Origin of the sequence: Escherichia sp. WS547, assembly GCF_046486065.1 — a bacterium.
In the GTDB taxonomy this organism is placed as follows: Bacteria; Pseudomonadota; Gammaproteobacteria; order Enterobacterales; family Enterobacteriaceae; genus Escherichia; species Escherichia coli.
Genome location: NZ_JBJQMA010000021.1, coordinates 1 through 57,671, shown reverse-complemented (window position 1 = coordinate 57,671; position 57,671 = coordinate 1). Strand labels below are relative to the sequence as shown.

The window sequence follows — 57,671 nt, the reverse complement described above, 5'->3', positions numbered from 1 at the left end:
TCGTCACGGCGTTATTGTTGATGTACTCCATCGATAGCGCGTTGAATACCATCTGGCGCAGTAAACGAGCGCGACCAAAAATTTACTCGTTTGCCGTGTACTGGATGATTTTAACGCTGGGGCCGCTGCTGGCAGGGGCCAGTCTGGCGATCAGTTCCTATTTGCTCTCCCTGCGCTGGGCGAGCGATCTCAATACTGTCATCGACAATGTGCTGCGTATTTTTCCGCTGCTGTTGTCGTGGATCTCCTTCTGGTTGCTGTACAGCATTGTTCCTACCATCCGCGTACCTAACCGCGACGCGATTGTCGGCGCGTTTGTCGCTGCACTCCTGTTCGAAGCAGGAAAGAAAGGTTTCGCGCTTTATATCACCATGTTCCCGTCATATCAGCTCATTTACGGCGTGCTGGCGGTGATCCCCATTCTCTTTGTTTGGGTCTACTGGACATGGTGTATCGTCTTGCTTGGCGCGGAAATTACTGTCACTCTCGGGGAATACCGCAAATTAAAACAAGCTGCTGAACAAGAAGAAGACGACGAACCATGATTGCATTAATTCAACGCGTAACCCGTGCCAGCGTCACCGTGGAGGGAGAAGTGACGGGTGAAATTGGCGCGGGACTTTTGGTGTTATTGGGTGTCGAAAAGGATGACGACGAACAGAAAGCAAACCGTCTGTGCGAGCGTGTACTCGGCTACCGCATCTTTAGCGATGCCGAAGGCAAGATGAATCTCAACGTGCAACAGGCGGGCGGCAGTGTACTGGTGGTTTCCCAGTTTACCCTTGCCGCAGATACCGAACGGGGGATGCGCCCAAGTTTCTCCAAAGGCGCATCACCGGATCGCGCAGAGGCGTTATATGACTATTTCGTCGAACGCTGCCGTCAGCAAGAGATGAACACGCAAACAGGACGCTTCGCTGCGGATATGCAGGTATCGCTGGTCAATGATGGCCCCGTGACATTCTGGTTGCAGGTATGAGCCAGCTTCCAGGGTTGTCACGGGAAACAAGAGAGAGTATCGCTATGTATCACCTTCGGGTTCCACAAACAGAAGAAGAATTAGAGCGTTACTATCAGTTTCGCTGGGAAATGTTGCGTAAGCCCCTGCATCAACCGAAAGGTTCGGAACGCGACGCGTGGGATGCGATGGCGCATCACCAGATGGTCGTCGACGAGCAGGGTAATCTGGTGGCGGTAGGCCGACTGTATATTAATGCCGACAATGAAGCGTCTATTCGCTTTATGGCCGTTCATCCCGACGTGCAGGACAAAGGGTTAGGAACGCTGATGGCGATGACCCTCGAATCTGTGGCGCGTCAGGAAGGTGTTAAGCGCGTGACCTGTAGCGCCCGCGAAGACGCGGTGGAGTTTTTCGCCAAGCTGGGGTTTGTTAATCAGGGAGAAATCACCACGCCAACCACCACGCCGATTCGCCATTTTTTGATGATTAAACCTGTCGCCACTCTGGATGATATTTTGCATCGCGGCGACTGGTGCGCCCAGCTTCAGCAGGCGTGGTACGAACATATCCCGCTAAGCGAAAAAATGGGCGTGCGCATTCAGCAATATACCGGGCAAAAATTTATCACCACCATGCCGGAAACCGGCAATCAGAATCCGCATCATACGCTGTTTGCCGGGAGTTTATTCTCGCTGGCTACGCTCACCGGTTGGGGGCTTATCTGGCTGATGCTGCGTGAACGCCATCTGGGCGGAACGATTATTCTGGCGGATGCGCATATTCGCTACAGCAAGCCGATTAGCGGTAAACCTCATGCGGTAGCCGACCTCGGTGCCTTAAGCGGCGATCTCGACCGTCTGGCGCGCGGGCGCAAAGCGCGGGTACAAATGCAGGTCGAAATCTTTGGCGACGAGACGCCGGGTGCAGTGTTTGAAGGCACGTATATCGTTCTGCCCGCGAAGCCATTTGGCCCGTATGAAGAGGGCGGGAACGAAGAAGAGTAGCTGATGGAGAGGGGCGGTGCTGCCTCTCTCATTCTTTCAGGTCATTTACTTCAGTCTCTGACTATTCCGGTTATATTGAATAAGAACTCTATAAATTTTTATTCTTCGTTGGCACCATACGTGTCTTGCTACATCACTGTTCAGGAGCATTTAAATATTATTTGTAGAGCTGAGTGGCAATTATCGCTGATAATGCTTAATTCATCATCTTAGTTCAGGTTTGAGCGATTTTTGATAGTCAAAACCCCCTCTGGTGCCATACTTTTCTCATAAATATTTTTAAAATCTATAGCTAACAAACATTATGCAAAGATAATGGACTGGCGTCATTGTCAGTATCATTCATTTACTGCTTCTGGATGTTGTAAATAATTATGTGGCATGTTTGCTCTTAAACCGTGGGAAGGAGGCTGTAATGGTTGCCAATATTAATCTCATTAAACAAGAAAGTTATTCTATTGTTAATTTAGAAAAACAACTAATGAGTAATGAATCACCGAAGCAAACGCTATTAAATGATTTTTCACATCGCCTTAAAATGGAAGGTGAGGAGCAACTGTGCGATTGTGTTAACGAACTTAAACTCGGGTTGTCGAGTAATAATAAATATGACTTGTTTAAAAATAAAGAAACCTCACTGTGGAAACGCAAAGTACCAGAAAGTGCAGCGCTGGCAATGACGGGAACAGTATATAAATTATTTGGTAGTCGCTTACTCAACGCCCGCAATCAGTTAGATAAAAATCTCCTCGAAATGGCTATGCAAATGGTTTATGGCAAAGATATGGTGACAAAGTCCGGGGATATATTGATTGATATACAATTAAACAAGGATGGCAGCCTTCAGAGTAAGCACTACACATTTGATGTAGGTGAAGTTATAAACAGTTATAATATTGACCTCTTTGTGAATGCTTCGAGTATTAATCAAACTTACTTACATGATAAAAATCCTGGTGACGTTATTAGCCTGTATGGCACTTTAGATAACATTCCTCTTGTAGTTAAGGAATGCACGGGTAAAAATCATCAAATTAACGTTAAAGCCAAATTGCCTCAAGAACGAAGTGAAAAAGTTGAGGATATGTGTGAAAGAATGAGAGGTGGCATCTCTATGTTTAATCACACTACAAAAACAGCTGGTAATATAGAGCATAATTTGCATCTAAGTTTTCTCGTGGATTCACGACCGTCGATCACAAATAAATACTCAGCCAAAGATGTAGGGGAAGATATACTTGCATTGCCCGTCAACGTATATCATGCAGATTTTAAAATTAAAATCAATAACGCAGTAGAGAAGGCCTCGTCAATTGTGTTATGTGCTGTGCAAAAAAATCTCCATGCAGCAAGGAAGGTTCTTAGCGGGATAATAGGAAATGTGCCAAAAAATAATAAACCAAAAACAATCATTTTGGATTTACGTTTTCTTAGTGCAATTAAGCAGAAGGTTTTTTTGGGCAGTGAAAAACCGTTGTTTGTAAAGCATACCGCAATGATGAGGGAGGCATGTGAGGAATTACCGCAGTCAGTGGAATATGTTCCTTTAGCCTGTGAAGCGCATAGCCATCGCAGCGTCGCCCTTGCCAAAACCGTGGCTGCGCCCATCATGGCGACAGGTGTGGGCTCGGCTTTAATGTATGCAACATCATCAGGACCGTATTATGCGCAAAGTCTTTCTGGTTCTCCGGATATCGAGATGATAAAAAATCGCATGGCTCAATTGTTTACCCAGTTGGATGCTTCTGTGCGCAACAAATATCGCCCGGCTTTTGATAAATGGAATGAGCTGGTAGATAAATTAAATCACGAAAGAAATACAGTTCCGTTTGCGTGTTTGACCACCATTTTAGCGACGGCGATAAATGAAACTCCTGAGGGGGATACGAATGTTGCCGTTGTGATGGGGTGTAAATCTGCGAAAGATCGCACGATATCCATTGTCCTTGGTAACTCGATGTTGCAAACACTCCTTGAAAAACGCCTCGCCGATGGTAGAGAAATAGAAAAGCTTTTTGATCAACAGGGATATTTTAGTTGCGATTCATTAACAGCCAAAGAATTAATGATGTTAAAAGACCTTTTTGATATTCGAGTTCTTCATCTCTCTAACAAATTTAATGTTGGATTGCAAGGTAATATCAACACGGATGTTTTACAAGATTCGTTTTTTAAAAATGTCGATTTCATTCATGAATCTAGCTCGTATACCGTAGGGATGGGAGTCTGACGGGTAAAACTCATTAGGATTATCAGAATTCGGACAATGTATTGCAAAAATGACATACAAAGAGAGATGTGCGCAGGCACTTAGCTGCGAGGGGCATGGCGAAGCCATACAGAAAGCACCAGCATTCAGAACTCCTGTGAAAGCGGCATAGTGCCGCTTTCACAGGAGTTACCTTCCCGCTCTCCAGGCCACATCCCGCAGCGCCGATCGCGCAGCCTCACTGATACCACCTAACTGAAAAAATCCGTGGATAACGCCAAGGTAGCGTTGGCAGGTGCATTGCACTCCTTGCCCTGTCATGCGGTGATACAACGCTTCACCTTCATCGCAAAGTGGGTCGTATTCAGCGGTAATGATATGTACAGGTGGCAAGCCATTGAAATCATCGCGCCAAAGAGGGCTGGCTTCAGGATGCCTGCGTTCAATGCCTGGCAGATACATCTCAAAGCCGCTCAGTAAAGTGTCGCGTGTGATGATGTAATCGTGACCATTGCGTATGTAGCTTTCGAAATGCGCAGTCGCATCAAGCATGGGATAAATTAAGATGAGTTGTGCCGGTTGCCACTCGCCAGCACGCTTTAATCGCAAAGCAGTTACCAGCGCCAGATGTCCGCCCGCACTGTCACCGGCAAGAGTTATCCGTTGTTTATCAACGCCGAGTCGTTCGGCGTGTTGCCAGACTAATTCTGCACCTCGTTGCGCATCATCATGGGCGGCGGGGAAAGTCTGTTCCGGTGCCAGCCGATACTGGACGGCAATAACCCGACATTGCCCGTAATAGGCTAACTGGCGCAGCTGGTTGTCGTGAGTTGCGAACCCGCCGCTAACAAAACAGCCACCGTAGTAATAAATTATCGTCGGGAGTAATGTCGGGGCATTCAGCGGTGACACTATTCGTAAGATCATCCCTTCAAGTTCGATAGTCTGAATATCTACCCGCGTTTCTGTCTCACCCGCAAGGACAGCGCTGGCGATATAGCCCTCCCTGCGCTGCGCAATACTTTGTTGACGCGATGAGGGGCGACCCGCAGCGATAAACTCTTCGACTAACTCTGCAATTCCTTTTTCCAGTGCCATAGTAGAACTCATTTTGCTGTATGAATGTACAGTTTTATACACCCGTTTTTGCTGGATGGATACAGGGAAATTCACGGGCGTGAAAAATCTGGAAAGCGCCTCGCAAATGTAAAGACAAACCCGGCAGAGACGTGGTTTTGCTGGAGCACTATCAGTAAGCTAGTGGTTTCAAGGGTACGTCAATGACGTACAAAAAGGATTGTTACTCTAAGCCAATGGCGTATAATTATGCTCTTCATCGAAACGGAAATTTTTACTGAAGATGTTCAAAAACTGCTGACCGACGATGAATTCAGTCGTTTTCAGTTTTTCCTGGCCTTGAATCCTGACTATGGTGAGGTAATACCTGAAACTGGTGGGTTAAGAAAGGTTCGATGGGTGTCAGGAGGAAAGGGGAAACGTGCTGGTGTCAGGGTTATTTACTTTCATCAGGTTAAACATTATGAGATCAGATTACTGCTTATTTATCGTAAGGGTATTAAAGATGATCTGTCTCCCCAGGAAAAAGCAATGCTCCGGTTGTTAAATACGAGGTGGTAAATGGATAAGGCACTTTTTGAGCGGTTGACTCACAGCATGGCCCAGATGAATGAAATTATTGAAGGAACGCGACACCCTTCACGGACTTTTGAAGTTGATGCTATGAAAATCAAAGAAATACGCCGCGCTTCAGGGTTGTCACAATCTAAATTTGCCGAACTTATTTCCGTAAGCGTAGACACGTTGCGTAACTGGGAGCAGGGGCGACGTTCACCGACTGGGCCTGCAAAGGCTTTGCTGCGAGCGATTGCCAATGATCCGCAACATGTGCTGCAGGCACTTAACCGTTAGAGGCATGGTTATGCCATACAGAAAGCACCAGCATTCAGAACTCCTATGAAAGCGGCATAGTGCCGCCTGCTCAGGAGTTTTACTATGACCCGTAATCGTGCTGAACGTCGCCATCATATGGCGCGATTAAAAAAAATCCGCTGCCGTTATCGCACTGCAGGCGATGGAAGCAAAAAAGCATCAGGTATTTGCTTTCGTACTCCCTGTATTTGTTCTTGTTGGATGTGTGGGCATCGACGCTATCATAATGGTCCCCGCGTATCGGAAATTCGTGCAAAAGCACGCTATGCGAATTAAGGGAAAATGATGAACTATTTTAAGGAAGCACATTTTTAGAACTCTTAACAGGAGACTAAAAATGTCCACGCTTAATACGCGTAAAGATAGGGATCGTAATGGTAAAGCGAAGCCACATAATCATTCAGGGATCCCAACACTTACAGGTAAATGGCGTCACCCTTCAATGGATTGTTGGGTAAACTACAGTACACCGGGCGATCATGAATGGAAGCGGCTCTATACTACGCTTCGCCGTCGCGCAGATGATCGACGCCAATGTCATCGGGTAATGCAGGGGGATGATCCAGAAGGAATCGTCTGGTTCCCGGACTGTTATCCACAAATTTACTACTACTAACAATTAAAGACCGGTTGGTGCGGCACTGACCGGTCAGTTATGAATGGTAGATTTCACCTTAAACCCTGGTGCGGTAAAGCTGCTGACTTTTTCGGGTACACCATCCTGATGAAGCAAATGAACACCCAATCAAAAAAATATTCTTGAATATAAAATATTTATAGCACCCATAATTCATCCTTATTATTTGTTGTTTCTTTTCTGTAGATGTGTCCCCGCTTAATTAAAAGTAATAAACCATCCTGGGTTATTACTAAACCATTTTTGAGTAACAATTGAAATAACTGCAACTGTTACATTATCTTTGGATGCCGTCTCGCAAAAACAAAACGACATGCAAAAATCCGCTTTTTTTAAATGATTTTTCGGCGTAATTTTCGCACATACATTAATGAGTAATATATGTAAGGTGGTGGTAATGGCGATGAATACGGTTTTTCTTCATTTATCAGAAGAGGCAATTAAACGGCTGAACAAGCTTAGGGGCTGGCGTAAGGTTTCACGATCTGCAATTTTACGCGAAGCGGTAGAGCAATATCTGGAACGTCAGCAATTCCCGGTGCGTAAAGCAAAGGGAGGCAGGCAAAAGGGGGAGGTAGTTGGTGTTGATGATCAGTGTAAGGAGCATAAGGAATGACAAAAATTTTTCATTCTTGAATATAAAAAAACAGATGCCCTTATTCTGGTATTAATACAAGGCTGTTTTACTTGAACTTATAATAACTGCAACTGTTACATCATATCTGGAAAACGCCTCGCAAAAATAAAAAGTGATGCGTAAATACGCTTTCTTTAAAGATTCGACAAGGGTACTTTTCTCTCCATAGATTCAAAAATGATATGGGCGAGATATTTATGAACTCTCTGGCAGGTATAGATATGGGCAGAATTTTACTCAATTTATCGAATGAGTTGTTTAAGCAACTTGATGATCTCGAGGTGCAGCATAATCTTCCTCGTGCGGAGCTATTACGGGAAGCGGTAGATCAATACCTGGTAAATCAATCGCAAACAGCAAGAGCCAGTGCTTTTGGCATCTGGCAAGGGAGTGAGGAAGATGGTGTCGAATACCAGCGTAAGCTGCGCGAGGAATGGTAATGGCAAAAAGATTTGGCTATTTGATATCGATATTGTTATCGATTTGTTCAGTGTGAAAATTGAGGCAAAACAGGCACTGGCAGCATAGCTTGAGGTGGTAACGCGGAATAAGAGAGATGGTGTCGTCACACCCTATGAACTGTAATCCGGGCGACCTGCGCCACCCGGAAAACGTCAGAGATTACTCCCCTTCACCCGGAAACAGGAACGGGTTGATGGAACTACGAGCATAGCCTTCTTGCTCCATTCGCGCGTCCAGTACCAGAGAGGCGAGGTCATCTGCCACGGCTTCAACTTTCGGTTCTTTTTCCTGATAAAGAATCTTCAGGTAAGTGCCGCAGTCATCGCAGCTTTCGGCTTTAATCGCGGCCTGTTCGTCATCCAGCGACCAGTAATGCAGTTTGCCGCTCTGCTCGCAGTTGCTGCATTTTACGCGCACTACGTGCCATTCGGTTTCACACAGGTTGCAGTGCAGGTAACGCAGACCCTGAGTGGTGCCAATTTGCACCATGCTGGACACCGGCATAGAGCCACATACCGGGCAATATTGACGTTGTTCGCCGTATTCAGCGCGGGCTTTGCCGGGGATCAGATTAGCCATCTGCGCCCAGTAGAGCGACAGCGCAGCCCAGATAAACGGCGCTTTATCGCTGCTGACGGACGAGAAATCAGAGGCAAACAGTGCGCTGGCCATATCTTCCAGCTCCTGAGTCGATGCCTTCTCCAGATTCTCAATCACTGCCAGCGCCGGGCCGCTCATTTCAGGTTTCAGCTCAGCAATCAGCGCCATCAGCAGCTTTTGCCAGTGCTTATCACGCGGCAGAACGTGAATATCCAGCGGGGGCTTGCCCTGTGCGCTGGCTTCTTTAATGCGCGCGGTCAGATCCATCTCCAGCGGATGGTCGTACAGCACCACTTCCTGGGCGTGGGCGATAAGCGCAGCAAAGCGCAGGTAATCACCCAGCGGATTATTTTCTGCCAGCTCGCGCAGACGCTCGGCGCGGCGGTTGTATAAATTCTTGAGCCGAGGGAACAATAACGGCGGAATCATATCCGCCGTACGTTTCTCGCTCGAACCCAGCTCATCTTGCGGGATTATGCGAATACTCATTCAGCTTTCTTTTCCGTTGTCTTGCGGACCTCACGGTACCAGCGCGGGTGATGTTTCTTCGCCCAGGCGCTGGTAACCCATCCTTCCACCATGGCGGTAATCGTGCCTTTCACCCAAAGGGCGGCGTAGATATGCACCATGATAACCACAATTAACGCCACTGCGGCAAATGAATGCAGCATTAACGCGAATCGGATCACCGGGATTGAGAAAGCAGGCGCAAAATAAGGACGCCAGATAATCACGCCGCTCACCAGCAGCAGAACCAGGAAAATAATCGCCGCCCAGAAAACGCATTTCTGACCGAAGTTATAACGCCCGGTGTCACCTACTTCCTCGTTGACGACGATCTTACGAATATTCTTCGCCCAAAAGATATCATCCCGATTGATTAGGTTGTGATGCCAGTAACGGAAAAACATGATGATGAACGAGGCAAACATAACCACGCCGACAAACGGGTGCAGAATTCGCGCCAGCTGCGGTGTGCCCATGATTTGCATCAACCAGTTGAAGGACGGGAACAAAAAGCCCAGCCCGCTCACCGCCGCCAGGATGAAGCAGAAGGCGGTGATCCAGTGGTTGATACGTTCCGGCGCGGTGTAGCGCACGATGGTGTCACGTCGTTTCATTTGCGCTCCTCGTCTTTCTCTTCGTGCAGATTATTCTCTTCCTCATCCGCACGGTTCGGACCGACACCCACGTAGTGGAAGATACTGGCTGCGAAGGTAGCCGCAAAGCCAACAGCTGCGAGCGGTTTCCAGATGCCTTTCCAGAATTTCACGGTTTCGCTGATTTCCGGGTTCTCCGGCAAGCCATGATACAGATTTGGCTTGTCAGCATGGTGCAGCACGTACATAACGTGTGTACCACCAACGCCTGCCGGATCGTACAGACCCGCATTGTCGTAACCGCGAGTTTTCAGCTCCGCCACGCGCTCGCTCGCCAGCGTTTTCATCGACTCTTTCGTACCGAAGTGAATCGCGCCCGTTGGGCAGGTCTTCACGCAGGCCGGTTCTTGCCCAACCACCACGCGGTCAACGCACAGCGTACATTTGTAGACGCGGTTGTCTTCCGGGTTGAGGCGCGGAATGTCGAACGGACAGCCCGCAATGCAATAACCGCAGCCGATGCACTGCTCGGACTGGAAGTCGACGATACCGTTGGCATACTGAATAATTGCTCCTTCCGCCGGGCACGCTTTCAGGCAGCCTGGATCGGAACAGTGCATACAGCCGTCTTTGCGGATCAGCCATTCCAGTTTGTCGTTCTGTTCCACTTCCGAGAAGCGCATCACCGTCCACGATTTGGCACTTAAATCATTGGGGTTGTCGTACACCCCAATGTTATTGCCGACGGTATCGCGAATGTCGTTCCACTCTGAACACGCCACCTGACAGGCTTTACAGCCGATACAGGTGGTGACGTCGATGAGTTTCGCCACTTCTTCCTGGAAGTCCCGCGCCTGAGGCGCGGGGGTCAGACCGTTAGTCGCGGAACGACGAATGATATCTTGAGATTGATAAGCCATATGTCGTCTCCGTTACACCTTTTCCACATTCACAAGGAAGGACTTAAACTCTGGCGTCTGCGTGTTCGCATCACCAACGAATGGCGTTAACGTATTGGCAATAAAGCCTTTTTTCGCAACACCTTCATAGCCCCAGTGAATCGGAATACCGATGGTATCGATATCTTTGCCGTTCGCTTTCAGCGTGCGAATACGTTTGGTCACCACCGCTTTGGCTTTTATATAGCCACGGTTGGAGGAGACTTTCACTGTATCGCCCTGGGCAATGCCAAGTTTATTCGCCAGCGACTCACCGATTTCCACAAACTGCTCTGGTTGCAAAATCGCGTTCAACAGCGCGTGTTTGGTCCAGTAGTGGAAGTGCTCGGTCAGACGATAGGTGGTTCCGACATACGGGAACTTATCGGCTTTACCCAATGCTTCGGCGTCGTCTTTAAAGATACGTGCAGCCGGGTTCGAGATAACGTTTGGATGCAGCGGGTTAGTTCCCAGCGGCGTTTCAAACGGCTCGTAGTGTTCCGGGAACGGACCTTCCGCCATCTTATCGAGGGCAAACAGACGCCCCATGCCTTCCTGCTGCATGATAAACGGCCCAACGCCACTGCCCGGAGGCGCTGCGCTGTAGTCCGGAATATCCCAGCCGGTCCACTTAGTGCCGTCCCATTTCAGCAACTGACGCTTCGGATCCCACGGGTTACCCTGCGGATCTGCGGAGGCGCGGTTATACAGAATGCGGCGGTTAAGCGGCCATGCCCATGCCCAGCCCAGCGTGTTACCGAGGCCAGACGGATCGGCGTTATCACGACGCGCCATCTGGTTGCCCTCTGGCGTCCAGCTACCGGCGAAAATCCAGCAGCCACAGGAGGTGGTACCGTCATCGCGCAGTTGGGCGAACGAGCTAAGTTGTTGGCCTTTCTTGACGATAACCGCACCGGTTGCCGGATCGGTAATATCGGCCAGCGCCTTACCGTTGCTCTCCATCGCCACTTCTTCCGACTTCGGCTCATGCGGGATGGCGTAGTTCCAGGTCATGTTCAGCACCTGGTCCGGGTTCGCGCCACCCTGTTCGGCATACATCTTGCGCAAGCGCAGGAAGATACCGGAGAGGATCTCGCCGTCAGTCAGCGCAATCCCAGGGGCGTCCGCACCTTTCCAGTGCCACTGCAACCAGCGACCTGAGTTAACGATTGAACCGTTCTCTTCCGCGAAGCAGGTCGATGGCAGACGGAACACTTCGGTCTGGATCTTCGACGAGTCAACTTCGTTCAGCTCACCGTGGTTCTGCCAGAAGTTAGAGGTTTCAGTGTTCAGCGGGTCGATGGTGACGAGGAACTTCAGTTTCGACAGACAACCGATCACTTTGTTTTTGTTCGGGAATGAGGCAACAGGGTTAAAGCCCTGGCAGATATAGCCATTGACCTTGCCTTCTTTCATCATCTCGAAGTATTGCAGGACGTCGTAGCCTTTATCCCACTTCGGCAACCAGTCAAAGCCCCAGCTATTTTCCGCCGTCGCTTTATCACCAAAGAAGGCCTTCATCATAGAGACGAAGAATTTCGGGTAGTTGCCCCAGTAGTTTACCTGGCCTTCCAGCAGCGGTTTTGGCGTGTTGGCGGTAAGGTAGGTTTGCAGATCGGTCTGCTTCTCGCTTGGCAGCGTCATGTAACCCGGCAGGCTCTGCGACAGCAGCCCCAGGTCCGTCAGCCCCTGAATATTGGAGTGACCGCGCAGGGCGTTAACGCCGCCGCCGGCCATCCCCATATTGCCGAGCAGCAGCTGGATCATCGCCATCGTACGAATGTTTTGCGCACCAACGGAGTGTTGCGTCCAGCCGAGGGCATACAGGAACGAGGCAGTTTTATCGTGTGCACTGGTTTCGGCGATGTATTCGCAGACTTTCAGGAACGCGTCTTTTGGCGTACCACAGATGTTTTCAACCACATCTGGCGTGTAGCGGGAAACGTGCTGTTTCAGCAAGTTCCACACGCAGCGCGGATGTTGCAGCGTGGTATCGCGTTTGGCGAAGCCGTTTTCGTCCAGTTCGTAAGTCCAGGAGGATTTATCGTACTTGCGTTTTTCCGCGTCGTAGCCGGTGAACAGGCCATCTTCAAAGCCGTAATCCTCACGCACGATAAGGCTAGCGTTGGTATAGGCTTCGGTATATTCGCGGTTGAATTTTTCATTGTTCAGCAGGTACAGCAATACGCCTGACAGGAAAGCAATGTCAGTACCGGAACGAATAGGGGCATAGTAGTCAGCCACCGCCGCCGTACGCGTAAAGCGAGGATCGATCACAATCAGCTTCGCGCCGTTGTGAATTTTGGCTTCCATCGCCCAGCGGAACCCGACCGGGTGAGCTTCAGCGGCATTACCGCCCATCACCACGACGAGGTTGGCGTTCTTGATGTCGACCCAGTGGTTGGTCATCGCACCGCGACCAAATGTTGGAGCAAGACTTGCTACCGTTGGTCCGTGTCAGACACGCGCCTGGTTGTCGACCGCGAGCATCCCCAGCGCGCGGGAGAATTTTTGCGTTAAATAGCCGGTTTCGTTACTCGACGCGGAAGCACAAAGCATCCCGGTGGAGAGCCAGCGGTTAACAGTCACGCCTTCGGCGTTTTGCGCAATGTAGTTAGCATCGCGGTCTTCTTTCATCAGTTTGGCGATGCGATCAAACGCCTCTTCCCAACTGATTTGCTGCCATTTATCAGAACCTGGCGCACGGTATTCCGGAAACTTCAGACGGCTTTCGGAGTGGATGAAATCCACCAGGCCAGCGCCTTTCGGACAAAGTGCACCGCGGTTGACCGGGTGATCCGGATCGCCTTCGATATGGAAGATAGATGCTTTGGCGTTTTTTGCTCCGTCACCGAGGCTGTACATCAACAGCCCACAGCCTACGGAACAATAGGTGCAGGTATTACGGGTTTCGCGGGTGCGCAGCAGTTTATACTGCCGGGTTTCCGCGAGTGCTACGCTGGGTGCAAAACCCAGTGCCGCTGCCGTGGTGCCTGCCATACCGCCAGCGCAGATCTTAAAGAACTGCCTTCTGCTGACCTGCATGGATTGCTCCTTGTTTCGACATTGTCACGTCCCATTTACATTCGCTTGCTGCGTGTGCAGGGAGTGGGAGTTATTTTTCTTTGCGGAAGGGGCCGCAAAGGTCCAGAATTGGCTCAATTTCCCTCCATCCAGGAAGGGTTTGTAACAGAATACCATAATGTTGGTGTGTGTGTTCTTATCTGGTTAAGAGAAAGTGAAAAAAACACAGCAAAAAGAAATCGAAAATGTGACAAATGTCACAGGTGTTCGTCAAATTGAGTTATGGCGGCGTGATGATTTACAACACCCACGGTTAGATGAGGTCGCGGAAGAAGTTCCCGTTGCGCTGGTCTACAACGGCATTTCGCATGTGGTGATGATGGCGTCGCCCAAAGACCTTGAGTACTTTGCGCTCGGTTTTTCGCTTTCCGAGGGGATTATCGAAAGTCCGCGCGATATCTTCGGTATGGATGTCGTTCCTTCCTGTAATGGTCTGGAAGTGCAAATTGAGCTTTCCAGCCGCCGCTTTATGGGGTTGAAGGAGCGCCGCCGGGCGCTGGCGGGACGTACGGGCTGTGGCGTATGCGGTGTAGAACAGCTTAACGATATCGGTAAACCGGTGCAGCCGCTGCCGTTCACCCAGACGTTTGATCTCAACAAACTGGATGATGCATTACGTCATCTCAATGATTTCCAGCCAGTGGGGCAACTGACTGGTTGTACTCACGCCGCTGCATGGATGTTGCCATCTGGCGAACTGGTCGGCGGGCATGAAGACGTGGGTCGCCATGTGGCGCTGGACAAACTGTTAGGCCGCCGGTCACAAGAAGGGGAAAGCTGGCAGCAAGGTGCGGTACTGGTTTCCAGCCGTGCCAGTTATGAAATGGTGCAAAAGTCGGCGATGTGCGGCGTAGAGATTTTGTTTGCGGTGTCTGCCGCGACCACGCTTGCTGTAGAAGTGGCTGAGCGCTGTAATCTGACACTGGTAGGTTTTTGTAAACCGGGTCGGGCAACGGTTTATACCCATCCGCAGCGTTTGAGCAATTAATTAAAATAAGTCCTGCGATATATATTAAATTGCAGGACTTATTCATTTCGTGAATTTTATTATTTTATTTATAAACAAAGCGCGTGTAGTGGCGTTAACGCCTGCGCTGCAACCTATTGATGGCGTGGCGGTAAGTTATATTGATACTGCCGTGGCGTTGGGTAATACCATTAACGAAATGGATAAATATTACACCCAGGAAAATTATAAAGACGATGCGTTTGCGAAAGGGAAAACGCTGCACCAGACATTCTTAAAAAATCTTGAAGCCTTTGAACCTGTAGCAGAATCTTATCATGCGGCGATTCAGGAAATTAACGATAAGCGCCAGCTTGCGGAACTGAAAAATATTGAACAAAGAGAAGGGAAAACATTCCACTACTACTCTCTGGCAGTCATGATTTCAGCGAAACAAATTAATAACCTGATTTCGCAAGAGAAGTTTGATGTTGATGCGGCAATGAAGAAAGTCTCTGAACTGGAAACGCTGGTGGCGCAGGCCAAAGAAGCGGATAAAGGCGGTATGAATTTCTCGTTCATTAATTCGGCAGACCAGTATCAACTCGAGGCTAAAAAATATGTTCGCCGCGTCAGAGATAAAGTTCCGTACTCTGACTGGGATAAAGAGCAACTTCAGGATGCAAACACAAGCTGGATGGTCGACGACTCATTTCCGCGAGCGTTACGCGAGTACAACGAAATGGTCGATGACTATAATAGCCTGCGTTAAACGTTTTTGATTTTGGTGATAAATGCAGTGTCGGATGCGGCGCATCCGACACAGTTCACCCCTTGTGAAGTAACTCCATAAATGCCTCATATCCTGTTAACCCGGCAATAACCTCTGCCGGATGCTGACACAATACGCTTGCCAGATAGCTGAATATTTTTAGCTCATGACGCGCATCGGCGGCGGCACAGGCGATCAGCACATGGTTAACTACTTCGTTATTCACCTCAACCGGTTGGGCGAGGGTAATAAAAAATCCACGAAAACGGCGTTCCTGTTCGCTCCAGCAATGTGGGATGGCGAGACGATTAACAATCAGGTTTTCGCCTTCGCTTTCGCGGGCGATGATCCGTTGTACTTCATCGGCGGTAATGTGGTGTTGCGTCACTAATTGCGCACAAATTTGCCGGGTAATATGTTGCCAGCTTTCACCACGTACATTCGAATAATGAAAACTTCCGGGGGCAGAAAAAAAACGCTCCGGTTGCTGGCGAATAAATGCCGTCGCCAGAAAATGTTTTATTTGTTCGATACCGGCAGCCGTAATGATATTTTTTACGATGATGCAATTATTGACCGCATCATCCAGTAAATAATGGCTGTTATTAATGATCAATAACGGCTCAATCTCTTCGCGAATGGCAACAAGTTCGCTTAAGCTACGGGCAATAATCACCCGACAATGTAAAACATCGCGCTCAATGGCGAGCTGATTAATGGTGGCAATCGCGTTCTGGTCCGAGAGCAAAATGATCGGCTGGCGTTCGTTTTGATGCCGTTCCAGCGCACAGGCAAAATACAAACCGATCAGATCGCTGTCGAAAAGGGGAATATCGAGTTGTTCACGCAGTAGCGTAATAAAGTGCAGACTCATATCAAAGGCCGCAGGCCAGGCGGCTTTCAGGTTATTCATGCTGCTTTGGCGGTGCTCACCTATCCACACCGGCGCGGCAAGGCAACGTAATAAATGCCCGGTAATATTCTCAACCAGTTGCGTATCAATAATATTCAATGACGCAATGCCCGGCACCCTTTGCAGCAATGCCAGCACATTATCGACACAAATAACCTGCGCCTGTTGATGCTGTTTCTCTATCAACCCCGTCAGGGTTCTTACAGCGTTATCACCAAGAAACAGGCCGCTTTGTTCAACGATTTGTTTTATCTCGTCACCGGGATATTGCGGCCACTCATCGGTCAGTTGATTACGCAGGGCGTAAATCACCAGAATCAGGCTGGAGAGATAATCACCCTGCATCAGCGGCCAGCGGTGTTGGTTGTCGCAGACCGTGGATAATTGCTGAAGGTTGTCTCGTGTTACGCCCGCCAGAGGAATTAAAAACGGATCTTTGCGTAAAAGATTCGCCAGCAAAATAATGCGTTTCTCTTCTGTCTCATCAATGAAATGGCCCAAACCAGGGCGACTAGCGAGACAAAAACCGCGTTCATAGCGCTGTTTCAGGCGGGGCAGGCGCTCTGCTACCCACGTTTCTGGCAAATTAAGCGCCGAGGCGAGTTGCGCACGGGGAGTGAAGGTATTCAGTAATAGCAGCGCCAGCAGCCGATCGTCGTTATCGTGCTTTTGCAGCAACTGAAAAAAGCTGCGGCGCTCGAAGATTTCCAGCTGATAGCCCGCGTTGCCACTGGCGGAAATGCGGGCTTTGCCGTTAAGGGTAAAGTTGAGATAGTCAATATCACGCAGAATGGTCCTACCAGAAACGCCAGTCTGTTGCGCCAGCTCGCCAGGCGTGCGTGGCTGTTGCTCCAGCAGATCGACAATCTTTAACTGGCGTTCGTTTAGCATTAATCCACCTGACGGAACTGGCTAAACGCGTTGACTTTCTCCGCGGTTAAGGTGGTCAGAAAATCCCGTATCAACGTGAGCAGAGCATCGTAATCGGCTTTTGAAATCATGCCGCTGTTGGCGTGCAGATAACGCGTTGGCAGGCACAGCGCAACAACCGGGCGACCGCCACCCATCACGTTGTAGCGCCCGCCATCCGTCGCACCGGTTTTCATAGTGGAAAATTGCAGCGGTAAATCATTCTGCGTGGCACAGCTTTTTAACGCTGCTACCAGTTTCTGGTTGGGGAAGTAGCGCTTGTCAAACAGCATCAGCCCCGGCCCGTTGCCCAGTTTCAGCGGATATTTAATGTTATCAATGCCTGGAACATCACCTGCGACAGCGGTATCCAGCACGATCACCACATCCGGTTTAATGTGTTCAGCCGAGGTTTGCGCCCCGCGTAGCCCAACTTCTTCTTCCACACTGCCAACGCCATACAGCGTAATTTCGGGGTTATTCACCGTCTGCAATAGCTCAGCCATCATTGCGCAGCCGATGCGATTATCCAGCGCCTTGCCGACCACTTTATCTTCGCCCCAGCAGGCAAAATTGGCTTCCGGGCTAATAAAATTGCCAATTTCCACGCCGCGTTTTTCTGCTTCTTCGCGACTGTTCGCGCCAATATCAATGAACATCTCATCAAATGACAGCGGTTGTTGCTTTTGCTTTTCCGTTAACGCATGAGGCGCGACGGAACCAATCACACCAGGGATTTTAAATCCCTTGTGTGTGCGTATGGTTACCCGGTGGTTGAGCATCGACTGATTCCACCAGCCGCCAATGGTGGTAAAACGCAGAAAACCGCTCTCGTCGATGTGGGTGACCATAAAGCCGACTTCATCCATATGCCCGACAACGGCAACTTTTGGACCTTTATTTCCCTTACGGGCAACAAAGCTGCCCAGACCATCAAAGGTGATCTCATTAACGCAAGGTTCCAGCGTGTTTATCAGAATGTCGCGAACTTCCTGTTCATCGCCGCTGACGGCGCTGGCTTCGCACAACTGTTGCAGTAACTCAATGTTCATGGACAAGCTCCTGTTGCGCGGCTTTCGCTTTGCGGCGTAACCACAATCCTTTCAGGACGATAATGAATGAAATGTTCAGCGCGAGGCCAATCGCCAGCACCAGATAAAACGAACCCACCGGCGACATCAGGCCGATCAGCGGGTCAAAGATACCCAAACCAGGTGCCAGTCGTTTGATTCCGAAAGCGATCACCAGCACGCCGGTAATGCCGCCCGCCAGCGTATTGGCGGTAATCATTGGCAGTGGTGCCGCCAGAGCGTAAGGAATAGCCGGTTCGGTCGCGACCGTGGCACCGACCACAATGGCGCTACTGGCGGCTTCTTTTTCCTGTTGAGTAAACAGTTTGGGCGCAATGAACGTCGCAAGACTCGCCGCGACAGGCGGCATCAGCGCGACAACGCCGACGATGGCGTACCAGTCGTAAATGTGTTTTTCCAGCAGTGAGAAGCAGAAGAACCAGGCGGTTTTATTGATAGGGCCGCCCATATCGAACGCCAGCATCGCACCGACCAAAAACGCTGCCGCAAACTTCATTGACGGAGGAATGGTGTTCAGGAAGTGCAGCAACCCGCCCATGAGGTCGGACATCACCGGTCCGATAACGTAGTAAGTCAGTACGCCGAAAACCAGCAGAGTGACGAACGGGATCAGCATGGAACCGAGCAGCGGTTGTAATGCTTTGCCAAGGCGCACTTTACGGAACCAGAAGACGAAATAGCCAATCGCCAGCCCCAGCACCACCGCGCCGAGGAAGCCCGCGCCAGACTGGGTGCCGAGCAGGGCTTTGTCATTCGCCAGATAGCAAACCAGAAACGCCGGAGCGAAAGCGGGTTTATCGGCAATCGACGAGGCAATATAAGCGCCCATGATGGGGATCATAAAGGTGAAGCCGAGATAACCGATGGATTCAACCACCCAGGTAAACGACGGCGCGCCTTTCGACATATCGGTATACGGCAAACCGAACTGCACCAGCATGTTGGCAAGCGCCACCAGGATACCGCCACCGATGACAAACGGCAGCGCCGCAGAGACACCCGCCATCAGATGGCTCATTACGCTGCCACTTTGCACTTCCTGTTTGCCGAGCTTCACGCCGCTATCTGCGGCAAAAAGTTGTGAGTTTGTCGGTAATTCACTGAAAATCTGGTCGATATTTTTCAGCGCCTGGGAGATGGCAATCTCATAAACCATTTTCCCGGCAAATCGCGCGCGATCGTCACCGCTCAGGCCACGCCCGGTGGCGAAAATCACGTAATCGGCAGCGGCAATCTCTTCGCTGGATAAGCGGTTTTCGACGCCGCTTGATCCTTGAGTTTCCACTTTTATGGTATGGCCGAGAGAACGGGCTTTCTGTTCCAGGGCTTCCGCCACCATGTAGGTGTGAGCGATCCCGGCGGGGCAGTTGGTGATCGCGACAATACGTAAGGATGACTCCATCGCCACGTCCTTATGAGCTGAGGGTTTGATTTAACAAAGCAAGCACCTGGTCGGCGTCGCCCTGTCGCAGTTGGTCGATAAAATCCTGGTGGATAATTTTGCGGCATAGCGTGCCGATGATTTTGACCTGATCCTCTTCGCCACTTTGCGGCACACCGAGGCAGATCCAGCAATTGACGTCTTCGCCATCGCTGGCTTTCCAGTCAATGGCCTGCGCTTTGCGGGCGAATAACACGAACGGTTGTTTAACGCAGGCGCTTTTACCGTGCGGCACGGCGACACCGGAACCAAATCCCGTGGAGTGCATTTTTTCGCGCAGCAGCAGGGTTTGCAGGAATTGATGTGAGTCGGTGATAAAACCGTTTTGTAACGCCATTGTCGCCAACTGCTTCAGAACGGAATAAGTGCCATTGCCCTGAATATTCAGGTCAATACAGCTTGCAGTAAGTGCTGCCATTATTGGACTCCATGAAAAAATATTATAGTTAATTGTAACGGCGGGGCGGTTTTGTGATGAGCGCGGATATGTCGTGAAGTCGTGACAATATAAGGCAGAGTGAAGGATAAATTTTGCGGTGTAAGGCACATATTGATGGGCAAAATAAATGCAGTGAATAAAAAATCATTATTTAATGATGTTGTGAATGTTTAACTGCCGCACATGTTTTGCAGCAAGGTTATTTATATTTGTGGCTTATGAGTCAGCGTGAATTATATCTAATATTTTTTACGATATTTGGTTAAAAACGGCACTATTGTTATATTCCTCACGTTCCAGGAAATCAGCGGATTTACTCATATTATGCAGCGGGATACTATCCATAGGCCTGCTGAAGTTGGATTAAAAATTCGAAAGTGCACACCTTATATTTCTCTATATACGTATTCCTTTTGGAAAGCGTAGGGTCTCTTTTATTTCAGGGAACGTAAATAATGAAAAAATCGACATTATCTTTAGCCATCGGTTTATTATTGGCATGTAGTACCGGAATGGCAAAAACACAGCATTTAACGCTGGAACAACGCATGGCATTGCTGGAAGAACGCCTGGAAGCGGCAGAAATGCGGGCAGCAAAAGCAGAGAGCCAGGTTAAACAGCTGCAGACACAACAAGCCGCTGAGATCCGCGAAATTAAGGCTGCCCAGGGCAATACGCCGGTAAATGGACAGGCAACGGCGGAATCTGCAAAGAAAAATTCCACCTCACCTAATCTTTTGCTCTCAGGTTATGGCGATTTAAAAATCTACGGCGATGTAGAATTTAATATGGATGCGGAAAGTAATCATGGCCTGCTGGCAATGACCAACGCTGATGTGAATAGCGATCCCACTAATGAACAGTGGAATCTCAATGGTCGTATTCTGTTAGGTTTTGATGGTATGCGAAAACTGGATAATGGCTATTTCGCCGGGTTCTCCGCACAACCGCTGGGGGACATGCACGGTTCAGTAAATATCGATGATGCGGTATTCTTCTTTGGCAAAGAAAACGACTGGAAGGTCAAAGTAGGCCGTTTTGAAGCCTACGATATGTTCCCGCTGAATCAGGATACCTTTGTTGAACATTCCGGTAATACTGCGAACGATCTTTATGACGATGGCAGCGGTTATATCTATATGATGAAAGAGGGCCGCGGGCGCTCTAACGCTGGCGGTAATTTCCTCGTCAGCAAACAACTTGATAACTGGTATTTTGAATTAAACACGTTACTTGAAGACGGAACATCTTTATATAATGACGGTAATTATCATGGACGCGATATGGAGCAGCAGAAAAATGTTGCTTATCTGCGTCCGGTAATTGCCTGGTCGCCGACGGAAGAATTTACCGTTTCCGCAGCGATGGAAGCGAACGTGGTAAATAATGCTTATGGTTATACTGATAGCAAGGGTAATTTTGTCGATCAGTCCGATCGTACCGGCTATGGTATGAGCATGACCTGGAATGGCCTGAAAACGGATCCGGAAAATGGCGTCGTGGTTAATCTTAATACCGCCTATTTAGATGCTAATAATGAGAAAGATTTCACTGCCGGGATTAACGCGCTGTGGAAACGTTTCGAGCTAGGTTATATCTACGCGCACAATAAGATTGATGAATTCAGCGGTGTAGTTTGTGATAACGACTGCTGGATTGATGATGAAGGGACGTACACCATTCACACCATTCATGCGTCTTATCAGTTCGCTAATGTGATGGATATGGAGAACTTTAATATTTACCTCGGGACGTATTACTCCATTCTGGATAGCGACGGTGATAAAAAACACGGTGATGATACTGATGACCGTTACGGCGCACGCGTTCGCTTTAAATACTTCTTCTGATGAAGGCGCGGTGCTGGATATTTTCCGGCACCGCAACTCATTATGGCAGGTAAAACACTTCTTGCAGCTCGCTACTGACTGGGCTGTTATCCGGGTTAGCTGGCATAACGTCGGTCATATATTTCCACCAACGTTGGCAAACATCAGTGCTGGCTACCGCATTCCACCGTTCTTCAGATTCAATCTCTACCGTGGCAAACAGCAGATTACGCGCTTTGTCGAGGTAAATGGCGTAGTTATGCGCACCGTGAGATTTCAACACTGCTTCCAGTTCCGGCCAGATGGGGTTATGCCGACGCTGATACTCTTCGTGGGCGTCGGGGTTAACCTGCATTACAAAGGCTTTGCGGATCATGTTTGCTCCTTACAGCGCCAGCGCACTGGCGAGTGGTGTAACGCCGAAACGCTGGCCGAGCGCTATCAGCTCTTCACGACTGATGGTCTGTTTCATGCCGCCCATCGAATAAACCTTCACTAATACTTGTGCTGATTTTTCTGCGGTGTCGATTAAACCGAATGTTTCATCCAGTGTCGGACCGCTGCCGAAGACGCCGTGGAAGGGCCACAACACCAGCGAATGTTTTTGCATTTCCTGTGCGGTCGCCTGGCCGATTTCGTCGGTGCCGGGCACCATCCACGGCAAAATGCCGACGCCATCCGGGAACACTACCAGACATTCGGTGCTGCCTTCCCACAGTTGGCGAGTGAAGACCGCGGTGTCGTTTTCCAGTACGTAGGTAAGGGCGATCAGGTTGGTGGCATGGCAGTGCATGATCACCCGATCTTTACCGTTGGTGGCTTTAATGCGTTCGCAGTGGGAGAGGAAGTGCGCCGGGAGTTCAGAGGTTGGAACGGCTTCGTGAGTTAGCCCCCAGAGAATGTGGTAGCCCGCGCCGTCGCTGTCGACTTTTACGACGCCTAAGTTAGCCGCAGGATCAAGCTGGACGTTGCGGAAGAATTTGCCGGAGCCGGTGACAATAAACGGTGTATTTGCCAGTAAAGGCATGGGCTGGCTGAGCGGGATATAGCGCGGTTGTGCATGAAAGTTGTCGTGATAAGGCGCGATATCGGCGTCATCCAGGCGTAGCGTCAGGTTGCCGCCGTTGCGCTCGTCCCAGCCTTTCAGCCAGGCGTCGGTGGTGGCTTTAATCATTCCCTGGACAAACCAGGACTGAGTAATGTTTTGCATGTTCGGTGTTCCTGTAAATTCGGTGTTGTCGGATGCACGATCTGTCGGCCGAATAAGGCGCTCGCGCCGCATCCGGCAGTGTTTACCCACGCTGGCTCAAAATTTCTTTTTCATAAGCCCGCACGCTCTTCAGCCATTCGCTACCTGCTGGGGTATCGTGACGCTGACAATACATTTCCCACACCGCCTGCCACGGCAACGATTTCTGCTCTTCCAGCAGTGCCAGACGCGCACTGTAATCGCCCGCCGCTTCCAGCTTGCGCAGCTCAGCGGTAGGTTCCAGCAACGCACGCAGCAGGGCTTTTTTCATATTGCGTGTACCAATGACCCACGCGGCAATGCGGTTGATAGAGGCATCAAAGAAATCGAGACCGATATGTACCCGGTCGAACAGATCGTGACGAACAATCTCACTGGCAATCGCCTGGGTTTCATCATCCAGCAGCACCACGTGATCGCTGTCCCAGCGCACCGGACGGCTGACGTGCAGCAGCAACTGCGGCACATACAGCATGGCGGCGGAAATCTTGTCGGAAATCACTTCAGTCGGGTGGAAATGCCCGGCGTCCAGGCACAGCGCCGTCTGGCGGCTGGTGGCATACCCCATGTAAAACTCATTGGAGCCAACCGTGTAGCTCTCCGCGCCAATACCAAACAATTTGCTCTCAACGGCGTCGATATGGTGCGCCGGATCCAGCTTCTCGCTGATCACCTCATCCAGAGCTGCCAGCAGACGCTGACGCGGGGCGAGACGGTCAACGGTGATATCTTTCATGCCATCCGGGATCCAGATGTTCATCACCGATGGTGTGCCAAGTTGCTCGCCAAAATAGGCTGAAACACGGCGGCTGGCCTTGCAGTGATCAATCCAGAACTGGCGAATACTGTCGTCGGCATGGGAAAGCGTAAAGCCATCGGCGCTTAGCGGATGCGAAAAACAGGAGGGGTTAAAATCCAGACCGAGCTGATTGGCTTTCGCCCATTCAACCCAGTTTTTGAAGTGCTCTGGTTTGATCTGGTCGCGCGAGACTGGCGTGTCTGATTCCAGATAGATGGCATGTAAATTAAGCCGTTTCGGCCCCGGAATCAGCCGCATAGCCTGTTCCAGATCGGCACGCAGCTCGCTGGCATTACGCGCTTTGCCCGGATAATTACCTGTGGCCTGAATCCCCCCGGTCAGCGAACCTTCCGGGTTTTCAAAACCGGAAACATCATCGCCTTGCCAGCAGTGCATTGACACGGGTAAACGATCAAGTTGGCGCAGCGCCTCCTCGACATCAATCCCTACCGCTGCGAAACGCTGTTTCGCCAGCTCCCAGGCCTGTTCCAGTTGAGTGGTCATGCGCAAAGCTCCTTTGTCTGTCGTGTAGAGTGAATCTGCGCCACATAGTGGGCAATTTCACTGTCAGGATTAGGGGTAAAGGTGGTCAGATTCGCGGTGGTGCTGACGACCTGACGGAAATCATCCACATTGTTGAGTTCATCCAGCGTCATTAACTGGATGCCGATATTGCCGAGCGTCGAGGCTTCAACAGGCCCGGCGATCACCCGAATACCGCAGGCATCAGCACATAACTGGTTGAGCAGCGCGTTCTGGCAGCCACCGCCGACAATATGCAGTTGCGAGAAATCTTCACCGCGTAGCTGCGCCAGTTCATGCAACACATCGGCATACAGCAGCGCCAGACTGTCGAAAATACAGCGCGCCAGTTCAGCATCACTTTCCGGGATCGGTTGCGCCGTTTCCCGACACGCAGCCTGAATTTCGCTGCACATCTCGTCAGGATTAATAAAGCGATCGTCATTGGGATTGATGGTGAAGCGGCAAGCCGGCAGTGCCTGTGTCGCGGCGATAAGCGCCGGAAGATCGTTGATTTGCCGCTCCTGAAGCACCCGCTGAAGCAGCCATAAGCCCATAATATTTTTCAGCACCCGATAGCGACCTTCCGCCCCGCCTTCGTTGGTGATATTGGCTGCCAGCGCCGTGTCATTGGTAAATGGCGTCTGGCTTTCGAAGCCCATCAATGACCAGGTGCCAGAAGAGAGATAAGCGGCGCGTGAACCGTTTAACGGCGAGGCGATAACCGCGCTGGCGGTATCATGGCTGGCAACGGCGACCACCGGAATCTCATTACCCTGCGGGCAAATCCAGTGACCTATGACATTACCCGGATGCGTCGGGCGACCAAACCAGGCTTTGTTGGCACCGCTCCACGCCAGTAGCGACTCGTCCCAGTCGTCGCTATTGATATTGACCAGTTGCGTGGTCGTGGCGTTGGTGTACTCCCAGTTCATCTCGCCGGTCAGGCGATAACTGAAGTAATCCGGCATCAGCAGAGCGTGAGCAATGTGTGGAATAAGTTCAGGTTGTTGCTCTGTCAGTGCATGCAACTGATAAAGCGTATTGAAGGGCAGAAACTGGATGCCGCTACGTTGATAAATATTGCGTTTGCCGAGTTGTTGTTGTGCCTGCGCCATCAGGCCATTGGTGCGGCTATCGCGATAAGCAACAGGCAGGCCCACGCGCTGACCCTGTTGGTCAAGCAGCACAAAGTCCACGCCCCAGGTATCAATCCCAATGCTATCGATACGAATCCCTTCCTCGCACACCTTGTTTAATCCAAGGCGAATGGCACTTTCCAGGCTATCCACATCCCAGGTGACATAACCGTTCTGGCTATGCAGCCCATTGTTAAAACGATGGATTTCGCGCAGCGTCAGGCTGCGGCATTCACGCTCGTAACGCGCCAGCATCACGCGCCCACTGGATGCGCCGAGATCGACGGCGACACAATTGCGAAAGGTCATAATGTGATCCTGCTGAATTTCATTACGACCAGTCTAAAAAGCGCCTGACTTCGCGACCTTCTCGTTACTGACAGGAAAATGGGCCATTGGCAACCAGGGAAAGATGAACGTGATGATGTTCACAATTTGCTGAATTGTGGTGATGTGATGTTCACCGCATTTCCTGAAAATTCACGCTGTATCTTGAATAATCGACGTTTTTTACGTGGTTTTCCGTCGAAAATTTAAGGTAAGAACTTGACCTCGTGATTACTATTTCGCCGTGTTGACGACATCAGGAGGCCAGTATGACCGTATTACATAGTGTGGATTTTTTTCCGTCTGGTAACGCGTCCGTGGCGATAGAACCCCGGCTCCCGCAGGCGGATTTTCCTGAACATCATCATGATTTTCATGAAATTGTGATTGTCGAACATGGCACGGGTATTCATGTGTTTAATGGGCAGCCCTATACCATCACCGGTGGCACGGTCTGTTTCGTACGCGATCATGATCGGCATCTGTATGAACATACCGATAATCTGTGTCTGACCAATGTGCTGTATCGCTCGCCGGATCGATTTCAGTTTCTCGCCGGGCTGAATCAGTTGCTGCCACAAGAGCTGGATGGGCAGTATCCGTCTCACTGGCGCGTTAACCACAGCGTGTTGCAGCAGGTGCGACAGCTGGTTGCACAGATGGAACAGCAGGAAGAGGAAAATGATTTACCCTCGACCGCCAGTCGCGAGATCTTATTTATGCAATTACTGCTCTTGCTGCGTAAAAGCAGTTTGCAGGAGAACCTGGAAAACAGCGCGTCACGTCTCAACTTGCTTCTGGCCTGGCTGGAGGACCATTTTGCCGATGAGGTAAATTGGGATGCCGTGGCGGATCAATTTTCTCTTTCGCTGCGTACGCTACATCGGCAGCTTAAGCAGAAAACGGGACTGACGCCTCAGCGTTACCTGAACCGCCTGCGACTGATGAAAGCCCGACATCTGCTACGCCACAGCGAGGCCAGCGTTACTGACATCGCCTATCGCTGCGGATTTAGCGACAGTAACCACTTTTCGACGCTTTTTCGCCGAGAGTTTAACTGGTCACCGCGTAATATTCGCCAGGGACGGGATGGCTTTCTGCAATAACGCGAATCTTCTCAACGTATTTGTACGCCATATTGCGAATAATCAACTTCGTTCTCTGGCCGAGGTAGCCACGGTGGCGCATCAGTTAAAACTTCTCAAAGATGATTTTTTTGCCAGCGACCAGCAGGCAGTCGCTGTGGCTGACCGTTATCCGCAAGATGTCTTTGCTGAACATACACATGATTTTTGTGAGCTGGTAATTGTCTGGCGCGGCAATGGTCTGCATGTACTCAACGATCGCCCTTATCGCATTACCCGTGGCGATCTCTTTTACATTCATGCTGACGATAAACACTCCTACGCTTCCGTTAACGATCTGGTTTTGCAGAATATTATTTATTGCCCGGAGCGGCTGAAGCTGAATCTTGACTGGCAGGGGGCGATTCCGGGATTTAGCGCCAGCGCAAGGCAACCACACTGGCGCTTAGGTAGCGTGGGGATGGCGCAGGCGCGGCAGGTTATCGGTCAACTTGAGCATGAAAGTAGTCAGCATGTGCCGTTTGCTAACGAAATGGCAGAGTTGCTGTTCGGGCAGTTGGTGATGTTGCTGAATCGCCATCGTTACACCAGCGATTCGTTGCCGCCAACATCCAGCGAAACGTTGCTGGATAAGCTGATTACCCGGCTGGCGGCCAGCCTGAAAAGTCCCTTTGCGCTGGATGAATTTTGTGATGAGGCATCGTGCAGTGAGCGCGTTTTGCGTCAGCAATTTCGCCAGCAGACTGGAATGACCATCAATCAATATCTGCGGCAGGTCAGAGTGTGTCATGCGCAATATCTTCTCCAGCATAGCCGCCTGTTAATCAGTGATATTTCAACCGAATGTGGCTTTGAAGATAGTAACTATTTTTCGGTGGTGTTTACCCGGGAAACCGGGATGACGCCCAGTCAGTGGCGTCATCTCAATTCGCAGAAAGATTAATTCGCCATGCCCATGCCGACGATGTTGGCGGCGACAATAATCACCACACAACCGAGGCTCAACACCGTTACCGGACGGCGACCTGCATTGTTCCACTCTTTCAGCACCAGCCCGACGATACCGCCGCACAATACATAGAAGCTCATATGCAGCATCCAGCTGATGTAGTCATACTGCGCCGGAATACGCGCGTGGCCCCAGGCATAGAAAAAGAATTGCAGATACCACATCAACCCGCCCAGTGCTGAGAGTAACACATTGTGAATGATCAGCGGTTTTGCCAGCGAGAAGTCGGCTTTTAGCGACAAATCCTTCACTTTTTCCAGACGAGTGAAGCAGAAACCGAGGTTGATGATCGCGCCGCCTCCCATGATGACAACATAGCTTGGCAGAGCGACATACAGTGGATCGACGCCCAGTGCAGCAGCGGCTTCATGCATCGGTTTTGCGGCGTTCATCGCAAAGGACATCCCGGCAGAGAAAATGCCGCACATCACCGCCAGCACCAGCCCTTTTTTCAGGTTGAACTCTTCGGCTTTAATGCCCATCTTGCGCTCTTTCAACTGCCCGGCGCGAGTTACAATCCCTACGCCAATCAGCGCCACCAGAACGCCGAGCAACGTCATGCGTCCGCCTTCGGTATTAATCAGAACATCGAAATTGCCGTTGATAATTGGCGTCATCAGCGTACCGACAATCAACGTAATGCCAATGGCGATGCCAATTCCCATCGACATGCCGAGATAACGCATGGTCAGGCCGTAGTTGATATTACCGATCCCCCACATTGCGCCGAACAGAAAAACAGGCAGCAGCGTAGAGAGACTAAACGAGCTGTAATACGCCCAGAAATTCGGTAGTAACAGGGCGCTGATGGCCCACGGCAGAATAATCCACGAAACAATCCCACCAACTGACTACATGGTTTCCCATGACCATTTTTTTACTTTTTTGAACGGAGCGTAAAAACAGGCTGCACTGGCCGCGCCGATCAAATGCCAAAATATCCCCATCGTAATCGCGTTAATCATCTTCTTATCCTCATCATTTTTCGTCGCGTCACATCTCCGACGAGATGAGTGTAAAAATCGTGCTGTCGATTAACCTTTCGCCTGTTGCCGCCGTTGTCGATTTACTGGCAATCACGGCATTAAGTGGGTGATTTGCTTCACATCTCGGGCATTTTCCTGCAAAACCATACCCTTACGAAAAGTACGGCATTGATAATCATTTTCAATATCATTTAATTAACTATAATGAACCAACTGCTTACGCGGCATTAACAATCGGCCGCCCGACAACACTGGAGATGAATATGAGTTATACCCTGCCATCCCTGCCGTATGCTTACGATGCCCTGGAACCGCACTTCGATAAGCAGACCATGGAAATCCACCACACCAAACACCATCAGACCTACGTCAACAACGCCAACGCGGCGCTGGAAAGCCTGCCAGAATTTGCCAACCTGCCGGTTGAAGAGCTGATCACCAAACTGGACCAGCTGCCAGCAGACAAGAAAACCGTACTGCGCAACAACGCTGGCGGTCACGCTAACCACAGCCTGTTCTGGAAAGGTCTGAAAAAAGGCACCACCCTGCAGGGTGACCTGAAAGCGGCTATCGAACGTGACTTCGGCTCCGTTGATAACTTCAAAGCAGAATTTGAGAAAGCGGCAGCTTCCCGCTTTGGTTCCGGCTGGGCATGGCTGGTGCTGAAAGGCGATAAACTGGCGGTGGTTTCTACTGCTAACCAGGATTCCCCGCTGATGGGTGAAGCTATTTCTGGCGCTTCCGGCTTCCCGATTCTGGGCCTGGATGTGTGGGAACATGCTTACTACCTGAAATTCCAGAACCGCCGTCCTGACTACATCAAAGAGTTCTGGAACGTGGTGAACTGGGACGAAGCAGCGGCACGTTTCGCGGCGAAAAAATAATCATTTGCCGCCTGCTGCAATGAGGCGTTTACGCCGCATATCAGCTTAAAAAATGAACCATCGCCAACGGCGGTGGTTTTTTTGTGATCAATTTCAAAATAAAAACAATGATCCGATAAAAATAAAACAGTGTTTCAATTGATGTGGTTTTGATCACTTTTATTGATTAAATGAATGTCTATCTTCGTTTCCATCAACACTGATGCTCCATTGAGGAATGACGCATCAGCCCTTAAAAATATGCCGACAGGTGATGGAAATGCAGATAAAACGCTCGATTGAGAAAATCCCGGGGGGGATGATGCTCGTCCCGCTATTCCTTGGCGCACTGTGCCACACCTTCTCGCCGGAGGCGGGGAAATATTTTGGATCATTCACCAACGGGATGATTACCGGTACGGTGCCCATTCTGGCGGTGTGGTTTTTTTGCATGGGGGCGTCAATAAAATTAAGCGCGACGGGAACGGTACTGCGTAAATCCGGTACGCTGGTGGTAACTAAAATTGCCGTCGCGTGGGTGGTTGCGGCAATTGCCTCGCGCATTATTCCGGAACATGGTGTTGAAGTTGGATTCTTTGCCGGACTTTCAACGCTGGCGCTGGTGGCGGCGATGGATATGACCAACGGCGGACTTTACGCTTCCATCATGCAGCAGTACGGCACAAAAGAAGAAGCTGGGGCATTTGTGTTGATGTCATTGGAGTCCGGGCCGCTCATGACGATGATTATTCTGGGCACTGCCGGGATTGCCTCGTTTGAACCGCATGTTTTCGTCGGCGCAGTATTACCGTTCCTGGTGGGCTTTGCCCTTGGGAACCTTGACCCTGAATTACGAGAATTTTTCAGCAAAGCGGTGCAGACGCTGATTCCATTCTTTGCCTTCGCGCTGGGCAATACCATTGATTTGACTGTAATTGCCCAGACAGGTTTGCTGGGGATCCTGTTGGGTGTGGCAGTAATTATCGTGACCGGTATTCCGTTGATTATCGCCGATAAATTGATTGGCGGTGGCGATGGCACTGCCGGAATTGCCGCTTCCAGTTCCGCAGGGGCCGCGGTAGCGACACCTGTGCTGATTGCAGAAATGGTGCCTGCGTTTAAACCGATGGCTCCGGCAGCAACTTCGCTGGTCGCGACGGCGGTCATTGTGACTTCGATTCTGGTGCCAATTCTTACCTCTATCTGGTCACGTAAAGTCAAAGCCAGAGCAGCGAAAATCGAAATTTTAGGTACGGTGAAATAAACCTGCTTCCTTAATCCCCACAGCCGGATGAACTAACGTTCGTCCGGTTTGCTATTGAGTTCTTGCCTGGATACTTACCGCGAAAACAGCACGCCTGACATAAAATAAATATGGTCTAATGGGGAAATTTCTCGTGGAGAGGGAACAGATGCGATATCCGGTTGATGTATACACAGGCAAGATTCAGGCTTATCCCGAAGGTAAACCCAGCGCAATTGCTAAAATCCAGGTTGATGGTGAGTTGATGCTGACGGAGCTGGGGCTGGAAGGTGACGAGCAGGCGGAGAAGAAGGTTCACGGCGGGCCAGACAGAGCGCTGTGTCATTATCCTCGTGAGCACTATCTCTACTGGGCGCGGGAATTTCCGGAACAGGCGGAGTTGTTTGTTGCGCCTGCGTTTGGTGAAAATCTCTCAACCGACGGTCTGACGGAAAGTAATGTTTATATTGGCGATATTTTCCGCTGGGGAGAGGCATTAATTCAGGTCAGCCAGCCACGCTCACCTTGCTATAAACTCAATTACCATTTTGATATCAGCGATATAGCGCAGTTGATGCAAAACACGGGTAAAGTTGGGTGGTTGTATAGCGTGATTGCGCCAGGGTTGGTATCTGCTGATGCGCCACTGGAGTTGGTTTCCCGTGTCAGCGATGTGACCGTGCAGGAGGCTGCTGCCATCGCATGGCATATGCCGTTTGATGACGATCAGTATCACCGTTTACTCTCCGCCGCCGGGTTATCGAAAAGCTGGACGCGGACGATGCAAAAGCGCCGACTGAGCGGCAAGATCGAAGATTTTTCCCGCCGGTTGTGGGGAAAATAACCCCCGGAGTGTAGGCCTGATAAGACGCTATCAGCGTCGCATCAGGCATCCTGCTCAAATGCCGGATGCGGCGTAAACGCCTTATCCTGCCTACAAATGCGGAGTTTAACTCCGCTTATACAGCGGCAACCAAATCACCAGCCGTAAACCGCCCAGCGGGCTGTCTTCCGCTTTAACCCAGCCACGATGCTGCTGAATGGCGGTTTCAACAATCGCCAGCCCCAAACCTGTACCGCCAGATTCACGATCGCGTGCTTCATCGGTACGATAGAACGGACGGAAAATCTGTTCGCGATCTTCCGGGCTAACGCCAGGACCATCGTCGTCCACCGTAATGGTGATACCGTCTTTATCTACCGCAAAGCCCACTTCAATCTTCGTATGGGAATAACGCAGGGCATTACGAACAATGTTTTCCAGCGCACTCTCCAGGGCGTTCGGGTTGCCGTACAGCGGCCACGGCCCAGGCGGGAAGTTAACTGTCAACGACTTGCCCATCTGTTCTGCTTCGAACGCCGCGTTATCCAGCACTTCGCCCCACAACTGGTTAGCTTTCAATGTCTCGCTTACCAGCGCGTTTTTCTGCTGATTACGTGACATCACCAACAGATCGTTAATCATGCTGTCCAGACGTTGCGCTTCGGTTTCAATACGCTCCAGTTCCTTGCTTTCACCGCTACGACGGCGCAGTAACGCCGTACCCAGTTGCAGACGCGTCAGCGGGGTGCGCAGTTCGTGAGAGATATCAGAAAGTAGACGCTGCTGAGAGGTCATCATGCGCTCCAGCGCGGTGACCATCTGGTTAAAACTGGCACCGGCGGCAAGGAATTCCTGTGGCCCCGCTTCCAGTTCCGGGTGCTGGCGTAAGTTTCCCTGGGCAACTTCATCGGCAGCGTTTTTCAGCTTACGCGCCGGTTTTGCCAGACTCCAGGCCAACCACAACAGCAGCGGCGTACTGACCAACATGGTGACAATCAGCAGTAATAGCGGGCGGTCAAACAGTAAGTTAATGAAATCGGATTGAGAACTGCTGGCCGGACGAATCAGATAAAGTTGGTAATTATCTTCGCCATCACGCACGGAGAACGGACCGACCAGTTCCACGCGGCCATACTTTTTCTTCTGCGGATGATCGGCGTTATCGGCCTGACCAATAAAGTTACGAATGATCTGCATTTCGCTGCGTTCAGCGCCGATCACGCGGCCCTCGGTGGTCACCAATAACAAACGCTGTCCTGGCGGTGCCCACTTATCAATCGCCCGGAACAGACGCCGCCACCACATTAAATCGTTGGGCGGATCGTTCGCCAGCTCCGCTTCGACATGCTGCTCAATCATCAGACCCTGACGCTGTTCGCTATCCAGAAGCTCGGTCATCTGGCGTGAATCGAGCTTGGGTAACATCAAAACCAACATCAACACCAGCGCCAGCGTCAGCCAGAAGATGGCGAAGATGCGCGCGGTTAAGCTGCCTATCATGAAGCAGAAACCATCAGATAGCCGCGACCACGCAAGGTTTTAAACCACGGGTGACCATCTTTACGATCCGGCAGTTTACGACGCAGGTTGGAAATGTGCATATCGATAGCGCGGTCGAAAGGCGTCAGACGTTTGCCCAGCACTTCCTGGCTTAAATGTTCACGGGAAACCACCTGACCCAGATGCTGTGCCAGCAAATAGAGCAGGGTAAACTCAGTACCGGTTAACTCCAGCGTTTGCCCGTCGAAGCTGGCTTCCTGACGGCCTGGATTCAGCACTAAGGCATCAACTTCCAGTGTCGGTGAACCGTTGTCGTTGTTTTGCTGTTGCTCGCTCCAGTGCGAACGGCGCAGGATCGCGCGAATACGTGCCACCAGCTCACGATCATTAAACGGTTTCGGGAGATAGTCATCTGCGCCCAGCTCAAGGCCGAGAACGCGATCAAGTTCACTGCCGCGCGCCGTCAACATAATGACAGGCGTCTGGTGTGTCTGGCGAAGTGCTTTTAATGTGTCGATACCATTTTTCTTCGGCATCATTACATCAAGCAAAAGTAAATCAATGCTGTCGTCCAGAAGATCAAGCGCCTGTTCCCCATCGTGGGCAACAATCACATTGAAGCCTTCCATCTCGAGCAGCTCCTTTAATAGGGAAGTCAGCTCTCGGTCATCATCAACTAACAGGATTTTATTCATTGTTTAAATACCTCCGAGGCAGAAATTACGTCATCAGACGTCGCTAATCCATGACTTTACGTTGTTTTACACCCCCTGACGCATGTTTGCAGCCTGAATCGTAAACTCTCTATCGTTGAATCGCGACAGAAAGATTTTGGGAGCAAATGATGCGCATAGTTACCGCTGCCGTCATGGCCTCAACGCTGGCAGTCAGTTCATTAAGCCACGCTGCTGAAGTCGGTTCAGGCGATAACTGGCATCCGGGTGAAGAACTTACGCAGCGCAGTACGCAGAGCCATATGTTCGACGGCATAAGTTTAACCGAACATCAGCGTCAGCAGATGCGAGATCTTATGCAACAGGCCCGGCACGAACAGCCTCCTGTTAATGTTAGCGAACTGGAGACAATGCATCGCCTTGTCACCGCAGATAATTTTGATGAAAACGCTGTGCGCGCACAGGCAGAAAAAATGGCGAATGAGCAAATTGCTCGTCAGGTTGAGATGGCAAAAGTCCGCAACCAAATGTATCGCCTGTTAACGCCGGAGCAGCAAGCGGTTTTAAACGAGAAACATCAACAACGAATGGAGCAGTTGCGCGACGTGACGCAATGGCAAAAAAGTTCATCGTTGAAGCTATTGAGTAGTAGCAACTCACGTTCCCAGTAGTAAACCCTGTTTTCCTTGCCATAGACACCATCCCTGTCTTCCCCCACATGATGTGGGGGTTTTTTTTATCCTCAATTTGCCTGCTGCTTAATGCATTGCAGATGATTTGCTTCCGTTATACTAGCGTCAGTTGATAGCGGGAGTATTTATGAATCAATCTTATGGACGGCTGGTCAGTCGGGCGGCGATTGCTGCAACGGCGATGGCTTCACTGCTATTGCTGATTAAAATTTTTGCATGGTGGTATACCGGGTCGGTGAGTATTCTCGCCGCGCTGGTGGATTCGCTGGTGGATATCGGCGCGTCGTTGACGAATTTATTGGTGGTGCGATATTCCCTGCAACCTGCCGACGATAATCACTCGTTTGGTCACGGTAAAGCTGAGTCCCTCGCGGCGCTGGCGCAAAGTATGTTTATCTCCGGTTCGGCACTATTCCTCTTTTTGACGGGTATTCAACATCTGGTATCTCCAACACCGATGACAGATCCAGGCGTCGGGGTTATCGTGACAATTGTGGCGCTAATTTGTACGATTATCCTTGTCTCGTTTCAGCGGTGGGTGGTGCGCCGGACGCAAAGCCAGGCGGTGCGGGCTGATATGCTACATTACCAGTCTGATGTTATGATGAACGGCGCAATTCTGCTGGCGCTGGGGTTGTCCTGGTACGGCTGGCATCGCGCCGATGCTCTGTTTGCATTGGGAATCGGCATCTATATTTTATATAGCGCGTTACGCATGGGATATGAGGCGGTACAGTCATTACTGGATCGCGCATTGCCTGATGAAGAACGGCAAGAAATTATTGATATCGTGACTTCCTGGCCGGGTGTTAGCGGCGCTCACGATCTTCGCACGCGGCAGTCAGGGCCGACCCGCTTTATTCAGATTCATTTGGAAATGGAAGACTCTCTGCCTTTGGTTCAGGCACATATGGTGGCGGATCAGGTAGAGCAGGCTATTTTACGGCGTTTTCCGGGATCGGATGTGATTATCCATCAGGACCCCTGTTCCGTCGTACCCAGGAAGGGTAAACGGTCTATGCTTTCATAATCAGTATAAAAGAGAGCCAGACCCGCATTTTGTGTATAAAATACCGCCATTTGGCCTGACCTGAATCAATTCAGCAGGAAGTGATTGTTATACTATTTGCACATTCGTTGGATCACTTCGATGTGCAAGAAGACTTCCGGCAACAGATTTCATTTTGCATTCCAAAGTTCAGAGGTAGTCATGATTAAGAAAATCGGTGTGTTGACAAGCGGCGGTGATGCGCCAGGCATGAACGCCGCAATTCGCGGGGTTGTTCGTTCTGCGCTGACAGAAGGTCTGGAAGTAATGGGCATTTATGACGGCTATCTGGGTCTGTATGAAGACCGTATGGTACAGCTAGACCGTTACAGCGTTTCTGACATGATCAACCGTGGTGGTACGTTCCTCGGTTCTGCGCGTTTCCCGGAATTCCGCGACGAGAACATCCGCGCCGTGGCTATCGAAAACCTGAAAAAACGTGGTATCGACGCGCTGGTGGTTATCGGCGGTGACGGTTCCTACATGGGTGCAATGCGTCTGACCGAAATGGGCTTCCCGTGCATCGGTCTGCCGGGCACTATCGACAACGACATCAAAGGCACTGACTACACTATCGGTTTCTTCACTGCGCTGAGCACCGTTGTAGAAGCGATCGACCGTCTGCGTGACACCTCTTCTTCTCACCAGCGTATTTCCGTGGTGGAAGTGATGGGCCGTTATTGTGGCGATCTGACCCTGGCTGCGGCCATTGCCGGTGGCTGTGAATTCGTTGTAGTTCCGGAAGTTGAATTCAGCCGTGAAGACCTGGTAAACGAAATCAAAGCGGGTATCGCGAAAGGTAAAAAACACGCGATCGTGGCGATTACCGAACATATGTGTGATGTTGACGAACTGGCGCATTTCATCGAGAAAGAAACCGGTCGTGAAACCCGCGCAACTGTGCTGGGCCACATCCAGCGCGGTGGTTCTCCGGTGCCTTACGACCGTATTCTGGCTTCCCGTATGGGCGCTTACGCTATCGATCTGCTGCTGGCAGGTTACGGCGGTCGTTGCGTAGGTATCCAGAACGAACAGCTGGTTCACCACGACATCATCGACGCTATCGAAAACATGAAGCGTCCGTTCAAAGGCGACTGGCTGGACTGCGCGAAAAAACTGTATTAATGATTTCGGAAAAAGGCAGATTCCTTTAGCCTGAAACCGATGACAGAAGCAAAAATGCCTGATGCGCTTCGCTTATCAGGCCTACATGAATTCTGCAATTTATTGAATTTGCAAACTTTTGTAGGCCGGATAAGGCGTTCGCGCCGCATCCGGCATGGACAAAGCGCACTTTGTCAGCAATATGAGGCGGATTTCTTCCGCCTTTTTAATCCCCCAACATATACCTGCAAGTTATAGCCAATCTTTTTTTATTCTTTAATGTTTGGTTAACCTTCTGGCACGCTTTGCTCATCACAACACAACATAAGAGAGTCGGGCGATGAACAAGTGGGGCGTAGGGTTAACATTTTTGCTGGCGGCAACCAGCGTTATGGCAAAGGATATTCAGCTTCTTAACGTTTCATATGATCCAACGCGCGAATTGTACGAACAGTACAACAAGGCATTCAGCGCCCACTGGAAACAGCAAACTGGCGATAACGTGGTGATTCGTCAGTCACACGGTGGTTCAGGTAAACAAGCGACGTCGGTAATCAACGGTATTGAAGCTGATGTTGTCACGCTGGCTCTGGCCTATGACGTGGACGCGATTGCGGAACGCGGGCGGATTGATAAAGAGTGGATCAAACGTCTGCCGGATAACTCCGCACCGTACACTTCCACCATTGTTTTCCTGGTACGTAAGGGCAATCCAAAGCAGATCCATGACTGGAACGATCTGATTAAACCGGGTGTTTCGGTGATCACGCCTAATCCGAAAAGCTCTGGTGGCGCGCGCTGGAACTACCTGGCTGCCTGGGGCTACGCGCTGCATCACAACAACAACGATCAGGCAAAAGCACAGGATTTTGTTCGGGCACTGTATAAAAACGTCGAAGTTCTGGATTCTGGCGCGCGCGGCTCCACTAACACTTTTGTCGAGCGCGGAATTGGCGATGTACTGATTGCCTGGGAAAACGAAGCTCTGCTGGCAGCGAATGAGCTGGGGAAAGATAAATTCGAAATCGTTACGCCGAGTGAGTCTATCCTCGCAGAGCCAACCGTGTCGGTGGTCGATAAAGTGGTCGAGAAAAAAGGCACCAAAGAGGTGGCGGAAGCCTACCTGAAATATCTCTACTCGCCAGAAGGACAGGAAATTGCCGCGAAAAACTACTACCGTCCGCGCGATGCTGAGGTGGCGAAAAAGTACGAAAATGCGTTTCCAAAGCTGAAGTTATTCACCATTGATGAAGAGTTCGGCGGCTGGACGAAAGCGCAAAAAGAGCATTTTGCTAACGGCGGTACGTTCGATCAGATCAGCAAACGCTGATTTCCCCAGGATAATTATCAAACCCGGTGGTTTCTCGCGACCGGGTTTTTTATTTGTCACGATTTTGCGTTACCCTTGCATCTCTTTGAGGTACAGGGAAAAAAAGATGAAAAAAGCGGGTCTTCTTTTTTTGGTGATGATAGTTATCGCCGTTGTGGCTGCCGGTATTGGTTACTGGAAATTAACCGGTGAAGAGTCGGATACACTACGTAAGATTGTCCTTGAGGAATGTTTGCCCAATCAACAGCAAAATCAAAATCCTTCGCCATGTGCGGAAGTCAAACCCAATGCCGGATACGTGGTTTTAAAAGATCTTAATGGCCCACTGCAATATCTGTTGATGCCAACGTATCGTATTAACGGCACGGAAAGTCCTTTGTTGACCGATCCTTCAACGCCGAACTTCTTTTGGTTGGCCTGGCAGGCGCGTGATTTTATGAGCAAAAAATACGGCCAGCCGGTTCCCGATCGCGCGGTTTCTTTGGCGATCAACTCTCGCACCGGGCGTACGCAAAACCATTTTCATATTCATATCTCTTGTATTCGTCCTGATGTGCGCGAACAGCTGGATAACAATCTGGCTAACATCAGCAGCCGCTGGTTGCCACTGCCAGGTGGTTTGCGTGGGCATGAGTACCTGGCGCGTCGGGTAACGGAAAGCGAACTGGTACAACGCAGCCCATTTATGATGCTTGCAGAGGAAGTGCCTGAGGCGCGGGAACATATGGGAAGCTACGGGCTGGCGATGGTGCGGCAGAGTGATAATTCGTTTGTTTTGCTGGCGACACAACGAAATCTACTGACGCTGAACCGTGCTTCAGCCGAGGAAATCCAGGATCATCAGTGTGAGATTTTGCGTTAAGGCGAGGAGTTAAGGAAAGTAAGTGCCGGATATGAAATCCGGCACCTGTCAGACTTAAGCCTGTTTAGCCGCTTCTGCAGCTTTAACGATCACTGCGAAAGCGTCAGCTTTCAGAGAAGCACCGCCAACCAGCGCGCCGTCGATGTCTGGCTGAGCAAACAGTTCTGCAGCGTTAGACGCGTTTACAGAGCCGCCGTACTGGATGATCACTTGTTCAGCGATGTTAGCGTCAACTTTAGCGATGTGGTCACGGATGAATTTGTGAACAGCCTGTGCCTGCGCCGGAGTTGCAGATTTGCCAGTACCGATTGCCCATACTGGTTCGTAAGCGATTACCGCACCTTCGAATGCTGCAGCACCCTGAGTTTTCAGTACCGCGTCGATCTGACGTGCACAAACTTCTTCAGTTTTGCCCGCTTCGTTTTCAGCTTCGGTTTCACCGATGCACAGAACCGGAGTCAGACCCTGCTCTTTCAGCACCGCGAATTTTTTCGCGATCAGTTCGTCAGACTCTTTGTGGTAAGTACGACGTTCAGAGTGGCCGATGATGATGTACTGTGCGCCGATGTCTTTCAGCATAGCAGCAGAGGTTTCACCGGTGAATGCGCCGGACAGGTTCAGGTCCACGTTTTGCGCACCCAGCATGATGTGGCTGCCTTCAGCTTCACGCTTCGCCATATCGATGTACATTTCCGGTGGTGCGATTGCAACCGCACAGCCAGCAACACCTGCCAGCTCTTTACGCAGGTTAGAAACCAGCTCGTGAACCATGTGGCGGCTGCCGTTCAGTTTCCAGTTACCCATCACTAAAGGATGTCGCATTTTAATTCTCCACGCTTATAAGCGAATAAAGGAAGATGGCCGCCCCGCAGGGCAGCAGGTCTGTGAAACAGTATAGAGATTCATCGGCACAAAGGCTTTGCTTTTTGTCATTTATTCAAACCTTCAAGCGATTCAGATAGCGCCAGCTTAATCGGTTCAACAGCGAAGGTCAGCCCCTTTTCGCCGTTGTCCGCGACAACATAACGCAGTGCACCTTCTGTCTCGGTGTAATAACGTTTGTTTTTCCCCGCCGTTAGTAGCGACTGCAGTTTTTTCTGGCTTTGTGTTTTGGTCATTAATGGGGTGAGTGTGCGGATCACCGCTGCCATGTATTCCTGAGCTTTCGCTTTCGCGGCTTTTTGCTCTGGCCCCTGGATGGGTAGCCAGGTCATTTGAATGCTTTTGATTTTTAAGGTACCGCGCTCCAGCGCTGTAGAAGCATACAAGTTCTCATTAATTTTACTGGCAGCACGAGTGAGATTGGCTTTGTCGGGACTGCTGTCGATGGCACGAAATTCGTTCAGTGGCAGGCTGGGATTCTGGCTGTTAAAGTCTTCTCTAAACTGGCTGATGGAGAGATCGAAAGTAGGGGCTCCAGCCAGCAGATAAGGCGCGGTCGTTGCCGTATCTGGTGTTTGTGCATGCGCCGTTGTTGTAACGGTTAATGCAGAACATAAGAGAAAAAACAGCGTACACCCTGGCTTCATTGACAGTACCTTTTGTTATGACTGGCTCCGATTAAAACGATATCTGTCGCCCTTGTCAAAAGGGTAGAATCCTGGAAAAGACAACCATCAAGGAACTTACATGGCCATACAGCAATGGTTATTCTCATTTAAAGGGCGTATTGGACGCCGTGATTTCTGGATTTGGATAGGCCTGTGGTTCGCAGGCATGCTGGTGCTTTTCTCACTGGCGGGTAAAAATTTACTCGATATTCAGACTGCGGCGTTTTGCCTTGTGTGCTTGCTCTGGCCAACAGCGGCAGTAACCGTTAAGCGCTTGCATGATCGCGGGCGTTCCGGCGCATGGGCATTTCTGATGATTGTGGCGTGGATGCTGCTGGCGGGTAACTGGGCGATTTTACCGGGTGTCTGGCAATGGGCGGTGGGGCGTTTTGTCCCGACGTTGATTCTGGTGATGATGCTTATCGATCTTGGTGCGTTTGTTGGCACACAAGGCGAAAATAAATATGGTAAAGATACCGAGGATGTGAAGTATAAAGCCGACAATAAATCAAGTAATTAACCTTTAATATATCTCTTACTGCTATTTTTTTCCGGGATTGTTATTTCCACGATGCAAATGACAATACCCGGAAAATCCTTCTGAACTCTTCACCTTAAGCAATATCAAAAAAAATGGTAATCCATAAGATCATTACTTGTTTGTTCTTCCCTTAACGGCGCATTATTCTTAAGTCGTAATCGACAGAGAGGCGAATATACAGAGGTGCCCTATGAAAGATGTCGTAGATAAATGCAGTACTAAAGGATGTGCGATTGATATCGGTACGGTGATTGATAACGACAACTGTACCAGTAAGTTTTCGCGCTTTTTTGCCACCCGCGAAGAAGCAGAGTCCTTTATGACCAAACTGAAAGAGCTTGCCGCCGCTGCATCCTCTGCAGATGAAGGGGCCAGCGTGGCCTATAAGATTAAGGATCTGGAGGGGCAAGTTGAGCTTGATGCGGCCTTCACCTTCTCATGCCAGGCCGAGATGATTATTTTTGAGTTATCACTGCGTTCGTTAGCTTGATGGAGTTGCTTTAGAAGGAGTTAAACATGGCTTATAAACACATTGGCGTGGCAATTTCCGGGAATGAAGAAGATGCCTTACTGGTGAATAAAGCCCTGGAGCTCGCCAGACATAATGACGCTCACCTGACGTTAATTCATATTGATGATGGCTTAAGCGAGTTGTATCCGGGTATCTACTTCCCTGCAACAGAAGATATTCTTCAATTGTTGAAGAATAAGTCGGATAACAAGCTGTATAAACTGACGAAAAATATTCAATGGCCGAAGACAAAACTGCGTATTGAACGCGGAGAAATGCCGGAAACACTGCTGGAAATTATGCAAAAAGAGCAGTGCGACCTCCTTGTCTGTGGTCATCACCACTCATTTATCAACCGTTTGATGCCGGCATATCGCGGGATGATCAATAAGTTGAGTGCGGATTTGCTCATCGTGCCGTTTATCGATAAGTAACCGCTTACCAGTAATGCTCCGCTGTCATATGGCCCGGTCGGCGACGTAAATGTTTCGTCATCTGCCGGGTCTCTTTCAGCAACTGTTGCGTATCGCGCACCATCTGTGGATTGCCGCACAGCATCACATGGCTGGTTTCTTTATTCATCGGCAGGCCAACCGCGCTTTCCAGTTCACCACTTTCAATTAACGCTGGTATCCGTCCGGTGAGCGACCCCGCTGCCGTTTCCCGACTGACCACCGTCTGAATGCGCAGTTTGCCTTCGTAGCGTTTTTCCAGTTCTTGCATCAGTGGCAAATAGCTTAAGTCGGCGGCATAACGTGCGGCGTGAACCAGGACCAGATTTTTGAAGCGATCTAAATCTTTGCCCAGTTGCAGAATCGATAAATAAGGGCCAATCGCTGTACCGGTTGCCAGCATCCATAGCGTTTCGCAATCTGGTACTTCATCCAGAACAAAGAAGCCAGCTGCTTCGCTAACCACCTGCACTTCATCGCCTGGTTTCAGTGCCGCCAATCGTGGGCTTAATTTGCCATCGGGGACGGTGACCAGGTAAAACTCCAGATCGGGATTATCGGGCGAGTTAACATAGGAGTAGGCGCGCTGGACGCGTTCACCGTCGATTTCAAGGCCAAGCTTGGTAAATTGCCCGGCGGTAAACGGAAGCACGGGGGCGTGAACGGTGAGACTAAACAGGGCGTCGGTCCAGTTCTGCACTTTAGTGACTTTGCCTGTTACCCAATCAGCCATGTTTTTCTCCTGTTTTGATTGACTTGCCTTATCTTCGTTCTCCGAACAAAAAAATTCCAGTCCCGAAGGACTGGAAGGCTCAATCGATCAAATCACTCAGAGAATGTGCACCTGCATTTCCGGGTCTTTGCGATCCAGATAGTGGATGGACTGAATGCGGCGAATAGTGCGTGACTTGCCGCGGATCAGCAGCGTTTCGGTAGTCGCGATATTGCCTTTGCGGCTAATGCCTTCCAGCAGATCGCCTTTGGTAATACCGGTGGCAGAGAAGATGACGTTATCGCTGCGCGCCATATCGCCCAGACGCAATACTTTACCGGCTTCGATGCCCATCGCTTTGCAGCGTGCCAGCTCCTGCTCGCCAATGCGACGATTCTCTTCGTTGTCGCCTTTGACGTCATGACGCGCCAGCAGACGACCGTTCATGTCACCATCTAATGCGCGGATCACCGCCGCAGAAACCACGCCTTCCGGCGCGCCACCAATACCGTACAGCACGTCAACTTCGCTGTCTGGCATACAGGTGAGAATTGAGGCCGCAACGTCGCCATCCGGAATAGCAAATACGCGTACGCCGAGTTGCTGCATTTCAGCGATAACGGCATCGTGGCGTGGTTTAGCCAGAATCGTTACCGTCAGTTCGCTCAACGGTTTGCCGAGCGCCGCCGCTACATTGCGCAGGTTATCCGCCAGCGGCAGGTTCAGATCAATGGTGCCTTTGGCTCCCGGTCCGACGATCAGCTTCTCCATATACATATCTGGCGCGTTGAGGAAACAGCCTTTATCGCCTACTGCCAGCACCGCCAGCGCGTTAGCCTGGCCCATCGCCGTCATGCGCGTGCCTTCAATCGGATCAACAGCAATATCTACCGCGTCGCCGCGACCAGTACCGACTTTTTCACCAATGTAGAGCATCGGTGCTTCGTCGATTTCACCTTCACCAATAACGATGGTGCCGTCAATGTTGACCTGGTTGAGCATAATACGCATGGCGTTTACCGCTGCGCCGTCCGCGGTGTTTTTATCGCCGCGTCCTAACCATTTGTAGCCAGCCAGCGCCGCAGATTCGGTGACGCGGGAAAATTCGATGGCAAGTTCTCGTCTCATAGCAAACTCTAAGCAGTAAGGAATGGCGCGAAGTGTAGCACAGGGGAAGGGCGGGATTATTGATGTGTGCGGGGTTGCCCCCGCACGATTCAGGACTACCGGATGCGGCATAAACGCTTCATCCGGTATTTACATTACTCGTCGTGTTCTTCCCACGCCATCGCGCGTTTCACCGCTTTTTTCCAGCCTGCGTAACGGTAATTACGCTCAGTGGTTTCGATGCCTGGACGGAACTCGCGCTCAATCACCGCTTTCTCTTGCAGCTCGTCGAGATTCTGCCAGAAGCCAACCGCCAGACCAGCAAGATAGGCCGCACCCAATGCGGTAACTTCGCGCACTTCCGGGCGCTCAACGCGGGTACCGAGAATATCGGACTGGAACTGCATCAGGAAATTGTTTGCTACTGCACCGCCATCCACGCGCAGCGCGTGCAGACGAATACCGGAGTCGGCCTGCATTGCTTCCAGTACGTCACGCGTCTGATAAGCAATAGACTCCAGCGTCGCGCGTATAATGTGGTTAGCGTTCACCCCACGAGTCAGACCGAAAATCGCCCCGCGCGCATACGGATCCCAGTACGGCGCACCCAGCCCGGTAAATGCCGGCACCACATACACACCGTTGGTGTTTTGCACTTTCGTGGCAAAGTATTCGGAATCGTAGGCGTCGTTAATCAACTTCATCTCATCGCGCAGCCACTGAATGGATGCGCCCGCCATAAACACCGCACCTTCCAGCGCATAGTTTACTTCGCCAGTTGGGCCACAGGCGATGGTGGTCAGCAGGCCGTTTTCTGATTTCACCGCTTTCTCGCCGGTGTTCATCAGCATAAAGCAGCCAGTGCCGTAGGTATTCTTCGCCATCCCTTCTTTCACGCACAACTGACCAAACAGCGCCGCCTGCTGGTCACCGGCGATCCCGGAGATTGGAATACGCGTGCCGCCTTTGCCGCCAATGTTAGTCTGACCGTACACTTCGGAAGAACGACGCACTTCTGGCAGCATCTCGCGCGGAATATCCAGCACCTCCAGCATTTTGTCGTCCCAGTCCAGGGTATGGATGTTGAATAACATGGTACGAGAGGCGTTGGTGTAATCGGTCACATGGACACGGCCCTGAGTCATTTTCCAGATAAGCCACGTATCAACCGTACCAAACAGCAATTCACCACGACGCGCACGCTCGCGAGAGCCTTCCACATGGTCGAGGATCCACTTCACTTTGGTGCCAGAGAAGTACGGGTCAATCACCAGACCGGTATTGCTGCGGATATAATCTTCTAAACCGTCACGTTTTAAATGCTCGCAGATTTCTGCGGTACGACGGCACTGCCAGACAATGGCGTTATAGATAGGCTTGCCGGTTTCTTTTTCCCAGACAATAGTGGTTTCACGCTGGTTCGTAATACCGATAGCTGCAATTTGATCGGAACTGATATCGGCTTTCGCCAGCACTTCTACCAGCGTGGAGCTTTGGGTGGCCCAGATTTCCATTGGGTCGTGTTCTACCCAGCCTGGTTTTGGGTAGATTTGCTCAAATTCGCGCTGCGACACGCTAATGATATTGGCATCGTGATCCATTACGACCGCGCGGGAGCTGGTGGTGCCCTGGTCGAGCGCAACGATATATTTTTTTTCAGTCATGTTTAATTGTCCCGTAGTCATATTACAGCGAAGCTTTTTGTTCTGAAGGAGTTGTGGTCTCCTTTTCTTCCACAACACAGATATCGCAAGGCAAATGGCGACCAATCAGTTTGCGATAGGCAAATGCACCTACAATCGCGCCAACGATAGGGCCAAAAAGCGGCACCAGGAAGTAAGGAATGTCTCTGCCGCCGGTAAAGGCGACATTGCCCCAGCCCGCCAGCCAGGCAAAGACTTTCGGACCGAAGTCACGCGCTGGGTTCATGGCAAAACCCGTCAATGGGCCCATAGATGCGCCAATGACCGCAATCAGTAGACCAATCAGCAAGGGAGCCAAAGGGCCGCGTGGTACACCGTTGCCATCATCCGTTAACGCCAGGATCAGCCCCATCAGAATAGCGGTAATCACCATCTCAACTGCGAAAGCCTGCACAAAATTGATATGAGGATTCGGGTAAGTAGAGAAAGTGCCAGCCAGATCAACACTTTCAACGCTGCCGCGAACAATGTGATGAGTCTGTTCGAAGTCGAAAAATAAATTGTAGTAAAGCCCGTAAACTAAAGCCGCAGCGCAGAAAGCGCCGGCAACTTGTGAAACGATAAAAGGAATAACTTTGCGCTTGTCGAAACAGGCAAACAGCCACAATGCAATGGTAACAGCGGGGTTAAGATGCGCGCCGGAAACCCCTGCGGTCAGGTAGATAGCCATTGCCACCCCCAGTCCCCAAATGACACTGATTTCCCACTGACCAAAAGACGCACCAGCGACTTTTAGTGCTGCAACGCAACCCACCCCGAAAAAAATCAACAACCCGGTACCGAGGAATTCAGCAATGCACTGGCCTTTCAAGGTTGATGTTTGACTCATAATCGGATCCTGAAGAGTTAATGTTTGTTGTATGCGTGAAAGTCACGGACCTCCACGATGCTTGTAGGCATGCTGTAAACTTATCGTTAACGAGCAAAAACGAGAAATATCGAACTTAAAATGTGTGTGCTTCGTCATAAAATGAGCGTTATCGCGCCATTTATTCCATCTGATTGTACATGATGCATGTTTGTTAGATCATTCGCGCAACAAATTTATTAACATTTTCGATTGATGTGGATTATGTCACCAGGAGAAGGATGAAAAGTGTGGCAAACCGTAATCTGCAAGGCGTGCCGCTGGACAGCGATGGCGCGGCTTCATACAATCGGAGCTAACTAAAGTGCGCTCGTATTTATTAAGGCGTCACCGGTAATCGGGACGAGGATTTTTATCCATCAACGCCTTGCAATTCAGGAGAGGTATGACAATGTCATTAGAAGTGTTTGAGAAACTGGAAGCAAAAGTACAGCAGGCGATTGATACCATCACTCTGTTGCAGATGGAAATCGAAGAGCTGAAAGAAAAAAACAACTCACTGTCGCAGGAAGTTCAAAATGCCCAGCATCAGCGCGAAGAGCTGGAGCGTGAGAACAACCATCTGAAAGAACAGCAGAACGGCTGGCAGGAACGTCTGCAGGCCCTGCTGGGTCGCATGGAAGAGGTCTGATTACGCTTCATCTTCCGCGTAATTTCTTTACTGTGTAGGCCAACAGGTAACGCAGAAAAAAGGCACCTTGCGGTGCCTTTTCTATCATTCAATATCCAACGGATCTTCAGAAAGAATAATCCCGGTATTGTCGGCATAAAGATGGTCGCCGGAGAAGAAGGTGACACCGCCAAAATTGACGCGGACATCGCTTTCGCCAATGCCTTCGCCAGCAGCACCAACCGGAATTGCCGCCATCGCCTGGATGCCGATATCCAACTCTTCCAGGTCATCTACCTGACGCACCGCGCCGTAAATGACCAGACCTTCCCATTCATTTTGTACTGCCAGACGCGCCAGTTCAGCATCGACCAGTGCGCGACGAACAGAACCACCGCCATCGACGACCAGAACACGACCACGGCCATTCTGTTCGAGCAGATCGTACAGCAACCCGTTGTCCTCGAAACATTTTACCGTGATTATTTGTCCGCCAAACGACGCCCGTCCGCCAAAGTTGGAGAACAGCGGTTCCACGACGTTAACATCTTCTTGATAGATGTCACAAAGCTCGGAAGTATCGTATTTCATAGGCTTAACATTCAGTTGCTGCGAGAATTTTCAGTATATCGCGCTATGTAGGCTGTTGGCAAAATCATCAATTGTTAATTGATATTTGTCAGTTATGCTGCCCACTGGCTTAGGAATATCCCTAAAACAAACAGCAGGTTAGTCAGTAACGCTCCCTTGACAGTGCGTTCCAGCATCGGTCGCATCGCCACCGGGTCCATTTCCCGCATCACATAACGGGCTTGCTTCACCAGTAATGGCGCCGCCAGCAGGAACAGCCAGCCCCACAGGCTATGCAGCGAAAAGAGATTAAACAGCGCCAGGCACACCAGAGAGCCCATCAGCAGGCAGGCATGATAACGACGCGCGTTCACTTCACCTAAGCGCACCACCAGCGTGTTTTTGCCATTTTCGCGGTCGCTATTGATATCACGCAGGTTATTAATGTTCAGTACTGCCGTTGCCAGCAGGCCGCATGCGGTCGCTGGAAGGATCAGCGCCGGAATCAATGTATGAGCCTGTAAATACCAGCTGCCCATGACGCTCAACCAGCCAAAGAAAACCAGTACGGAAATATCACCCAGACCGATATAACCATAAGGACGATTGCCCACGGTGTAGGTGATAGCGGCAATGATCGACAACCCGCCAAGAATCAGGAAGCCGACAAAATCGGCCAGCGTATGGCACGCCACTGCAACCAGTGCCAGCCCGGAGAGACAGATGAGCACGACGGTAATAATGAGCGCCCGTTTCATCTCTTGCTGGGTAATGACCCCTTTTTGCATGCCGCGTAGCGGTCCGATACGGTCAGGTTTATCGCTGCCTTTTACCGCATCGCCGTAATCATTGGCGAGGTTAGAAAGGATCTGTAATAGCCCGGCGGTAATCAGTGCCAGCAGGGCGACCAGCGGATCGAAGTGACCTTGCCACCATGCCAGCGCCGTCCCGACGATAATTGCAGCAAAGGCGAGGGGGAGGGTTTTAGGTCGTAAACTTTCCAGCCACGCCTGAGTTCGGCTAATTTGTTGTTCAGTCATAATACGCGCCAATAAAAATGGGGCCTTTCAGCCCCATCAAACAATGATGAAAATGATTGAACGCGATTATAGGATAAAACGGCTCAGATCTTCATCTGCCACCAACGCATCCAGATGTTTGCTCACATAATCTGCGTCAATAGTGATGGTTTGACCGCTTAAATCGCTGGCGTCGTAGGAAATCTCTTCCATTAAACGCTCCAGAACGGTATGTAAACGACGAGCACCGATGTTTTCGGTAGATTCGTTCACCTGCCATGCCGCTTCCGCGATGCGCTTAATACCGGAGTCGGTAAACTCGATATTTACGCCTTCAGTCGCCATCAGTGCTTTGTACTGCACGGTAATAGAGGCATTCGGCTCGGTCAGAATACGTTCGAAGTCGCTGGTGGTCAGTGCCTGCAGCTCAACGCGGATTGGCAGACGACCTTGCAGTTCCGGGATCAGGTCAGACGGTTTCGCAATCTGGAACGCGCCAGAAGCGATAAACAGAATGTGGTCAGTTTTGACCATCCCGTGTTTGGTGGAAACGGTGCAACCTTCTACCAGCGGCAGCAGGTCACGCTGAACACCTTCACGAGAAACATCCGGACCGGAAGACTCGCCGCGCTTACAGATTTTGTCGATTTCGTCGATAAACACGATCCCGTGCTGCTCAACAGCGTCGATAGCGTCTTGCTTCAGCTCTTCCGGATTCACCAGTTTCGCCGCTTCTTCTTCAATCAGCAGCTTCATGGCGTCTTTGATTTTCAGCTTACGTGCTTTTTGCTTCTGGCCGCCCAGGTTCTGGAACATGGACTGCAGCTGGCTGGTCATCTCTTCCATTCCCGGAGGAGCCATAATTTCAACGCCCATCGGTGCTGCGGCAAGATCGATCTCGATTTCTTTGTCATCAAGCTGGCCTTCACGCAGTTTCTTGCGGAATGCCTGACGAGCAGCGGACGGTTCCTGCTGCTGTTCGGTCTGTCCCCAGTTGTTTTTAGCAGGTGGGATCAGCACGTCGAGAATACGTTCTTCTGCCAGTTCTTCAGCGCGATAACGGTTTTTCTCGATAGCCTGGACGCGTACCATTTTCACGGCGGCATCGGTCAGATCGCGAATAATAGAATCCACTTCCTTACCGACATAGCCCACTTCGGTGAATTTGGTCGCTTCAACTTTGATGAACGGCGCATTCGCCAGCTTAGCCAGACGACGGGCGATTTCAGTTTTACCGACACCGGTCGGGCCGATCATCAGGATATTTTTCGGGGTCACTTCATGGCGCAGCTCTTCGTTGAGCTGCATGCGACGCCAGCGGTTACGCAGAGCAATCGCCACAGAACGCTTGGCGTTGTCCTGGCCGATGATGTGCTTATCCAGTTCGCTGACGATTTCGCGTGGGGTCATTTCAGACATGGGAGATCCTTACGCTTTGTAGCTTAATTCTTCGATGGTGTGGAAATGGTTGGTATAGATGCAAATGTCGCCTGCAATATCCAACGCCTTTTCAGCAATTTCACGGGCGCTAAGTTCAGTGTTTTCTAACAGCGCGCGCGCCGCAGCCTGGGCGTAAGGGCCGCCGGAGCCGATAGCAATAAGATCGTTTTCTGGCTGCACCACGTCACCGTTACCGGTGATGATAAGCGATGCAGTTTCATCCGCGACTGCCAGCAGTGCTTCAAGTTTGCGCAGCATGCGATCGGTACGCCAGTCTTTCGCCAGCTCAACGGCGGCTTTGACCAGATGGCCCTGATGCATTTCCAGTTTACGTTCAAACAGTTCGAACAGCGTAAAAGCATCCGCAGTACCGCCCGCAAAGCCCGCGATGACTTTGTCGTTGTACAGACGGCGGACCTTTTTCACGTTGCCTTTCATTACGGTATTGCCCAACGTGGCCTGACCATCACCAGCGATGACCACATGGCCGTTACGGCGTACGCTTACTATAGTTGTCACGAGCTGACCCCTTGGTTACGAATACAGAGTACAAACCCCGTACAAAAGTACGGGGCATAATGCAATTATAGATGGGGGGGATTTTGAGGGTTTCAACCCCCGGCGGCGAGCCGAATGCAGTTTGTATGACCCGCCATCTTCAAGCGATTGAGGGTGCTGTCTGCGTTCTCTTTGCCTTTCACCGGGCCAATGACCACACGATTCCAGCCATTGTTGGTGGTGATTTTCGAGTCAAAGCCTTCGAACGCCAGCTGAGCACGTACCGTCTCTGCCTGTTCCGCGCCTCTGAACGAACCGCACTGCACCATCCAGCGGCGTTCGTCTTTTTTCTCCGCCGTCGGTTTTGGCGCGTCAGCGGCACGAGCAACTGGCGCAGCTTGCTGCGGCTTCGACTGCGCAGTCGTGTGTGCAGGAGTTTGCAGCAGATCCTGGTACGGCTGCTGAGTAGAAGCCGGTTTAGACTGGCGCGGTTGCGCCTGTACCGGTGCGGCTTGCGACGTACGCGTCTGCTGCTGCCAGCTTTGTTCAGTCGTACGCGACTGCTGAGCCAGGCGTTGCTGCTCCGCTAATTGCTGCGCCTGACGCTGGCGCTGTAGCGTTTGCTGACGCTGTTCCGGCGTCTGCTCATTCCACGGAACTTCAACCAGCTGCGTTGGCTGCTGGCGCATATCAGCCTGCATTTGCTCAAGGAGCTGGCGTTGCTCTGGTGTTAGTTGCTCCGGCGTTTTCACTTCACCACCGGCAGAAGGTTCTGTAGGCGCACGCACACCTGGCTGGCGACTTTCCAGCTCTTTAATGTAGCGCCAGCGTTCTTCTGGTTTTGGTGGTAGTCCGTTTCCGGTCACTTTCTGGCTTTGCAGCGTCTCGGACTCTTCTTTCTTGTGATGCGTAATGAAGTACAGACCACCGATAAAGGTCACAAGAACGGCGGCAGCAATAGCGACCATAGCGGGAGAAACCGCAGGCAGATTTCGTTGCTTTTTCCGTGAGGTGCTCTTTTTTCGCCGCGAAGGTGCCGGTTGGCTGCGGCGTACATAATCTCGTTGTGCCACTATCGTTTCGCTGTATTTATTCGTTCGTCAGCCCGCCATGTTACTTAAGCGGCGGGCCTTTGACCAGTCACGGCAGTCTTAAAGGTTTACTTTAAGGTAACGCGCGTGTTGATCCCCGGATGATAAGTTCGCAGTCCATTAAACGAGAGCCACTGCCAACGTGTTGCCCCTGCATTTGATCAAGCAATAACAGCATAGCTTCCCGACCGATTTCGTAACGCGGCTGCGCGATGGTTGTCAGCGGCGGATCACAAAATTGCGTCAGGTCGATGTTATCAAAACCGATTATGGAAAGGTCTTCCGGGACTTTCAGCCCCTGGCGTTTTGCCTGAGAAAGTGCGCCGAGCGCCATCACATCGCTATGGCAGAAGACAGCAGTAGGCGGTTGTGGAAGATCAAGCAGCTGTTGCATTGCTTTGCTTCCGGCTTCGAAGGTGAAGTCGCCACGGGCGATGTATTGCGGATCAACCATAATGCCGCAGCGACGCAGCGCCTGAACGTAGCCTTGCAGGCGGTAGTGACACAGCGGCATCTCTTCGGGACCGGCTATACAGCCAATCCGTTTATGCCCTTGCTCATATAAATAATTTACTGCATCAAATGCGGCGGTCAGATTGTCGATATGAACGGTAGGCAGCTCCAGTTCCGGTGCAAATTCGTTCGCCATCACCATCGGCGGCAGATTACGCTGTTCCTCAATGCTGGCATCAAACGGCAGCCTTGAACCCAGCAACAACATGCCATCAATTTGCTTGGTGATGATCAAATCGATAAAGGTTTTTTCCTGCTGATTTTGATGCGCACAGTCGCCAATCAGCACCAGATATCCGTGATTTGCCGCCGTAACTTCGATACCGCGAATAATTTCGCTAAAGAAGGGATCGCAGATATCCGGGACAATCACCAGAATGGTGCGGGATTCATTACGCTTGACGTTGCGCCCCATAGGCTGCGGTAAATAACCCACTTCCCGGGCCGCTTTTTCAACCCGATTACGGGTGGCCTGGGAGACTTTATCGGGATTCATTAATGCTCGGGAGACAGTCGCTGTAGAGACTTTTGCCTTGAGGGCAACGTCTTTCATGGTCGCGGCAGTTTCCTGCTTCTTCGCTTTCACACTCACTCCTCGCCTGGCACGTCAGGCGTACTACATCCATGTTTACTTCACATCGGCAACATTTTTAGCAGATAGCGCGTGAAAACGGTTACAGAATTTTCATGAAAAGTGTGATGAATATTGAATTTTTCGATCCGCCTCGCATCGTGAGCGGTTTAGCCCTCGATGGGATCGACATCCAGCACCCATTTCACCTTACGGGAATCCGGTATTGTATTAATAAGTGCCAGCGTACCATTGATGATGTGCTGTAAGCGCACGCGGGAAGGGTGCTGCAACAAAATTTGCCAGCGCCAGCGACCGCCACGTTTAGGTGCCAGCGCCGGAACCGGACCGAGAACCCACAGTTTGTCGTCTGCCAGCGGGCTGGAGAGGATCAGATTACGCAGTTGTTGCAGGAACAGCGGCGCATGCTGATTGTTATGATCTTCCGCACGCACAATCACATGGCTGGTCCACGGCGGCAGCTGCATCATCCGTCGCTCAGCCAGCGCCTGTTCGGCAAAGGCGTCGTAGCCTTTATAGAGCAACGTTTGCAACAGAGGATGTTCCGGATGGTGCGTTTGCAGCACCACTTCGCCCTGTTTACCCGCACGCCCGGCACGACCGGCGACCTGGGTGTAAAGCTGGGCGAAACGCTCTGCCGAGCGAAAATCGGCAGAAAACAGCGCGCCGTCCACATCCAGTAACGCTACCAGCGTCACATCCGGAAAGTGGTGACCTTTCGCCAGCATTTGCGTGCCAATCAAGATCCTCGCGCCGCCGCGATGCACTTCCGCCAGTTGCTGTTCCAGCGCCCCTTTGCGGCTGGTGGTATCGCGGTCGATACGAGAAATGGGCACGCCGGGGAACAGCGGCGCGAGCGTCTGTTCAAGCTGTTCGGTGCCCAGCCCCACGGGTACCAGGTGTGTGGAACCGCAGGAAGGGCACTGGCGCGGCACCGGGCGTTGGCTGTCACAGTGGTGACAGCGCAAATGCTGTTGCGCCTGATGCAGCGTGTAGTAGTGATCGCAACGTGGACATTCGGCAATCCAGCCGCAGTCGTGGCACAGCAAGGCAGGCGCAAAGCCACGGCGGTTAAGAAAGAGGATAACCTGGTTGTCGGCCTGTAAATGCTGGCGCATACGGGTGATTAACGCCGGAGCCAGCCCCGCCTGCACCTTCTGACCTTTTAAATCCAGCACGTGTTGAATTGCCGGACGCGCATTCCCCGCCCGACGCGTCAGGCGCAGCAGGCGGTATTTTTTCTGCTGGACGTTGCATAACGTTTCCAGTGCGGGTGTTGCGGAGCCAAGAATAATCGGGATTTGCTCACTGTGCGCACGATAAACCGCCAGGTCGCGGGCATGATAGCGCCAGCCTTCCTGCTGCTTGTAGGAACTGTCGTGCTCTTCATCAATGACAATCACGCCGAGATTTTTAAACGGCGTAAACAGCGCGGAGCGGGTGCCGATCACAATCGCCGCCTCACCATTTTTCGCTTTCAACCACGCCGAAAGACGCTCGCTGTCGTTCAGGCCGGAATGCAGAACTTCCACGGGGGCATTAAAACGTTCACGAAAACGGGCGATAGTTTGCGGTGTCAGGCCGATTTCCGGCACCATCACCAGCGCCTGTTTGCCCTGAGCGAGCACGTTTTCCAGTACACTGAGATAAACCTCCGTTTTACCGGAACCGGTAACGCCCGCCAGCAGCCAGGCAGAAAAAGTATCTGCCGCGCTATGAATTGCGCCAACGGCGGTGGCCTGTTCGGTATTCAATCGCAACCGCTCACCAGAAACGGCATAGTTCGTTCGCCAGTCGCTAAACTCTGGTGTTTCACTTGCTAAATCACACAGACCTTTTTTGCGCAGCGCCTGCAACGCGGCATCATTAAATTCAAGTTCCGCGACCTGATCACGCCAGATTTTGCCTTGCCGTAACGCTGCCAGCGCCTGTTGTTGCTTGGGCGAACGTTTCAGGCTGTTCAGATCCACCGCCTGACCTTGTTCAGTGGCAAACCAGTACCACATCGGCGCGTTCGCCGCAGGCCGCCCCTGGCGTAGTAAAATCGGCAAGGCATGAAACAGCACATCGCCAATCGGATGATGATAGTAATCCGCCGCCCATAGCAGTAATCGCCAGACGGAGTGAGTAAACACCGGCTCAACGTCCAGCACTTCAACTACCGCTTTCAGCTCGTTGAGCGGCAGCTCGCTGACATCGCTAACTGACACCACAACCCCGATGCGCTCCTGCTGTTTGCCAAACGGCACGCGCACGCGACACCCGGCTTTGACCGTCATGCCTTCTGGCAGCAGATAGTCAAAGGTACGGGGAAGCGGAACGGGCAAGGCAACGTGGGCAACGGGCATAGCATCATCCTGACTTGAAATTCGGTGGGTTAGTATACACATTGCCGTAGAAGAGTGCGGATCAGTTTGCATACGCTGGTTAATTTCTGTATGATTTCGCGCCTTCGTACGAAATGATCGTATTGAAGCTATACTTTTAACATCGCGTGGTGTCTGGCGTTAGGGCTGGAAGAGCGACGCGGCCTTAAACCGAGGTTTTCCCATGAAAAAAGATATTCACCCGAAATACGAAGAAATTACTGCTAGCTGCTCTTGCGGTAACGTAATGAAAATCCGCTCCACCGTTGGTCATGACCTGAACCTCGACGTGTGCAGCAAGTGCCACCCGTTCTTCACTGGCAAACAGCGTGATGTTGCTACCGGTGGCCGTGTTGACCGCTTCAACAAGCGTTTCAACATCCCGGGCAGCAAATAAGACCGGATTTCCGAAAAAAGCGCCGCACGGCGCTTTTTTTGTGCCTGTAATTTGCCTTTTATAAATTCTGAAAAATTCCGGGGTGTTAACTCATTATCATTTCCTGTTGTTGACTGGCGCTAGGCTTCTGGTTCTTATTTATTTCAAAAGGATTTTACGATGAGCGGAAAACCGGCGGCGCGTCAGGGCGACATGACGCAGTATGGCGGTAGCATTGTTCAGGGTTCTGCCGGGGTACGTATTGGTGCCCCCACCGGCGTGGCCTGTTCGGTGTGCCCCGGCGGGGTGACGTCCGGCCATCCGGTCAATCCGCTGCTCGGTGCGAAGGTCCTTCCCGGCGAAACCGACCTTGCCCTGCCCGGCCCGCTGCCGTTCATCCTCTCCCGCACCTACAGCAGTTACCGGACAAAAACGCCCGCGCCGGTGGGGAGCCTCGGCCCCGGCTGGAAAATGCCTGCGGATATCCGCCTACAGCTGCGCGATAACACACTGATACTCAGTGATAACGGCGGCAGGAGCCTGTATTTTGAGCACCTGTTTCCCGGTGAGGACGGTTACAGCCGCAGCGAGTCACTCTGGCTGGTGCGTGGCGGTGTCCTGAAACTGGATGAAGGTCACCGGCTGGCCGCACTCTGGCAGGCGCTGCCGGAAGAACTCCGCTTAAGTCCGCATCGTTATCTGGCGACAAACAGTCCGCAGGGGCCGTGGTGGCTGCTCGGCTGGTGTGAGCGGGTGCCGGAAGCGGATGAGGTGCTGCCCGCGCCGCTGCCGCCGTACCGGGTACTGACCGGGCTGGTGGACCGCTTCGGGCGCACACAGACGTTTCACCGTGAGGCTGGCGGTGAATTCAGCGGCGAAATCACCGGCGTGACGGATGGTGCCGGGCGTCACTTCCGGCTGGTACTGACCACGCAGGCGCAGCGGGCAGAAGAGGCCCGGCAGAAGGCCACTTCCGGCGGGACGGAACCGTCCGCTTTTCCTGATACCCTGCCGGACTACACGGAATATGGCCGGGACAACGGTATCCGTCTGTCTGCCGTGTGGCTGACACACGACCCTGAATACCCGGAGAATTTACCTGCCGCGCCGCTGGTGCGCTATGGCTGGACGCCACGCGGCGAACTGGCGGCGGTGTATGACCGCAGTGGCAAACAGGTGCGCAGCTTTACTTACGATGATAAATACCGGGGCCGGATGGTGGCGCACCGCCGCGCGGGCCGGCCGGAAATCCGTTACCGTTACGACAGCGACGGGCGGGTGACAGAGCAGCTAAACCCGGCAGGCTTAAGCTACACGTATCAGTATGAGAAAGACCGCATCACCATCACCGACAGTCTGGACCGCCGTGAAGTGCTGCACACGCAGGGCGAAGGCGGGCTGAAGCGGGTGGTGAAAAAGGAACACGCGGACGGCAGCGTCACGCAGAGTCAGTTTGATGCGGTGGGCAGGCTTAAGGCACAGACGGATGCCGCAGGCCGGACAACAGAATACAGCCCGGATGTGGTGACGGGCCTCATCACGCGCATCACCACGCCGGATGGCAGGGCATCGGCGTTTTACTATAACCACCACAGCCAGTTAACGTCAGCCACCGGGACTGACGGGCTGGAAATACGCCGGGAATATGATGAATCCGGCCGTCTGATTCAGGAAACCGCCCCTGACGGCGATATCACCCGCTACCGTTATGATAATCCACACAGTGACTTCCCCTGCGCAACGGAAGATGCCACCGGCAGCCGGAAAACCATGACGTGGAGCCGTTACGGTCAGTTGCTGAGCTTTACCGACTGTTCCGGTTATGTAACCCGCTATGACCATGACCGTTTTGGTCAGGTGACGACGGTGCACCGCGAGGAAGGCCTGAGCCAGTACCGCGCATACGACAGCCGTGGACAGTTAATTGCGGTGAAAGACATGCAGGGCCATGAAACGCGGTATGAATACAACGCCG

54 protein-coding genes and 4 pseudogenes (1 of these 58 running past the window's edge) are annotated in these 57,671 nt (G+C 51.3%); 29 read left to right on the top strand and 29 right to left on the bottom strand.

Going from position 1 to position 57,671, the window contains the following annotated elements; translation table 11 throughout:
• From ACJHWK_RS17850 to ACJHWK_RS17830, 5 genes and pseudogenes are all read left to right on the top strand, one after another.
• Window positions 1-545, top strand: the 3' portion of a protein-coding gene (locus tag ACJHWK_RS17850) for a virulence factor BrkB family protein (RefSeq protein ID WP_001521803.1). Its footprint begins 328 nt before the window's first position; the window shows 545 of its 873 coding nt (coding positions 329-873); its start codon lies beyond the left edge, outside the window; its stop codon occupies window positions 543-545.
• Window positions 542-979, top strand: a complete 438-nt coding sequence (dtd, locus tag ACJHWK_RS17845) for a D-aminoacyl-tRNA deacylase (RefSeq protein ID WP_000560983.1) — start codon at window positions 542-544, stop codon at window positions 977-979. Before ACJHWK_RS17850 ends, dtd begins: the two co-directional genes overlap by 4 nt.
• Before the next feature lie 44 nt (window positions 980-1,023).
• Window positions 1,024-1,965, top strand: coding sequence for a fatty acid biosynthesis protein FabY (fabY, locus tag ACJHWK_RS17840; protein ID WP_001297068.1), 942 nt, complete (start codon window positions 1,024-1,026; stop codon window positions 1,963-1,965).
• A gap of 415 nt (window positions 1,966-2,380) precedes the next feature.
• Window positions 2,381-3,268, top strand: a pseudogene (locus ACJHWK_RS17835) (hypothetical protein); the annotation flags it as partial.
• Between the two features lie 12 nt (window positions 3,269-3,280).
• On the top strand, window positions 3,281-4,195 hold the full coding sequence (locus ACJHWK_RS17830) for a transposase (protein WP_077634137.1): 915 nt from the start codon (window positions 3,281-3,283) through the stop codon (window positions 4,193-4,195).
• Between the two features lie 168 nt (window positions 4,196-4,363).
• Here the strand turns inward: ACJHWK_RS17830 and ACJHWK_RS17825 are convergent, their stop codons facing one another.
• A complete protein-coding gene (locus tag ACJHWK_RS17825; RefSeq protein WP_001306651.1) occupies window positions 4,364-5,272 on the bottom strand; it encodes an alpha/beta hydrolase in 909 nt (302 codons plus the stop codon).
• Window positions 5,273-5,500: 228 nt separating this feature from the next.
• On the opposite strand from ACJHWK_RS17825, the gene ACJHWK_RS17820 reads away from it, so the two are divergent.
• From ACJHWK_RS17820 to yiiF, 5 genes are all read left to right on the top strand, one after another.
• Window positions 5,501-5,812: a hypothetical protein gene (locus tag ACJHWK_RS17820; protein ID WP_000897305.1), complete on the top strand. Its 312-nt coding sequence runs from the start codon at window positions 5,501-5,503 to the stop codon at window positions 5,810-5,812.
• Window positions 5,813-6,103 (top strand): NadS family protein, encoded by a 291-nt coding sequence (nadS, locus tag ACJHWK_RS17815; RefSeq protein ID WP_000356395.1) that lies wholly within the window; start codon window positions 5,813-5,815, stop codon window positions 6,101-6,103.
• Between the two features lie 358 nt (window positions 6,104-6,461).
• Window positions 6,462-6,740 carry a hypothetical protein gene (locus ACJHWK_RS17810; protein WP_001306650.1) on the top strand — a complete coding sequence of 93 codons (279 nt, stop codon included), beginning with the start codon at window positions 6,462-6,464 and terminating at the stop codon, window positions 6,738-6,740.
• A 418-nt stretch (window positions 6,741-7,158) separates the two neighbouring features.
• Window positions 7,159-7,377, top strand: a complete 219-nt coding sequence (locus ACJHWK_RS17805; protein WP_001295676.1) for a CopG family transcriptional regulator — start codon at window positions 7,159-7,161, stop codon at window positions 7,375-7,377.
• A gap of 218 nt (window positions 7,378-7,595) precedes the next feature.
• Window positions 7,596-7,838 carry a protein YiiF gene (gene yiiF / locus ACJHWK_RS17800; protein ID WP_001306649.1) on the top strand — a complete coding sequence of 81 codons (243 nt, stop codon included), beginning with the start codon at window positions 7,596-7,598 and terminating at the stop codon, window positions 7,836-7,838.
• 181 nt (window positions 7,839-8,019) lie between these two features.
• On the opposite strand, the gene fdhE is transcribed toward yiiF, so the two are convergent.
• The 4 genes from fdhE to fdnG are packed head-to-tail and all read right to left on the bottom strand — an operon-like array spanning window position 8,020 to window position 13,543.
• Window positions 8,020-8,949, bottom strand: a complete 930-nt coding sequence (gene fdhE / locus ACJHWK_RS17795) for a formate dehydrogenase accessory protein FdhE (RefSeq protein ID WP_000027708.1) — start codon at window positions 8,947-8,949, stop codon at window positions 8,020-8,022.
• The gene (gene fdoI, locus ACJHWK_RS17790) at window positions 8,946-9,581 is read right to left on the bottom strand and encodes a formate dehydrogenase cytochrome b556 subunit (RefSeq protein ID WP_000829013.1); all 636 of its coding nucleotides are present in this window, start codon (window positions 9,579-9,581) and stop codon (window positions 8,946-8,948) included. The genes fdhE and fdoI overlap by 4 nt, the downstream gene beginning before the upstream one ends.
• Entirely contained in the window at window positions 9,578-10,480 is a 903-nt protein-coding gene (gene fdoH, locus ACJHWK_RS17785; RefSeq protein ID WP_000331377.1) for a formate dehydrogenase O subunit beta, read from the bottom strand. The genes fdoI and fdoH overlap by 4 nt, the downstream gene beginning before the upstream one ends.
• A 12-nt stretch (window positions 10,481-10,492) precedes the next feature.
• Window positions 10,493-13,543 (bottom strand): formate dehydrogenase-N subunit alpha, encoded by a 3,051-nt coding sequence (gene fdnG / locus ACJHWK_RS17780; RefSeq protein WP_011310337.1) that lies wholly within the window; start codon window positions 13,541-13,543, stop codon window positions 10,493-10,495.
• 193 nt (window positions 13,544-13,736) lie between these two features.
• Here fdnG and fdhD point away from each other — a divergent pair, with 193 nt between their 5' ends.
• Window positions 13,737-14,570, top strand: a complete 834-nt coding sequence (gene fdhD, locus ACJHWK_RS17775; RefSeq protein ID WP_000753597.1) for a formate dehydrogenase accessory sulfurtransferase FdhD — start codon at window positions 13,737-13,739, stop codon at window positions 14,568-14,570.
• Window positions 14,571-14,658: 88 nt separating this feature from the next.
• Window positions 14,659-15,300: pseudogene (locus ACJHWK_RS17770) on the top strand (YiiG family protein); the annotation flags it as partial.
• 55 nt (window positions 15,301-15,355) lie between these two features.
• Here ACJHWK_RS17770 and ACJHWK_RS17765 read toward each other — a convergent pair.
• From ACJHWK_RS17765 to ACJHWK_RS17750, 4 genes are read right to left on the bottom strand one after another with little or no spacing between them, the layout of a single operon-like run.
• Entirely contained in the window at window positions 15,356-17,104 is a 1,749-nt protein-coding gene (locus ACJHWK_RS17765) for a putative frv operon regulatory protein (RefSeq protein WP_170886185.1), read from the bottom strand.
• Entirely contained in the window at window positions 17,104-18,174 is a 1,071-nt protein-coding gene (locus ACJHWK_RS17760; RefSeq protein ID WP_001521811.1) for an aminopeptidase, read from the bottom strand. Before ACJHWK_RS17760 ends, ACJHWK_RS17765 begins: the two co-directional genes overlap by 1 nt.
• Window positions 18,164-19,615 (bottom strand): PTS fructose-like transporter subunit IIBC, encoded by a 1,452-nt coding sequence (locus ACJHWK_RS17755; RefSeq protein WP_001521812.1) that lies wholly within the window; start codon window positions 19,613-19,615, stop codon window positions 18,164-18,166. The genes ACJHWK_RS17760 and ACJHWK_RS17755 overlap by 11 nt, the downstream gene beginning before the upstream one ends.
• 10 nt (window positions 19,616-19,625) lie before the next feature.
• Window positions 19,626-20,072, bottom strand: coding sequence for a PTS fructose transporter subunit IIA (locus ACJHWK_RS17750; RefSeq protein ID WP_001521813.1), 447 nt, complete (start codon window positions 20,070-20,072; stop codon window positions 19,626-19,628).
• 476 nt (window positions 20,073-20,548) lie between these two features.
• On the opposite strand from ACJHWK_RS17750, the gene ACJHWK_RS17745 reads away from it, so the two are divergent.
• Window positions 20,549-21,943, top strand: coding sequence for a carbohydrate porin (locus ACJHWK_RS17745; protein WP_000749944.1), 1,395 nt, complete (start codon window positions 20,549-20,551; stop codon window positions 21,941-21,943).
• 40 nt (window positions 21,944-21,983) lie between these two features.
• Here ACJHWK_RS17745 and rhaM read toward each other — a convergent pair whose 3' ends face one another.
• From rhaM to rhaB, 4 genes are all read right to left on the bottom strand, one after another.
• Window positions 21,984-22,298 carry an L-rhamnose mutarotase gene (rhaM, locus tag ACJHWK_RS17740; protein WP_000619503.1) on the bottom strand — a complete coding sequence of 105 codons (315 nt, stop codon included), beginning with the start codon at window positions 22,296-22,298 and terminating at the stop codon, window positions 21,984-21,986.
• Between the two features lie 9 nt (window positions 22,299-22,307).
• Entirely contained in the window at window positions 22,308-23,132 is an 825-nt protein-coding gene (gene rhaD, locus ACJHWK_RS17735; protein WP_001179732.1) for a rhamnulose-1-phosphate aldolase, read from the bottom strand.
• Between the two features lie 82 nt (window positions 23,133-23,214).
• A complete protein-coding gene (rhaA, locus tag ACJHWK_RS17730; RefSeq protein WP_001521815.1) occupies window positions 23,215-24,474 on the bottom strand; it encodes an L-rhamnose isomerase in 1,260 nt (419 codons plus the stop codon).
• Entirely contained in the window at window positions 24,471-25,940 is a 1,470-nt protein-coding gene (rhaB, locus tag ACJHWK_RS17725) for a rhamnulokinase (protein WP_001521818.1), read from the bottom strand. Before rhaB ends, rhaA begins: the two co-directional genes overlap by 4 nt.
• Before the next feature lie 287 nt (window positions 25,941-26,227).
• Between rhaB and rhaS the strand changes: the two genes are divergently transcribed.
• Together rhaS and rhaR are read left to right on the top strand one after the other, a co-directional pair.
• On the top strand, window positions 26,228-27,064 hold the full coding sequence (gene rhaS, locus ACJHWK_RS17720) for an HTH-type transcriptional activator RhaS (RefSeq protein WP_170886186.1): 837 nt from the start codon (window positions 26,228-26,230) through the stop codon (window positions 27,062-27,064).
• Window positions 27,065-27,137: 73 nt separating this feature from the next.
• Window positions 27,138-27,986: an HTH-type transcriptional activator RhaR gene (rhaR, locus tag ACJHWK_RS17715; protein ID WP_024166565.1), complete on the top strand. Its 849-nt coding sequence runs from the start codon at window positions 27,138-27,140 to the stop codon at window positions 27,984-27,986.
• Here rhaR and rhaT read toward each other — a convergent pair.
• Window positions 27,983-29,017, bottom strand: a pseudogene (gene rhaT / locus ACJHWK_RS17710) (L-rhamnose/proton symporter RhaT). The gene rhaR and the pseudogene rhaT sit on opposite strands and share 4 nt — an antisense overlap.
• Before the next feature lie 284 nt (window positions 29,018-29,301).
• Between rhaT and sodA the strand changes: the two are divergent.
• From sodA to yiiM, 3 genes are all read left to right on the top strand, one after another.
• Complete coding sequence (gene sodA, locus ACJHWK_RS17705; RefSeq protein ID WP_001297064.1) at window positions 29,302-29,922, top strand: superoxide dismutase [Mn]; 621 nt, start codon at window positions 29,302-29,304, stop codon at window positions 29,920-29,922.
• A gap of 259 nt (window positions 29,923-30,181) precedes the next feature.
• Window positions 30,182-31,165 carry a 2-keto-3-deoxygluconate transporter gene (gene kdgT, locus ACJHWK_RS17700; protein WP_001166043.1) on the top strand — a complete coding sequence of 328 codons (984 nt, stop codon included), beginning with the start codon at window positions 30,182-30,184 and terminating at the stop codon, window positions 31,163-31,165.
• Between the two features lie 148 nt (window positions 31,166-31,313).
• Window positions 31,314-31,988, top strand: a complete 675-nt coding sequence (gene yiiM / locus ACJHWK_RS17695) for a 6-hydroxyaminopurine reductase (RefSeq protein WP_001270251.1) — start codon at window positions 31,314-31,316, stop codon at window positions 31,986-31,988.
• Between the two features lie 105 nt (window positions 31,989-32,093).
• On the opposite strand, the gene cpxA is transcribed toward yiiM, so the two are convergent.
• Together cpxA and cpxR are read right to left on the bottom strand one after the other, a co-directional pair.
• Window positions 32,094-33,467, bottom strand: coding sequence for an envelope stress sensor histidine kinase CpxA (gene cpxA, locus ACJHWK_RS17690; protein ID WP_000580427.1), 1,374 nt, complete (start codon window positions 33,465-33,467; stop codon window positions 32,094-32,096).
• Window positions 33,464-34,162, bottom strand: coding sequence for an envelope stress response regulator transcription factor CpxR (gene cpxR / locus ACJHWK_RS17685; protein ID WP_001033722.1), 699 nt, complete (start codon window positions 34,160-34,162; stop codon window positions 33,464-33,466). The genes cpxA and cpxR overlap by 4 nt, the downstream gene beginning before the upstream one ends.
• A 149-nt stretch (window positions 34,163-34,311) precedes the next feature.
• Between cpxR and cpxP the strand changes: the two genes are divergently transcribed.
• The 5 genes from cpxP (at window position 34,312) to cdh (ending at window position 39,177) form a co-directional block, all read left to right on the top strand.
• A complete protein-coding gene (gene cpxP / locus ACJHWK_RS17680; RefSeq protein WP_001521823.1) occupies window positions 34,312-34,812 on the top strand; it encodes a cell-envelope stress modulator CpxP in 501 nt (166 codons plus the stop codon).
• 148 nt (window positions 34,813-34,960) lie between these two features.
• Entirely contained in the window at window positions 34,961-35,863 is a 903-nt protein-coding gene (fieF, locus tag ACJHWK_RS17675; RefSeq protein ID WP_170886187.1) for a CDF family cation-efflux transporter FieF, read from the top strand.
• Between the two features lie 180 nt (window positions 35,864-36,043).
• Window positions 36,044-37,006, top strand: a complete 963-nt coding sequence (gene pfkA, locus ACJHWK_RS17670; protein ID WP_000591795.1) for a 6-phosphofructokinase — start codon at window positions 36,044-36,046, stop codon at window positions 37,004-37,006.
• Between the two features lie 319 nt (window positions 37,007-37,325).
• Complete coding sequence (gene sbp, locus ACJHWK_RS17665) at window positions 37,326-38,315, top strand: sulfate/thiosulfate ABC transporter substrate-binding protein Sbp (RefSeq protein WP_001045689.1); 990 nt, start codon at window positions 37,326-37,328, stop codon at window positions 38,313-38,315.
• 106 nt (window positions 38,316-38,421) lie between these two features.
• Window positions 38,422-39,177, top strand: a complete 756-nt coding sequence (gene cdh / locus ACJHWK_RS17660) for a CDP-diacylglycerol diphosphatase (RefSeq protein WP_000708998.1) — start codon at window positions 38,422-38,424, stop codon at window positions 39,175-39,177.
• A gap of 54 nt (window positions 39,178-39,231) precedes the next feature.
• On the opposite strand, the gene tpiA is transcribed toward cdh, so the two are convergent.
• Both tpiA and ACJHWK_RS17650 read right to left on the bottom strand, forming a co-directional pair.
• Window positions 39,232-39,999 carry a triose-phosphate isomerase gene (tpiA, locus tag ACJHWK_RS17655; protein WP_001216325.1) on the bottom strand — a complete coding sequence of 256 codons (768 nt, stop codon included), beginning with the start codon at window positions 39,997-39,999 and terminating at the stop codon, window positions 39,232-39,234.
• 107 nt (window positions 40,000-40,106) lie between these two features.
• On the bottom strand, window positions 40,107-40,706 hold the full coding sequence (locus ACJHWK_RS17650; protein ID WP_000802226.1) for a YiiQ family protein: 600 nt from the start codon (window positions 40,704-40,706) through the stop codon (window positions 40,107-40,109).
• A 100-nt stretch (window positions 40,707-40,806) separates the two neighbouring features.
• Between ACJHWK_RS17650 and ACJHWK_RS17645 the strand changes: the two genes are divergently transcribed.
• The 3 genes from ACJHWK_RS17645 (at window position 40,807) to uspD (ending at window position 42,213) form a co-directional block, all read left to right on the top strand.
• A complete protein-coding gene (locus tag ACJHWK_RS17645; RefSeq protein WP_410234882.1) occupies window positions 40,807-41,247 on the top strand; it encodes a DUF805 domain-containing protein in 441 nt (146 codons plus the stop codon).
• 211 nt (window positions 41,248-41,458) lie between these two features.
• Window positions 41,459-41,758 (top strand): DUF406 domain-containing protein, encoded by a 300-nt coding sequence (locus tag ACJHWK_RS17640; protein WP_000655986.1) that lies wholly within the window; start codon window positions 41,459-41,461, stop codon window positions 41,756-41,758.
• Between the two features lie 26 nt (window positions 41,759-41,784).
• On the top strand, window positions 41,785-42,213 hold the full coding sequence (uspD, locus tag ACJHWK_RS17635) for a universal stress protein UspD (protein ID WP_000323555.1): 429 nt from the start codon (window positions 41,785-41,787) through the stop codon (window positions 42,211-42,213).
• A gap of 4 nt (window positions 42,214-42,217) precedes the next feature.
• Here the strand turns inward: uspD and fpr are convergent, their stop codons facing one another.
• From fpr to glpF, 4 genes are all read right to left on the bottom strand, one after another.
• On the bottom strand, window positions 42,218-42,964 hold the full coding sequence (gene fpr, locus ACJHWK_RS17630; RefSeq protein ID WP_000796322.1) for a ferredoxin--NADP(+) reductase: 747 nt from the start codon (window positions 42,962-42,964) through the stop codon (window positions 42,218-42,220).
• A 96-nt stretch (window positions 42,965-43,060) separates the two neighbouring features.
• Window positions 43,061-44,071 carry a class II fructose-bisphosphatase gene (gene glpX / locus ACJHWK_RS17625; protein WP_001250644.1) on the bottom strand — a complete coding sequence of 337 codons (1,011 nt, stop codon included), beginning with the start codon at window positions 44,069-44,071 and terminating at the stop codon, window positions 43,061-43,063.
• Between the two features lie 134 nt (window positions 44,072-44,205).
• The gene (gene glpK / locus ACJHWK_RS17620; protein ID WP_000136788.1) at window positions 44,206-45,714 is read right to left on the bottom strand and encodes a glycerol kinase GlpK; all 1,509 of its coding nucleotides are present in this window, start codon (window positions 45,712-45,714) and stop codon (window positions 44,206-44,208) included.
• Between the two features lie 22 nt (window positions 45,715-45,736).
• A complete protein-coding gene (gene glpF / locus ACJHWK_RS17615) occupies window positions 45,737-46,582 on the bottom strand; it encodes a glycerol uptake facilitator protein GlpF (RefSeq protein WP_000084268.1) in 846 nt (281 codons plus the stop codon).
• Window positions 46,583-47,006: 424 nt separating this feature from the next.
• On the opposite strand from glpF, the gene zapB reads away from it, so the two are divergent.
• Window positions 47,007-47,252 (top strand): septal ring assembly protein ZapB, encoded by a 246-nt coding sequence (gene zapB, locus ACJHWK_RS17610; RefSeq protein ID WP_001296623.1) that lies wholly within the window; start codon window positions 47,007-47,009, stop codon window positions 47,250-47,252.
• An 84-nt stretch (window positions 47,253-47,336) separates the two neighbouring features.
• Here the strand turns inward: zapB and rraA are convergent, their stop codons facing one another.
• The 7 genes from rraA to priA form a co-directional block, all read right to left on the bottom strand.
• Window positions 47,337-47,822, bottom strand: coding sequence for a ribonuclease E activity regulator RraA (gene rraA / locus ACJHWK_RS17605; protein ID WP_000872908.1), 486 nt, complete (start codon window positions 47,820-47,822; stop codon window positions 47,337-47,339).
• 92 nt (window positions 47,823-47,914) lie between these two features.
• Entirely contained in the window at window positions 47,915-48,841 is a 927-nt protein-coding gene (gene menA, locus ACJHWK_RS17600) for a 1,4-dihydroxy-2-naphthoate polyprenyltransferase (RefSeq protein WP_000139496.1), read from the bottom strand.
• A gap of 66 nt (window positions 48,842-48,907) precedes the next feature.
• Entirely contained in the window at window positions 48,908-50,239 is a 1,332-nt protein-coding gene (gene hslU / locus ACJHWK_RS17595; protein ID WP_001293344.1) for an HslU--HslV peptidase ATPase subunit, read from the bottom strand.
• A 9-nt stretch (window positions 50,240-50,248) separates the two neighbouring features.
• Entirely contained in the window at window positions 50,249-50,779 is a 531-nt protein-coding gene (gene hslV / locus ACJHWK_RS17590; protein WP_000208242.1) for an ATP-dependent protease subunit HslV, read from the bottom strand.
• Between the two features lie 92 nt (window positions 50,780-50,871).
• Complete coding sequence (gene ftsN, locus ACJHWK_RS17585) at window positions 50,872-51,831, bottom strand: cell division protein FtsN (RefSeq protein WP_000068834.1); 960 nt, start codon at window positions 51,829-51,831, stop codon at window positions 50,872-50,874.
• A 91-nt stretch (window positions 51,832-51,922) separates the two neighbouring features.
• Window positions 51,923-52,948 carry a DNA-binding transcriptional regulator CytR gene (gene cytR / locus ACJHWK_RS17580; RefSeq protein ID WP_000644904.1) on the bottom strand — a complete coding sequence of 342 codons (1,026 nt, stop codon included), beginning with the start codon at window positions 52,946-52,948 and terminating at the stop codon, window positions 51,923-51,925.
• 155 nt (window positions 52,949-53,103) lie between these two features.
• Window positions 53,104-55,302, bottom strand: coding sequence for a primosomal protein N' (gene priA, locus ACJHWK_RS17575; RefSeq protein WP_001590975.1), 2,199 nt, complete (start codon window positions 55,300-55,302; stop codon window positions 53,104-53,106).
• Between the two features lie 202 nt (window positions 55,303-55,504).
• Between priA and rpmE the strand changes: the two genes are divergently transcribed.
• A complete protein-coding gene (gene rpmE / locus ACJHWK_RS17570; RefSeq protein ID WP_000710769.1) occupies window positions 55,505-55,717 on the top strand; it encodes a 50S ribosomal protein L31 in 213 nt (70 codons plus the stop codon).
• Between the two features lie 159 nt (window positions 55,718-55,876).
• Window positions 55,877-57,671: pseudogene (gene rhsC / locus ACJHWK_RS17565) on the top strand (rhs element protein RhsC); the annotation flags it as partial.

Coding starts and splice junctions, on each gene's coding strand:
- dtd (WP_000560983.1), top strand. CDS start 542: ATGATTGCATTAATTCAACGCGTAACCCGTGCCAGCGTCACCGTGGAG.
- fabY (WP_001297068.1), top strand. CDS start 1,024: ATGTATCACCTTCGGGTTCCACAAACAGAAGAAGAATTAGAGCGTTAC.
- ACJHWK_RS17825 (WP_001306651.1), bottom strand. CDS start 5,272: ATGGCACTGGAAAAAGGAATTGCAGAGTTAGTCGAAGAGTTTATCGCT.
- ACJHWK_RS17820 (WP_000897305.1), top strand. CDS start 5,501: ATGCTCTTCATCGAAACGGAAATTTTTACTGAAGATGTTCAAAAACTG.
- nadS (WP_000356395.1), top strand. CDS start 5,813: ATGGATAAGGCACTTTTTGAGCGGTTGACTCACAGCATGGCCCAGATG.
- ACJHWK_RS17810 (WP_001306650.1), top strand. CDS start 6,462: ATGTCCACGCTTAATACGCGTAAAGATAGGGATCGTAATGGTAAAGCG.
- ACJHWK_RS17805 (WP_001295676.1), top strand. CDS start 7,159: ATGGCGATGAATACGGTTTTTCTTCATTTATCAGAAGAGGCAATTAAA.
- yiiF (WP_001306649.1), top strand. CDS start 7,596: ATGAACTCTCTGGCAGGTATAGATATGGGCAGAATTTTACTCAATTTA.
- fdhE (WP_000027708.1), bottom strand. CDS start 8,949: ATGAGTATTCGCATAATCCCGCAAGATGAGCTGGGTTCGAGCGAGAAA.
- fdoI (WP_000829013.1), bottom strand. CDS start 9,581: ATGAAACGACGTGACACCATCGTGCGCTACACCGCGCCGGAACGTATC.
- fdoH (WP_000331377.1), bottom strand. CDS start 10,480: ATGGCTTATCAATCTCAAGATATCATTCGTCGTTCCGCGACTAACGGT.
- ACJHWK_RS17765 (WP_170886185.1), bottom strand. CDS start 17,104: ATGCTAAACGAACGCCAGTTAAAGATTGTCGATCTGCTGGAGCAACAG.
- ACJHWK_RS17760 (WP_001521811.1), bottom strand. CDS start 18,174: ATGAACATTGAGTTACTGCAACAGTTGTGCGAAGCCAGCGCCGTCAGC.
- ACJHWK_RS17755 (WP_001521812.1), bottom strand. CDS start 19,615: ATGGAGTCATCCTTACGTATTGTCGCGATCACCAACTGCCCCGCCGGG.
- ACJHWK_RS17750 (WP_001521813.1), bottom strand. CDS start 20,072: ATGGCAGCACTTACTGCAAGCTGTATTGACCTGAATATTCAGGGCAAT.
- ACJHWK_RS17745 (WP_000749944.1), top strand. CDS start 20,549: ATGAAAAAATCGACATTATCTTTAGCCATCGGTTTATTATTGGCATGT.
- rhaM (WP_000619503.1), bottom strand. CDS start 22,298: ATGATCCGCAAAGCCTTTGTAATGCAGGTTAACCCCGACGCCCACGAA.
- rhaD (WP_001179732.1), bottom strand. CDS start 23,132: ATGCAAAACATTACTCAGTCCTGGTTTGTCCAGGGAATGATTAAAGCC.
- rhaA (WP_001521815.1), bottom strand. CDS start 24,474: ATGACCACTCAACTGGAACAGGCCTGGGAGCTGGCGAAACAGCGTTTC.
- rhaB (WP_001521818.1), bottom strand. CDS start 25,940: ATGACCTTTCGCAATTGTGTCGCCGTCGATCTCGGCGCATCCAGTGGG.
- rhaS (WP_170886186.1), top strand. CDS start 26,228: ATGACCGTATTACATAGTGTGGATTTTTTTCCGTCTGGTAACGCGTCC.
- sodA (WP_001297064.1), top strand. CDS start 29,302: ATGAGTTATACCCTGCCATCCCTGCCGTATGCTTACGATGCCCTGGAA.
- kdgT (WP_001166043.1), top strand. CDS start 30,182: ATGCAGATAAAACGCTCGATTGAGAAAATCCCGGGGGGGATGATGCTC.
- yiiM (WP_001270251.1), top strand. CDS start 31,314: ATGCGATATCCGGTTGATGTATACACAGGCAAGATTCAGGCTTATCCC.
- cpxA (WP_000580427.1), bottom strand. CDS start 33,467: ATGATAGGCAGCTTAACCGCGCGCATCTTCGCCATCTTCTGGCTGACG.
- cpxR (WP_001033722.1), bottom strand. CDS start 34,162: ATGAATAAAATCCTGTTAGTTGATGATGACCGAGAGCTGACTTCCCTA.
- cpxP (WP_001521823.1), top strand. CDS start 34,312: ATGCGCATAGTTACCGCTGCCGTCATGGCCTCAACGCTGGCAGTCAGT.
- fieF (WP_170886187.1), top strand. CDS start 34,961: ATGAATCAATCTTATGGACGGCTGGTCAGTCGGGCGGCGATTGCTGCA.
- pfkA (WP_000591795.1), top strand. CDS start 36,044: ATGATTAAGAAAATCGGTGTGTTGACAAGCGGCGGTGATGCGCCAGGC.
- sbp (WP_001045689.1), top strand. CDS start 37,326: ATGAACAAGTGGGGCGTAGGGTTAACATTTTTGCTGGCGGCAACCAGC.
- cdh (WP_000708998.1), top strand. CDS start 38,422: ATGAAAAAAGCGGGTCTTCTTTTTTTGGTGATGATAGTTATCGCCGTT.
- tpiA (WP_001216325.1), bottom strand. CDS start 39,999: ATGCGACATCCTTTAGTGATGGGTAACTGGAAACTGAACGGCAGCCGC.
- ACJHWK_RS17650 (WP_000802226.1), bottom strand. CDS start 40,706: ATGAAGCCAGGGTGTACGCTGTTTTTTCTCTTATGTTCTGCATTAACC.
- ACJHWK_RS17645 (WP_410234882.1), top strand. CDS start 40,807: ATGGCCATACAGCAATGGTTATTCTCATTTAAAGGGCGTATTGGACGC.
- ACJHWK_RS17640 (WP_000655986.1), top strand. CDS start 41,459: ATGAAAGATGTCGTAGATAAATGCAGTACTAAAGGATGTGCGATTGAT.
- uspD (WP_000323555.1), top strand. CDS start 41,785: ATGGCTTATAAACACATTGGCGTGGCAATTTCCGGGAATGAAGAAGAT.
- fpr (WP_000796322.1), bottom strand. CDS start 42,964: ATGGCTGATTGGGTAACAGGCAAAGTCACTAAAGTGCAGAACTGGACC.
- glpX (WP_001250644.1), bottom strand. CDS start 44,071: ATGAGACGAGAACTTGCCATCGAATTTTCCCGCGTCACCGAATCTGCG.
- glpK (WP_000136788.1), bottom strand. CDS start 45,714: ATGACTGAAAAAAAATATATCGTTGCGCTCGACCAGGGCACCACCAGC.
- glpF (WP_000084268.1), bottom strand. CDS start 46,582: ATGAGTCAAACATCAACCTTGAAAGGCCAGTGCATTGCTGAATTCCTC.
- zapB (WP_001296623.1), top strand. CDS start 47,007: ATGACAATGTCATTAGAAGTGTTTGAGAAACTGGAAGCAAAAGTACAG.
- rraA (WP_000872908.1), bottom strand. CDS start 47,822: ATGAAATACGATACTTCCGAGCTTTGTGACATCTATCAAGAAGATGTT.
- menA (WP_000139496.1), bottom strand. CDS start 48,841: ATGACTGAACAACAAATTAGCCGAACTCAGGCGTGGCTGGAAAGTTTA.
- hslU (WP_001293344.1), bottom strand. CDS start 50,239: ATGTCTGAAATGACCCCACGCGAAATCGTCAGCGAACTGGATAAGCAC.
- priA (WP_001590975.1), bottom strand. CDS start 55,302: ATGCCCGTTGCCCACGTTGCCTTGCCCGTTCCGCTTCCCCGTACCTTT.
- rpmE (WP_000710769.1), top strand. CDS start 55,505: ATGAAAAAAGATATTCACCCGAAATACGAAGAAATTACTGCTAGCTGC.